The organism is Microbacterium sp. CIAB417 (assembly GCF_022788845.1).
Genome location: NZ_JAHZUT010000009.1, coordinates 1 through 57,671, shown reverse-complemented (window position 1 = coordinate 57,671; position 57,671 = coordinate 1). Strand labels below are relative to the sequence as shown.

The following is a 57,671-nucleotide window of genomic DNA, read 5'->3' as shown; positions in this document are numbered from 1 at the left end:
CGCCCGAGACCACCGCGCCCGAGCCTGCGCCCTCGGCCGGGCCCGAGACGACCGCGCCGGCTCCGAGCCAGTCCGCTGTCGCGCTGCCGGAGTCGGTCAAGGGCACCACGGTCGAGCAGAAGACCTGCTCGAACGGCAACGGCCGCTGAGCCCGCTCGGTTCGTCTCCGCTCGTCCAGTCTCGCTCGTTGAGCGAGGACGGCGGAGCCGACCGAGTCGAAACGCGGTGATTGCTGCTCGGCGTCGGCTGCGTTTCGACTCGCTTCGCTCGCTCAACGAGCGAAGGGGGTGCGCTCAACGAACGGGGTCGGTGTCGTTCGTGTTGTCTCGTTCGTTGAGCGAGGCCGGCGGAGCCGACCGAGTCGAAACGCGGTGATTGCTGCTGGGTGCGTACCGCGTTTCGACTCGCTTTCCTCGCTCAACGAGCGAAAGAGGGGTTCGCTCAACGAGCGAAGAGAGGGGCGCGCTCAACGAGCGGGCGCGGGCTCGCGTCACGGCCGGGCCCGCGGGCTTCACCCGGTCGTCGAACGGCGCACCATGAGTTCAGGGGGGAACACGGTCTGACGCGGGATGCTGGCCGGATCCGCCGCCTCTTCGAGGACGATCCGCAACGCGGTACGGCCGATCATGCGACTCGGCTGCCGGATGGAGGACAGCGGAACGGCGGCCGCGGCCGCGAAGGGGATGTCGTCGAAGCCGATGAGCGCGATCTCCTCGGGCACCAGCATCCGGCCTCCGGCGACGAGGGACTGAAGCAGGCCGAGAGCGACGAGGTCGTTCGCGGCGAACAGCGCGTCGGGCCAGTCCCGACGCGGTCTCGTGAGCAGTCGCGCACCCGCTGCGGCGCCCTCGGCCACGGTCATCGCCGTCGTGGCGATGACTTCGAGCTCGACGCGGACGGGGGCGTTCTCGGCCGCGGCGCGTGCCCCGGCGAGGCGATCGGTGACCTGACGCATGTCGAACGGGCCGCCGACGAACGCGATCCGTCGCCGGCCGGACTCGATGAGATGATCCACAGCGAGCCGGCCCCCGGCCACGCTGTCGACCGAGACCGAGGAGAAGCCGCTGTCGGCGCTGAACCGGTCCACGAGCACCGTCGCGATGCCGCTCGACCGGAACCGGCGCAGCTGCGTCATGACATCGCCGTACGGTGCGATGAGAAGACCGCGGACCTGCTGCTCCCGGAACAGGTCGAGGTAGACCTTCTCGCGGGACGGATCCTCATCCGTGTTGCCGTACAGGATCGCGATCCCGTGGCTGGACGCCTCGTCCTCGGCTCCGCGGACCACATCGCTGTAGAACGGGTTCTGCCCGTCCAGCACCACGAACCCGACCGTGGTGCTGACGCCGGCGCGCAGCTTGCGCGCCGCGTCATTGCGCACGTACCCGAGTTCCTCGATCGCCCGGCTCACGCGCTCGACCGAGTCCGCCGAGACCTCGTCCGGTCGGTTCAGCACGTTCGACACGGTGCCCACGGAGACGCCGGCGCGCTGCGCGACGTCGCGGATGCTGACAGGCACCGGAGATCCTCTCGTCATCGGTCGGGTCACAGTTCGGTCGCAGGGGGTGTTGATCGGCGACCGGTCTCCCATACACTAGCCTGAAACCTGCCTGAATCGATTCATGTAAGGTTCATTCGGTACGAACCCGTTCGGCCTCGAAGGAGAGGACACCTCAGTGGCCGCAGAAGTCCCGCCCTCCGGCACGATGCCGCGCGCATCCGATCCCGCGCTCGAGCTGCATCGCGTCGTGAAGTCGTTCGGTCCCGTGATCGCGCTGCGCTCCGGCAGCCTGATCCTGCGCCCGCACTCGATCCACGCGCTCATCGGCGAAAACGGCGCCGGCAAATCCACGCTCGTCAAGATCATGGCGGGACTCTACCGCCGAGATTCCGGTGACTTCCGCCTGCACGGCGAGGACGTCGACTTCACCAGCACGGCGCAGTCGAAGGCCGCCGGAATCGCTGTGATCTACCAGGAGCCGACGCTCTTCCCCGACCTGTCGGTGACCGAGAACATCTTCATGGGACGTCAGCCGGTGAACCGGTACGGTCGCATCGATCGCAGGGCGATGCGCACCGAGGTCGAGCAGATCTTCCGGCGTCTCGGTGTGGCGATCGACCCCGATCGCATCACCGAGGGCCTGTCGATCGCCGACCAGCAGCTCATCGAGATCGCCAAGGCGATCTCGCTCGACGCCAGTGTGCTCGTGATGGACGAGCCGACGGCGGCGTTGAGCGGCGTGGAGGTCGATCGACTGTTCGCCGTCGCGCGAAGTCTGCGGGACGAGGGCAGGGCGGTCCTGTTCATCTCGCACCGCTTCGACGAGGTCTTCGCCCTGTGCGACACGGTCACCGTCATGCGCGACGGCGCCTACATCGCCACCACGCCGATCGCGGATACCACGGTCGACGAGCTCGTGCGCCAGATGGTCGGCCGCGACATCACCGAGCTGTTCCCGAAGCAGGATGCCGCGATCGGCGATCCCCTGCTCGAGGTGACCGGGCTGACCAGTCCCGGCGTGTTCCACGACATCTCTCTCACCGTGCGCTCGGGCGAGATCGTCGCGCTCGCCGGGCTTGTGGGGGCGGGTCGCAGCGAGGTCGCCAGAGCCGTCTTCGGGGTGGACGCCTACCGGGAGGGCTCGGTCCGGATGCTGGGGGCGCCGGTAGCCCGTCGGAATCCGACCGAGGCCATGCGGGCGGGGCTCGCCCTCGTCCCCGAGGACCGGCGCAAGCAGGGTCTCGTGATCGAGTCGGGCGTCGGCGGCAACATCACCCTCGCCATCCGGCGCCGCCTCGCCCGGTGGGGCCTGCTCACCAGCGGCATGGAGAACCGTGCCGCCCGGGAATGGGCCTCGCGCCTCGAGGTCAAGACGCACGCGCTGGACACCGTCGCCTCGACGCTGTCCGGTGGCAACCAGCAGAAGGTCGTCCTCGCCAAGTGGCTCGCGACGGACCCGAGGGTGCTCATCATCGACGAGCCCACCCGCGGCATCGACGTCGGGACGAAGTCGGAGGTGCACCGGCTTCTCTCGCAGTTGGCAGGGCAGGGCATGGGCATCCTCATGATCTCCTCCGAGCTTCCAGAAGTGCTCGGCATGGCCGATCGCGTCCTCGTCATGCGCGAGGGGCGCATCACCGCGGAGATCGACCGGGCGGACGCCACCAGCGAGAACGTCATGTTCGCCGCGACCCACGCATCGGAGCTGCACTCATGACCACCACAGCCCCTGCCCCCGCGTTCGCCGTGCGGAAGAGCTTCGGCGGCGTCGGACGCGCTCGCGAGCTCGGCATCCTGGCCGCGCTCGTCCTGGTCGTGCTCGCCGCCACGGTGAAGAACCCGAACTTCCTGTTCTCCGCCGACGGGTGGCGGGACCTGCTGCTGACCCCGTCCATCCTCGTCCTGGTCGCCGTGGGCCAGGCGATCGTGATCATCACACGCAACGTCGACCTGTCGGTCGGCTCCGTGATGGGACTGACCGCCTACCTCACCGGCCGTCTCTTCATCGACATCCCCGGCATCCCGATCGTGGTCGTGGTGCTCGCCGCCGTGCTGTTCGGGGCGGTGCTCGGCCTGATCAACGGCGCGCTCGTCGCCTTCGCCCGCGTGCCGGCGATGGTGATCACCCTCGGAACGCTCTACGCCTATCGCGGGATCAACGTCCTGTGGACCGGGAGCGATCGCGTGAACCCGTCCGACATGCCGAAGGACTTCCTGGCGCTCGGCACACAGCAGATCCTCTTCATCCCGGTGCTGTCGATCGTCGCCGTCCTCGTGCTCGCGGCGGCCGCCTGGTACATGCGCAACACCCGCGGAGGACGCGAGTACTACGCGATCGGATCCGATCCTGCGGCGGCCGAGCTTTACGGGCTCAAGGTCACGCGCCGCGTGCTCAGCGCGTTCATCCTGTCCGGTGCGCTCGCCGGCCTCGCCGGTGTGTTCTATGCGGCGCGCTACGGTTCGATCAGTTCGCAGGCGGGTTCCGGGTGGGAACTGGATGCCGTCGGGGCCGCCGTGATCGGCGGCATCGCCATCACCGGCGGTGTCGGGTCCGTCTGGGGCGCCGCCATCGGCGCGATGCTTCTGATGACCATCAACCGTGCTCTGCCCATCCTCGGCATCCCGGACTTCTGGCAGCGCGCTGTCGTCGGCGTGCTCATCATCGGAGCGATCGTGCTGGATCGCGTTCTCGCCGTGAGGCAGAGACGTCGGCTCATCGAGGCGAGGGACGAATCATGACCGCGACCACCACCACGACGACCCGCGTGATCCGCGACTTCGACCGGCCGCTCTGGCGACGGGTCCTCATCTCGAGAGAGTTCGCCATCATCGGGCTGCTCGCCCTCGTGATCGTCGTCGCGTCGGCCACCGTGCGCGGCTTCGGTCAGCCCATCACCTACAACTACCTGCTGCTGGATGTCGCCCCGATCCTGCTCATCGCGCTGCCGATGACGCTCGTGATGGTCACCGGGGAGATCGACCTGTCGGTCGGCTCCATGGTCGGTCTCGCCAGCGTCGTCACCGGCGTGCTCACCCAGGCGGGCGCCCCCTTCGAAGTCGCGGCGCTCGCCGCTCTGCTGGTCGGGGGAATCGGGGGAGCGTTCAACGGCTTCCTCGTCACAGTCGTCGGGCTGCCGTCGCTGGCCGTGACGATCGGCACCCTGGCGCTGTTCCGCGGGCTCGCGGTGGGCCTTCTCGGGACCACGGCGGTGACCGACTTCCCGGAGCTGTGGACGGATCTCGCCAAGGCGAAGATCGCCGGCACCACCATTCCGTACATCGTGGTGCCGTTCCTGATCCTGGTGGTGGTCTTCGCCGTCCTGCTGCACTTCACGCCCTTCGGGCGCGGCATCTACGCGATCGGTCTCTCGAAGGACGCGGCGCGCTTCTCCGGAGTCCACGTCGAGCGCACCAAGTTCATCCTCTTCGTGCTGGCCGGTCTCGTCGCCGCGTTCGCGGGCATCTTCTACACGCTGCGCTTCGGCAGCGCGCGCGGGGACAACGCGACCGGTCTCGAGCTGCAGGTGATCGCCGCGGTCGTGCTCGGCGGGGTCTCCGTCTTCGGAGGGCGCGGGCACCTGCACGGCGTCGTCGCGGCCGTGCTGCTGATCGGGGTGCTCTCCAGCGCTCTGCGCCTGGCCGGCGTCACGAGCGACGTCATCAACATCATCACCGGCGGCCTGCTGATCCTCTCGGTCGTCGGCGCCAGCATCCTGTCCTGGGCCGAGCGCATGCGCGCGAGGGTCGGGCCATCCCGCGTCGCAGCCTCTCCCGCACCATGAGGCGGCCTCTCGCCGCCGGCATCCGTCAGCGGTGACATCACGAAAGGAAGAACAATGAAGTTTGCACGCAAGCGCGTCACGGCCCTCGCGGCCGTCGCCGTCGCCGCAGCCCTCGTGCTGACCGGCTGCGCCGACACCGGGGGCGGAACGGACGGCGAGGGCGGCGGAACCGGCGGCGGATCCGACAACCTGACCATCACGTTCCTGCCCAAGAACCTCGGCAACCCGTATTTCGACACCTCCAGCACGGGCGGCAAGGCGGCCGTCGACGAGATCGGCGGCACGTTCGCCGAGGTCGGACCCGCCGAGGCGACCCCCGATGCCCAGGTCAGCTACATCAACACGGCCACGCAGCAGGGCGTCGGAGCGCTCGTCGTCTCGGCGAACGACCCGCAGGCGATCTGCGACGCGCTGAACGAGGCGCGCGATGCCGGGGTGAAGGTCGTGACCTTCGACTCCGACACGAATCCGGACTGCCGTGACCTGTTCATCAATCAGGCCGACGCCGAGGGCATCGCCAAGGTCCAGGTCGACCTCATCGCGGAGCAGATCGGCGGTGCGGGCGAGATCGCGATCCTGTCGGCATCCGCCAACGCGACCAACCAGAACGCCTGGATCGAGCTGATGGAGGAGTACCTCGCCAGCGATTACCCCGACATCACCCTTGTCGAGACCGTGTACGGCGACGACGACGATCAGACATCCTTCGACAAGACCGCGGCGCTGCTGCAGACGCACCCGGACCTGAAGGGCATCATCTCTCCGACGACCGTCGGCATCGCCGCGGCGGCGCGCTATCTGTCGACCTCGGACTACAAGGGAACGGTCGCGCTGACGGGTCTCGGCACGCCGAACCAGATGCGCGAGTACGTCGAGGACGGCACGGTCACCGCGTTCGCGCTGTGGAACCCGGAGGACCTCGGCTACCTGTCCGCCTACGCGGCCGCCGCGCTCATCCAGGGCGACATCACCGGCGAAGAGGGTGACACCTTCGAGGCGGGTGAGCTCGGCGAGTACGAGGTCGGCGCGGACGGCGTCGTGCTGCTGGGTGACCCGTTCGTGTTCGACGCGGACAACATCGGCGACTTCGACTTCTGATCCGTTGTGCGAACACGCGGCGCCCGGACCCTTCTCAGTGTCCGGGCGCCGCGCCGTCCACGGCGAGACGCGGTGACGGTCTCGACTCGCTTCGCTCGCTCACCCTTCTCGTTCGTTGAGCGAGGACGGCGGAGCCGACCGAGTCGAGACGCGGTGGGTGTTGCTGGGCGTGGGCCGCGTTTCGACTCGCTTCGCTCGCTCAACGAGCGGAGGAGGGGGCTCGCTCAACGGGCGGATCGGGCCGGCGACGTTCTCTCGTTCGTTGAGCGAGGACGGCGGAGCCGACCGAGTCGAGACGCGGTGGGTGCTGCTGGGCGTGGGCCGCGTTTCGACTCGCTTCGCTCGCTCAACGAGCGGAGGAGGGGGCTCGCTCAACGGGCGGATCGGGCCGGCGACGCTCTCTCGTTCGTTGAGCGAGGACGGCGGAGCCGACCGAGTCGAAACGGGGTAGGTGCTGCTGGGCGTGGGCTGCGTTTCGACTCGCTTCGCTCGCTCAACGAGCGGAGGAGGGGGCTCGCTCAACGAGCGGAGGAGGGGGCTCGCTCAACGAACGAACGAGGGGACCTGCTCAACGAGCGGAAGGGGGTGTTCACCGAGCGGGGAACACCGTGCCCACGGGGTCGTAGCGGACAGGGGAGTGCGTGCGCGCGACGAGGGCTCGCAGTTCTTCGAGCGTCGCGGGAGCGGCGCCCAGAGCGCGGGCCTGCACGAGGACGTTGCCGAGCGCCGTCGCCTCGACGGGACCGGCGAGCACGGGGATGCCCGAACGGTCGGCGGTCGCCTGGCACAGCAGCCGGTTGAGGGATCCGCCGCCGACGAGATGGATGGCGTCGATCGCTCGACCGGAGAGGTCTCCCGCCGTCCGCACGGCATCCGCGAACGCCTGAGCGATGGACTCGACGATCGCGCGCGCGAACGCGGCACGGCCGTCCGGAACCGGCGACCCCGCCGCGGCCAGCACGCCGGCGATGCGCGCGGGCATGTCACCGGGGGCGCTCAACGAGGGGTCGTTCGCGTCGAAAAGCGGGACGTCGCCGGTCACGGCGGCTGCGGCATCCAGCAGTTCGGGCAGGTCGATGGGCGCGCCATCCTCGGCCTCCCAGGCGCGCACGGTCTCGCTGAGCAGCCAGAGGCCGGTCACGTTGTGCAGGAAGCGGAAGCGGCCGTCCACGCCCAGTTCGTGCGTGAAGTTCGCCTCACGTGCGGCATCCGTCAGCACGGGCTCGGTCAGCTCGACGCCGACCAGACCCCAGGTGCCGCACGAGATGTACGCCGAATCCGGTGTCGACAGGGGAACGGCCACGACCGCGGAGGCCGTGTCGTGCGAGCCCACCGCGATGACCGGGAGGTCCCGGCCGATGCGCTCCACGATCTCCGGACGGAGCCTGCCGATCACGGTGCCGGGGTCGACGAGCGAAGGCAGGATGCCGGACGGGATGCCGAGCCGCTCGGCGAGTTCCCGGTCCCACTCCGACGACTCGACGCTCAGCAGCCCGGTCGTCGAGGCGTTCGTGCGCTCGGCCACGCGCGCGCCGGTGAGCAGGTACGCGACGAGGTCGGGGATCAGGAGCGATGACTCGGCGTTCGCGAGCGCCGGGTCCACCCGGTACTGGTAGAGCGTGTTGAACGGCAGGAACTGCAGGCCGTTGCGGCGGTACAGCTCGGGGAACGGGGCGATGGCATGGACCTCGGCGACGCCGCGCTCGCTGCGCTCGTCCCGGTAGTGGAACGGCTCGGCGAGCAGTTCTCCCTCGCGCAGCAGGCCGTAGTCGACCGCCCACGAATCGATGCCGATGCTCTCGATCGACGGCTCGCGACGTACGGCTTCGGCGAGACCGTCGAGAATGTGCGCGTAGAGGGCGTCGAAGTCCCAGTGCAGGCCGTCCTCGCGCTCGATCGGGCCGTTCGGGAAACGCGTCACGAGTTCGAGGTCGAGGGTGTCGTCGTCGATGCGCCCGATCACGACGCGACCAGAGGTGGCGCCGAGGTCGACCGCGGCGACCGCGCGGGTCACGCTGCTCTCCGCTCTTCGGCCTCGCTCGTCGAGTTGACGGAGCGAAGCGGGACGCGGCGACTGCGGATCAGCGAAGACCGCGTTTCGACTCCTCGCTGCGCTCGTCGCTCAACGAACGAGGGAAGGGGGTGCGCTCGTCGCTCGACGATCGAGGGGAGGGGGAGCTGTGCTCGTCGCTCGATGAACGAGGGAAGGGGGAGCTGTGCTCGTCGCTCGACGATCGAGGGGAGGGGGAGCTGCGCTCGTCGCTCGGCGAACGAGAGGGCTCGGGAGATGGGCGCGCTCATCGCAGGAATGCGGCGGCGACGCCGGAGTCGACGGGGATGTGCAGGCCGGTGGTGCGGCTGAGTTCGGGGCCGGTGAGCACGAACACGGCGTCGGCGACGTTCTCGGGGACGACCTCGCGCTTGAGGATCGTGCGGTTCGCGTAGAACTGGCCGAGGTCCTCTTCCGCGACGCCGTAGGTGGCGGCGCGGTTCGCGCCCCAGCCCGAGGCGAAGATGCCGGAACCGCGCACCACGCCGTCCGGGTTGATGCCGTTGACCCGGATGCCGTGCTCGCCGAGCTCGACGGCCAGCAGCCGCACCTGGTGCGCCTGATCGGCCTTCGTCGCCGAGTAGGCGATGTTGTTCGGGCCGGCGAAGACGGAGTTCTTCGACGAGATGTAGATGATGTCGCCGCCGAGCTTCTGCTCGATGAGGATCCGCGCTGCGGCCTTCGAGACGAGGAACGAGCCCTTGGCCATGACGTCGTGCTGCAGGTCCCAGTCCTTCTCGGTGGTCTCCAGCAGAGGCTTCGACAGCGAGAGTCCGGCGTTGTTGACCACGAGGTCCACGCCGCCGAACGCGAGCACCGCCTCGTTCAGTGCCGCCTGCACGGCGTCCGCGTCGGCCACGTTCGCGGCGACGCCGATCGCGACGTCCGTGTTCCCGAGCTCGGCCGCGGCGGCCCGGGCCTTGTCGAGATCGAGGTCCGCCACGACGACGCACGCGCCCTCCGCCGCCAGACGCGTGGCGATGGCCTTGCCGATGCCGCTGGCGGCACCGGTCACGAACGCGATGCGGCCCTGGTGCGTCTTCGGCTTCGGCATCCGCTGCAGCTTGGCCTCCTCGAGCGCCCAGTACTCGATCCGGAACTTCTCGGCGTCCGAGATGGGGGAGTAGGTCGACAGCGCCTCGGCGCCGCGCATGACGTTGATCGCGTTGACGTAGAACTCGCCGGCGACCCGAGCGGTCTGCTTGTTCGCGCCGTAGGAGAACATGCCCACGCCGGGGACGAGCACGATGAGCGGGTCGGCGCCGCGGATGGCCGGGCTGTCCGCGTCCGCGTGGGCGTCGTAGTACGCCTGGTAGTCCGCGCGGTACTCCTCGTGCAGCTCGTGCAGCCGGGCGATCTGCTCCTCGAGGGATGCCGTGGCGGGAAGGTCGAGGATCAACGGCTTGACCTTGGTGCGCAGGAAGTGATCGGGACAGCTGGTGCCGAGCGCTGCGAGTCGTGGAGCCTCGGACGAGGCGAGGAAGTCGAGCACGACCTCGGCATCCGTGAAGTGGCCGACCATGGGCTTGTCGTGCGAGGCGATGCCGCGGATCGTGGCGGCAAGGGATGCTGCCCGCTCCCGCCGCTCGCCAGCGGGCAGGGCTTCGAAACCGGAGCGCACCGGGCCGAACGGCTCGGCCTTGCCGTGCTCGGCGATGTAGGCCGCCGCCGTGTCGATGATCCACAGCGAGTTGGCCTCGGCCTCCTCCGAAGTGTCGCCCCAGGCCGTGATGCCGTGGCCGCCGAGGATCGTGCCGATCGCCTGCGGATTGGCCTTCTTGATCTCGGCGATGTCGAGTCCGAGCTGGAAACCGGGACGGCGCCACGGCACCCACACGACCTTGTCGCCGAAGATGGTCGCGGTGAGCTGCTCGCCGTCCGCGGCGGTCGCGATCGCGATTCCCGAGTCGGGGTGCAGATGGTCGACGTGCGCGGCATCCACGAGACCGTGCATGGCCGTGTCGATCGAGGGCGCAGCACCGCCCTTGCCGTGCAGACAGTAGTCGAACGCGGCGACCATCTCGTCCTCGCGTTCGATGCCGGGGTAGACGTCCACGAGCGCGCGCATGCGGTCCAGGCGCAGCACCGCGAGACCCGGCTCCTTCAGAGTGCCCAGGTCACCGCCCGAGCCCTTGACCCACAGCAGCTCGACCGGCTGCCCGGTCACCGGATCGGTCTCGGTGCCCTTCGCCGACGTGTTGCCGCCGGCGTAGTTCGTGTTCTTCGGATCGGCGCCCAGACGGTTCGATCGCTCGATGAGCGCAGCGGCAGTGGGGTTCGTCATCAGGAGATTCCTTCGGAGAGGGTGGGTGAGAGCTGGGCGAGACGGGCGGCGATCCGCTCGAGGGAACGGGTGGCGGCGGGCTCGTCGGGACGGTTCAGGTGCCCGTGCTGTGTGCCGGGTTCGGTGACAACGTCGACGTCGCGCCCGGCCGCCGCGAGCGTGCGGGCGAAGAGCTCGCCGGAGACGCGCAGCTCGTCGATGTCGCCGTTGATCATGAGCGTGGGAGGGAAATCGGTGAGATCGGCGGCTTCGGCCAGTCCCGGCACGGCCGCCAGCGGCGCCCCGTCGACCGGTCCGCCGAGGTAGTTCTCGTACATGGACAGCACGGATGCCGGACCGAACCGGTCGGCGTCCGGATTCGCGTCGAGCGCGGCGCGCAGCGCGGCATCCGGGGCGGGCTGCACGGCGAGCAGGGTCGGGTAGGCGAGGACGACGAGCGCCGGGGACTCGCCGGAACCTGCGAGGCGCAGGGCGGCTCCGGCCGCGAGGTTGCCTCCGGCGCTGGTGCCGCCGATGGCGAGGGCCTCCGGCACGATGCCGAACTCCTGCGCGTGGTCGCGCGTCCATCGCCACGCCGTGATCATGTCGTCGGAGCCCGCAGGATAGTGCTGGCCGGGCCGGGCGGCCATGTCCTCGCGGAAGCCCTCCGGAACAGGGGCGAGCCGATAGTCGACGGAAACGACGGTAGTGCCGCGGGCGGCGAGCCGCCGGGAGACCCAGTCGGATTCCGGCATGTCGAGGTCGCCGAAGGCGAACGCGCCGCCGTGCGCCCACACGAGGCCGGTGCCGTCGGGGGCATCCGCCGGATACACGCGGACGAGTCCGTCCGCGGCGGGAAAGGGCGTGGTCATCGGGTCTCTGCTCTCGTGAGGTGGTGCGCCGGGGGCGCGGGGATCGGCTTCCCGCGCCCCCGACGGGTCTGGTGATTCAGGCGCCCCAGCCGGCCTGGACGCCGCCGACGCGCTCGTCGGCGATCTTCTTCTGGTAACCGGAGGCCGCGTACGCCGCCATGGGGTCGGCGGCGAGGCCCCGGCTCTCGCGCCACTCGGCCAGTGCCGGGCGGACGTCGGTGTAGAAGGCATCCATCAAGATCGCGTTCGCGGCCAGCACGTCGCCGGAGCGCTGGGCGGCGGTGAGGGCGTCGCGGTCGACGAGCAGGGCGCGCGCCGTCATCTCCTGGACGTTCAGCACCGAGCGGATCTGGCCGGGGATCTTGTCCTCGACGTTGTGGCACTGGTCGAGCATGAAGGCCACGTCGGGGTTGTTCAGGCCGCCGCCGCGGATCACCTCGAAGAGGATCCGGAACAGCTGGAACGGGTCGGCGGCACCGACGATCAGGTCGTCGTCCGCGTAGAAGCGCGAGTTGAAGTCGAACGAGCCGAGCTTGCCCAGGCGCAGGAGCTGCATGACGATGAACTCGATGTTCGTACCGGGGGCGTGGTGACCGGTGTCCAGACACACCATCGCCTTGTCGCCGAGCGCAGCGACCTGCGCGTAGGACGTGCCCCAGTCCGGAACGTCGGTGTGGTAAAACGCAGGCTCGAAGAACTTGTACTCCAGCACGAGGCGCTGGTCGTCGCCGAGGCGGGCGTAGATCTTCTCGAGGGAGTCGTGCAGGCGGTCCTGGCGCCCGCGCAGGTCGGCCTGGCCGGGGTAGTTCGAGCCCTCGGCGAGCCAGATCTTCAGATCGCGGGATCCGGTGGCGTTCATGACGTCGATGCACGCGAAGTGGTGGTCGATCGCCTTCTGGCGGACCGCGGCGTCCTCGTGCGTGAGGGCGCCGAACTTGTAGTCGTCGTCCTGGAAGGTGTTCGAGTTGATCGTGCCGAGCGAGACCCCGAGATCCTCGGCGTGCTTGCGCAGATCGTCGAAGGAGTCGACGAGGTCCCACGGGATGTGCAGCGCGACGGAGGGGGCGAGCGCGGTGTACGCGTTCACCTGCGCTGCATCCGCGATCTTCTCGTACGGATCGCGCGGCGTGCCGGGCGTGCCGAACACCTTGAACCGGGTGCCGGAGTTGCCGAAGGCCCAGCTGGGCAGCTCGATGCCCTGCTGCTCCAGTGCGGCGAGGTTCGAGGGGGAGAGGACGGACATGTTCACTCGCTTTCTGCGGTTTCGGATGCTGCGGCGGAGAGCTGCTCCGCCAGGTTGAAGACTTCGGTGAGCGGGGTCGCCGCCTGATCCGGCCGGCCGTCGAGACCCACGAAGAATCGGGCCATCTCCGCCTCCCAGCGGCCGGCGACCTCGGAGGCCGCGAGGTAGGCCTGCGCGGCTGCGTCGTCGTCCGTCTCGTAATAGCCGACGAGCCGGCCGCCCTCGCCGAGGAACAGCGAGTAGTTGCGCCGGCCGGCGGCGGCGATCTCCGCGAGCATCTCGGGCCAGACCGGAGAATGGCGCGCCAGGTACTCGTCCAGCAGCTCGGGGCGCACCTGCAGCTGGAAGCACACGCGAGTGGGTGCGGTCATCGTCGACGGGCTCCTCGGCTTGTTGTGAATCGTTTCAAGAATAGATCGCGGGCGCGGTCGATGCAACACCTGCGGCCGTCATCCGTGCGACACCGGCGATTCACCCTCCGTTCTCCGTCCGGCGTCGTCCGGTTCAGCCGAGAGCGATTCTCTGATGTCCCGTGACCTTCCGCTCGCTTCCTCGTGTCCGTGCCCTTCTCGCGGGAATCGCCGCCGTCGCCGTCGGGGCGACCGGTGTCGGCGTCGCCGCTCCCGCCTTCGCCGCGGAGGAGCTGCCGGAGCTGGTGATCACGGAGATCATGCCCGACAATGCGGGCACGCCCTCCGACCAGGACTACTTCGAGTTCCTCGAGATCGCGAACACCACCGACGCCCCGATCGACGTCGCCGACCACGCGCTGCAGTACAACGGGGCGTCGTGGATCGAACTCGTCGCGCCGGGCGGGGGCGATGCGGGCGAGGCCGTGATCCCCGCGCACGGGTCGGCCGTGCTCTGGCTGCGGTACGCCGTGGGGTCGGGTGAGGCCGCGGTCGAGCAGTGGCAGCTCGACGATGCGGACTTCCGCGCGCACTACGGCGACGAGTCGTCGACCTATCCGCTGTTCTACGCGGTGGGGCAGGGCGGCTTCGCCAACAGCGGTGCGCGCGAGTTCCGCCTGTTCGCACCGGACCGCACGACCCTCGTCTCGGGCGTCGACTACGACCGGACGAGCAACAAGGGCCTGTCCGAGCAGTACACGGTCCCGGCCTCGGGCGCGGTGCTCGCGGACGCGGTCACGGGCGCTCCGACGCCCGGCACCGTCGATCCGGCCCAACTGGTCCGTCCCGAAGGCGGCGAGACGCCCACCGACCCGACCGGCCCCGACCCGGACCGCCCGACCGATCCGGAGCTGAGAGCGCCGCTCCTGCAGATCACGGAGCTCGCTCCGGACACCGCCAACGTCGACGGCGCCGACGGTTACGAGTTCGTCGAGATCTTCAACGCCTCCGACGCACCGATCGACTTCCGCGACTACGCGCTCAGCTACCTGTACACCGACAACGCGCTGAGCGCCCCCGTGACGCTGAACGCGACGCTGTGGCCGGCGACCCCCGCCGACGTCGTGATCCCCGCGGGCGGGACGCTCGTGGCGTGGATCGTGAACCCGGCCGGCGTCGCGGCCGGACTCACGGTCGACGATTTCAACGCGGCCTTCGGCACCGACCTCGCGCTCGGCGAGGACATCGTCCAGCTCTTCACGGGAGGGATGGCGAACGGCGGCTCGCGCGGCATCCAGATCGCCACCGCGACCGGACACGACGTCAGCCGGGCCTATTACTTCGCCGACGACCAGACCACCGCGAGCACCGCGATCCAGTACGGCTGGAACCCCGGGGCCGGTGAGCACCTGTGGGCGCCGGAGGCGCCCGACGGCACGACGCAGACGATGCTCGCGCTCGCCGCCCCGACTCCGGGATCCGTCAGCGCCGGGCAGGTGCCGGCCGCCTTCGTCGCCGCTCCGGCTGCAGGAGAAGCTCCGATCATCGCCGACCTGACGGGCGGCACGGACGTCCCCGAGACGGCCGATCTCGACCTCGGCTTCACGATCACGGACGACGTCCTGGTGCGCTCGGTCACCCTCGAGCTCACGGACAACCTCGGCGCGGTTCAGACCAGGAACCTCACGGTCGCAGCGGCCGATCGGTACGACTACTCGGTCCCCGCCGCGGACCTGTTCGGCAAGCGCTGGATCGAGTACACAGTCACCGCGAGCGATGGGATGCAGCGCACCAGCCTGGGGCCCGTGCGCGTCGCCCTCGTCGACGGCGAGCCGGCGCCGGTGCGGCTCAACCTCACGGAGGGCCAGTTCGTCGCCGGGTCGGTGCGGGTCGCGGCCACCGGAGACGGCGTCCGCCTCGAGATCGACGGCACCGAGGTCGAGGGCGCCACGCCGTCCCTGGAGACCGGACCGGTGTTCGCGTTCGAGGCGACCAACACCGACGCCTTCTTCCGCAACGGCGTCAAGCTCGGCGACGAGGTGCTGCGCATCTTCGACGAGGGCTTCTACGAGCGCATCGTCACGGTCGACGCGACGGTCCCGGTCGAGCGCGTCGCCCCCGGGGAGCAGGTGACCCTGTCGGTCACGGCCGGCACCAAGGCCTGGCCGAACGCCGACGTCAACGAGAACAACGACGACTTCGCGGCGCAGAACCTGCGCCTCGCTCTGCCGGACGGGCGCGTCCTGCTGCCCGAGCACTGCGCCACGACGAAGGAGCAGGACGGACAGGTCACCGCCCCCGCGTTCGTCGAGTGCCCCGATCCGTCCGAGCGGATCGCGTTCAGCGACGCGGCGCTGGTGTCGTTCCTGGCGACGTTCACGATCCCGGAGGACGCGTTCACCTCGGTGGCGACCCAGTGGGACACGACGGTCGTCGCGGACGGAGACCACGCGATCACGGCACGGGCCGGCGCGGACGAGGTCACCACGACGGTGGCCGTCGACAACACGGCCCCGGCCATCGCGCCCACCGTGAACGAGGGCGAGAGGTACCGCGGTCACCTGGTCGTGGATGCCGCCGCGACCGACGACGGAGCAGGCGTCGCCGAGATCACGGCGACGCTGGACGGCGTCCCGATCGCCGTGCCGCTGGAGACCTCCTCTCTGGCGCTCGCCCCCGGCGCGCACGTCGCGGAGTTCACGGCTACGGATGCCGTGGGCAACGCCGCCACGACCTCGGTGTCGTTCGAGACCGCCGACGAGCGGCCGGCGATCCGGCTCGACGGACCGACCGACGGTGAGATCATCGAGGGCGATGTCGCGGAACTGACCGCCACCCCGACCTCGGCCGAGGAGGATGCGCTCGACGTGAGCTTCCGGGCCGGCCACGGCTACGCGCCCGGCGACGAGGAGCTCACGGTGAGCACGGGAACGGTCTCCGACTCGCAGGCGGTGGACCGCAGCGGCGGCGACGTGCTGGGCGCCGACGACCTCGCGGCGCTGCTGGGCACCGACGGGGTGGACGTCGAGACGACGAGCACCACCGGCCTGCCGTATCAGCTGTACACGATCGCCGTGGCGCAGGACGTCGGCACCGGAGCGCTCGCGCGGGTCGACTGGCGCGGCAGCGCCAACGCCGGCGCGAAGGTGATCCTGTACGTGCGCACGGTCGACGGTGCATGGGAGCAGGTCGCCGAGCATCTGACGACGGGGGAGGCCGAGACCGACTTCACCCTCGGGACGCTCGTGCCCGTCGACGGTCACGTCGTGGACGGACAGCTGACCCTGCTCGTCCAGCATTCCGACGGGTTCTCGGCCGACAACCTGTCGACCCGCACGAGCGCGGTCGAGCCGTACCACCCCGACGCCACGCCGCGCGGCGAGTACGACTTCACGATCGCGATCGAGAGCGACACCCAGTACTACAACGAGACCGACGACTACTACCCGCATCAGCTCGCGATCCACGAGTTCCTGCTGGACCAGCGCGAGAATCTCAACCTGCAGTACATGATCCACAACGGCGACATCGTCAACGTCCACACCGACCCGCATCAGTGGGACAACGCGAACGCCGCCTACACGATGCTCGATGAGGCGCAGCTCCCGTACGGCGTTCTGGCGGGCAACCACGACGTGGGCGGCCACGCCGCCGACTACACCGAGTACTCGCGCCACTTCGGCGAGGCCCGCTACGCCGCCAACCCCTGGTACGGCGGGTCGTACAAGGACAACCGCGGCCACTACGACCTCGTGTCCGCCGGCGGGATCGACTTCCTGATGGTCTACATGGGATGGCCCACGCCCAACGACGAGGCCGACAACAGCGAGGACATCGCCTGGCTGAACGAGGTGATCCAGCGCTACCCGGAGCGCAAGGTGTGGATCAACCTGCACGAGTACATGCTCACCACCGGAGGTCTCGGCCCCTTCCCGCAGCGCGTCTTCGACGAGGTGGTGACGCCCAACGCCAACGTGTTCGCGGTGAGCTCGGGCCACTACCACGACGCCTACACGCGGACGGATGAGATCGACGACGACGGCGACGGCGTCGCGGACCGCACGGTGTACTCGATGCTGTTCGACTACCAGGGGCTGCCGGAAGGCGGACAGGGCTACCTGCGTCTCGCGCACTTCGACAACGAGGGCGGGCGGATCCTCGTGCGCACCTATTCGCCGTCGCTGGACGACTTCGACTCCGACGAGCCGTCGCTGAACGATCCCGCGGGCATGCAGGAGTTCGAGATCCCCTACGAGGCCGTGGGCATCGTGCCGGCATCGAAGACGCTCGCGGCGGACTCGTTCCGCGCCGAGATCCTGACGGCGAACGAGATCGGCGCGCAGGCCGGGGTCGCCTCGGGTGCCCAGGCGACGGCGACCTGGTCGGACCTGACCGAAGGAGAGCACGGTTGGTACGTGGTCGCCACCGGCCCGCACGGCGGAACAGAGTACTCCGAGGTGCGCTCGTTCCGCACGGTTCCCGCCGACGGCGAGGAGCCGGGCGGCCCCGGGGACGGGGAAGGCGGCGGCGAACCGGGCGACGGCGGCGGCGAGCCGGGCGATGGCGACGGCGGATCCGGCGGCGAACCCGGAATCGAGCCGCACGGCACGGTCACGGCGGCACCGGGATCCGCGCTGGTCCCCGGCGGGCGCATGCAGGTGGAGTTCACCGGCTTCCAGCCCGGAGAGGAGGTGCGCTTCGTGCTGCACTCCACCCCGACCGAGCTGGACGGCGTGCTCACCGTGGCGGCCGACGGAACGCTGACCGGCGTCCTCGACATCCCCGAGGACGTGGAGGCGGGAACCCACCAGCTCGAGGCGATCGGCGCCTCCGGCCTGTCGGTGCTCTCCGAGTCGTTCCGGATCTCCGAGGCTTCAGCCGGCGGCTCCCTGCCGATGACCGGAAGCGACCCGACCGTCGGGATCGTCGCCGGGGCTGCGCTGCTGCTTCTCGGAGGAGCGCTGGCCCTCGGCATCCGCCGCCGCCGTACGACCTGATGCTCCGGCGCGCGCCGGGATGATGCGCCGGCGCGCGCCGAGGCGATACCGTCGGCGTCATGGAGCATCAGGAACGGGCGCTCGCCGCCTACGTCGATCAGGTCGCCGCCGATCCGGACACCGTCGGCGTCGTCGTCATCGGCTCGGTGGCGCGCGGCACCGAGCGCGAGGACTCGGACGTCGACGTGTACCTCGTGGTCACCGCGGACGCGTTCGCGCGCTCCGCGGCCGAGGATCGCTGGGCCTGGGTCGATCGCCGCGGGCGGGACTACCCGGGGTCGTACATCGACGTGAAGCTCGCGGACCTCGACTACCTGCGTCGAGCGGTCGAGCGGGCGGACGATCCGACCAGGGCCTCGTTCGCCGGCGCGCGCGTCGTCTTCAGCCGGGCGGAGGAGCTGGAATCCCTGGTGTCCCGGATCAGCCGACTCGGCGAGGACGTCTGGGCGGAACGGATCCGCTCCCACGTCGCGCAGGCGCATCTGCACGGCGGGTACTTCCTGCGCCAGGCCGAGGAGCACGGCGACCCGTTCCTGCTTCAGCACGCCGCGGTCCATCTGACGCTCGCCGCGGCGCGGGCGGCGCTCGCCGCGGATCACCGGCTCATGCCCGGTCCCAAGTACATCCACCGCCTCGTCCGGGAGGTCCCGAGTCCTGCCGGGTTCGTCGCGGCGTGGGACGCCGTCGTGGCGGACCCGGGCGCCGGGACGGCGAACGCGCTGATCGCGATCCTGGACGAGTGGCTCGGCCGGGACCAGACCCGCGACGAGTCGCTGTCGGTGTTCATCCGCGACAACGAGCTCGCGTGGCTGCGGGGCACGGTCCCGGCCGAGTACTTCTGACGTCCGTCTCCTAGCCCTTGACCGCTCCGCTGGTCATGCCGGCGACGATCTGGCGGTTGAAGAAGATGTACATGATCAGCGGCGGAACCGTGATCAGCAGGATGTTCATGAACAGCAGGTTCCACTGGCTGAGGCTCTGGCTCTGGAAGTTGTAGAGCGTCAGCTGCACGGTGGCGTTGTCATCGCCGGGCAGGAAGTACAGCGGGCCGGTGAAGTCGTTGAACACCGCGACGGACTGCACGACGATCACCGTGACGGCGACCGGCTTGAGCAGCGGCATCACGACCTGGAAGAACAGCCGGAGCGGTCCCGCACCGTCGATCACGGCCGCCTCGTCCAGCTCGCGCGGGATCGTGGCGACGAATGCGCGGAAGAGCAGGATGCAGAAGCTCAGGCCGAAGGTCGCCTCGATCAGGATCATGCCGGGCATGGTCTTGAACAGCCCGATGCCCTGCAGCACCCAGATCGTCGGGACCACGGCGGGTGGGACGATGAGCCCCGCCAGCACGAAGATGTTGATGACGTGGTTCCACTTCGACTTGCGCCGCTGCAGGATGTAGCCGACCATCGCTGCGAACACCACCATGATCGCGACGCTCGCGACGGTGAGGATCGTCGAGTTGATGAACGCGCGCACCAGCATCCAGTCGCGCGTCTCGAGGACCGTCACGATGTTCTCCCACAGGTACCAGCCCTGCGCCGGCAGCGAGAACTCGAACAGGGAGGCCTCCTGCGGGTTCTTCACGGCCGTGAGGAAGATGAACGCGAACGGGACGATGAACACGACGATCGAGGCGAGGATCGCGATGATCCCGACGATGTACCGGGTGAAGAACAGGCGCGGCGTCATGCGACGGCGGTCCTCCCTGGCGATCCGCGCCTTCGAGGAGCCGGAGGTCGTGATCGTGCGGGTGAGGGTCATGACTCCACCTGCCTCTTGTTCAGGATGTACTGGATCGGGACGATGATCGCCGTCACGACGAGGAAGAGGACGACGTTGCCTGCCGTCGACAGGCCGTAGAACCCGGCCTGGTACTGCTTGTAGATGACCGATGCGATCACGTCGCTGGTGAAGCCGGGGCCGCCCTTGGTCATCGCCCAGATGAGCTCGAACGACCGCAGGCCGCCGATGAGCGACAGCAGGACCACGGTCGCGGTGGCCGGCTGCACGAGAGGCAGCGTGATGTTCTTGAACCGCTGCCACGCGCTCGCGCCGTCCACCTTGGCGGCCTCGAAGTACTCCTGCGGGATGGCGACCAGACCGGCGATGAAGATCAGCGTCGCGATGCCGACGCCCTTCCAGACATCCACGAAGGCGACGGACATCAGCGCCCATGCCGGGTCGGTGAGCCACCCCGGCCCCTGGATGCCGACGAGTGCGAGGGTCTGGTTGATGAGCCCGTCGAACGGGTCCATGAGCACCTTGAAGGTGATTCCGATGCCGACGGTGGAGACGAGCACCGGGAAGAAGATCGTCGACCGCAGGTAGCCGCGGCCGAGGATGGATCCGGTCAGCAGGAGCGCGAGCGCGAGGCCGAAGACGACCTTCAGGGCGCTCGTCACGAAGCCGTAGATGAACGTGTTGACGAAGCCCTGCACGAGCATGGGCTCCGTGAAGAACTGGACGTAGTTCTCGAAGCCGATGAACTCGATGTCGAACAGCGACCACCGGGTGAGGCTGAAGTAGAACGAGGCGAACGTGGGCACGGCGAACAGGACGATGTAGAGCACCGCCGACGGGATGTAGAACCACGTCGGGTAGGAGCTCTTGATGCCCTTGCGCTTGCCGGGGGGCGCCGAGACGGCAGCGGTTGCCGTGGCTGCGGGTGCGGTCATTTTCTCTCCGTCGAGTCGATGGGGATGCGGGCCCGCCGGCGGCGGGCCCGCATCGTGTCAGGCGCGGATCACCAGCCGTCCAGGCCGAGCTGCTGGGCCTGCTTCTTCACGTCCTCGTCGTAGAGGGCCGCGCCGTCCTCGGCGGAGCGGATGCCGCTGCCGACCTCGACCGTGATGTTCTCGAGGTTCGGGCCCTTGATGGGGGAGAGGAACTCGAGCGCCGGGTTGGTGTTGCCCTCGTCGAAGTACGGCTGCATGTCCGTCAGGAGACCGGGCACGTCGTCGGGGAGCTCGCACGCGCTGGTCGCGAACGGGCCGCTCGGCACCATCACCGTGGTCTGGATCTCACAACCGCCCGGGGAGTTGATGAACGCGACGAGCTTCTTCGCCGCCTCCAGTTCCGCGCCCTCGGTGGTCTTCGGGATGTAGACCGCGTTCGGCAGCCAGACGGTCAGCTTGGTGTCCTCCGCGTTCTGCGCCGGCAGCGGGAAGACCCCGATGTTGTCGAGCTCCTCAGGGAAGTTCTGCTGGAACGTCGAGACGATGCCGGTGAGGATCGGGTAATGCGCCCCCTCGCCGGTGGCGACCATGCGGGCGCCGTCGTCGTAGAGCGCCGAGGCGTAGTCGTCGTTCCACCAGCCGGCCTCGAAGCCCTCCTGCTGGTTCGCGAAGCCCTGCAGCGCGGGCTCCTCGGCGTACTTCCGGCTGCCGGCCGTGTACTCCTCGGCCCAGTCGGGATCCTGGGCGAGGACGTTGCCGAAGTCGCCGAGGATGAAGAGCTGACTGGTCCAGGTGTCGCCGTAGGTCTGGATGACCGGCGTGATGCCGGCGGCCTTGATCGCCTCGTTGTTCGCGGCGAACTCGTCCCAGCTCGTCGGGACCTCCAGACCGAGATCCGCATAGACCTTCTTGTTGTAGACGACCGCGCCGGCCTGGGTGGCGCCGAACGGCGCGCCATAGATGCCGTTCTCGGTGGACACGACGTCCTTCATCGTGTCGATCAGTCCGTCGACCCAGGGCTGGTCGTCCAGAGCCACGAGGTTCTGGTCCGGGTTGAGCGCCTGGAACAGAGAGCCCGAGTTGTAGTAGAAGACGTCCGACATCTCACCGGTCGCCAGTTTGGTCTTCATCAGGTTGTCGCCCTCGGTGCCGGCCGGCTGGGACTCGAGCTTGACGGTGATGTCCGGGTTCTCATCCTCGAACGCATCGATGAGCGCTTCGGCGACCTCGACGTTCGTGCCGGTGTTCCCGGTGAGGAACGAGATCTCGACCTTGCCGTCGCCGCTTCCGCCGCCGTCGCCGGTGCTGCAGGCGGCGAGCGGGAGCGCGAGGGCGGCGACACCGGCTGCGGCGAGGAGAACCCTTCGGGTACGGGTGCTGTCCATCCTTTACCTCCATGTAAAAGCTGACTCTCGGTTGCGGTCTCGACGTCGGGACCGTCATGATGGTCGAATGGAGTTGAAACCATTCAACTCTCCGTAAGGTACGACGATCCGAGGCGAGAGTCAACGGTCGATTCTGAAATGAGACGTGCGCGAGGACGCGCATCGGAAGGAACAAGCGTCATGGCGGTCATCCCCTCTCTCACCCGGTCGGATGCCACGACCCGCGTCGTGTCGGTGCGCTCGCAGCACGGGTCGGGGCTCCTCGGCGTCCCGGGCCGAGGACTGCGTCTGAGTTGGCGATCGGAGAGCACGACGGCGGGGGCACGCCAGATCGCCTACCAGCTCGCGACCGGACCGGCGGACGCGGAGCCGGTCCCCGGCGACGTGGTCGAATCCGGGGATTCGGTGGCGGTCGCCGTCGGCGATCTGCAGGCAGGTGAGCGGCGCGGCTTCGCCGTGCGCGTCGCGACGGAGGCGGGATGGACACCGTGGAGCGAGCAACTCGTCGTCGAGGCGGGGCTGGACGGCGCCGATCTCGACGCGGCGGTCATCGGCATTCCGAGCGAGATCGAGGGTCCGGTCGCGCTGCTGCGGCGCACCTTCACGGTCACGGCGGTCCCCGAACGCGCTCGACTGCGTCTGAGCGCCCTCGGCCTCGTCGACGCCTGGATCAACGGTGAGCGCGCCACCGACGCGCTGCTGACGCCGGGCTGGACGTCCTACGGCACCCGGGTGCTCGTGGACACGCTCGACGTGACCGGCCTGCTGCGCGCCGGCGAGAACGTGATCGTGCTCGCGGTCGGCGACGGCTGGTACCGGGGACGGATGGGCTTCGCCGAACGCACTGCCATCTACGGCGAGCGATCCGGAGCCCTCGCCCAGATCGACGCCGAGGACGGCGTGCTGGTCGCGACCGACGAGACCTGGCGCGGAGGATTCGGCGCCGTGCGCTCGGCGAGCATCTACGACGGCACGGTCACCGACCTGCGCCTCGCGGTCCCCGGCATCCACGACGCATCCTTCGACGACTCCGCATGGACTCCGGCATCCGTCATCGAGCAGGCTGCAGCGCGGTTCGAGCCGCGCTCGGCACCTCCCGTCCGGGTCGTCGCCGAGCGCGAGATGACCCGGACGGATCGGGACGGGGCCGTGCAGTTCGACGGCGGGCAGAACGTCTCCGGCTGGGTGCGCCTGGTCGTGCGCGGGCGCGCCGGAGATGTCGTGACCGTCCGGCACGCCGAGATCCTCGAGCCGTCCGGTGACCTGCACACCGCGGCGCTGCGCAGCGCCAAGGCGACCGACGTGTACACGCTGGACCGTGACGGGGAGCACGTGCTGGAGCCGCAGTTCACGTTCCACGGGTTCCAGCACGCCGAGGTCACCGGCCCGGTCGAGGTCGTCTCGGCCACGGCGATCGCGATCTCGAGCGACCTCGAGGCGCGCTCGAGCTTCCACTCGGCCTCCCCGGCGCTGGACCAGTTCCACTCCAACGTGTTCTGGTCGCAGCGCGACAACTTCGTCTCGGTTCCGACCGACTGCCCGCAGCGCGACGAGCGGCTGGGGTGGACCGGCGATGCCCAGGCGTTCGCCGCGACGGCCTCGACGCTCATGGACGCCGAGGCCTTCTGGCGCAACTGGCTGCGCGACCTCGAGGCCGACCAGACCGATGAGGGCGGCGTCGCCTCCGTGGTGCCGGACATCATCCGCTTCGAGGACATGCGCATGGGCGAAGGCCCCGTGGACAACATGGGTCGCGCCGGCTGGGCGGACGCCGCCACGATCGTCCCCTGGGCGGTGTACGAGGCATCCGGCAGCGACGAGGTGCTGCGCGTGCAGCTGAGAAGCATGCGGCGATGGGTCGAGCACCTGCGCCGGCGTGCCGGCGACGACGTCGTGCTGCCGACGGAGCCGTTCCAGTACGGCGACTGGCTCGACCCCGATGCGCCCGGTGATCGGCCGTGGGAGGCGAAGGTCTCGAGCGACTATGTCGCGAACGCTTTCTACGTGCACTCGGCCCGCCTGCTGGCCCGCGCGGAGCGGCTCGTCGGAGACGCGGCCCGCGCCGATGAATACGCGGAGCTCGCCGACCGCGTCGCCGAGCTCACCTGGCAGCGCTGGGGTGCCGACGCCGTGACGACGCAGACCGGCGCGGCTTTGGCTCTGGAGTTCGCGATCGCCCCCGAGACGGAGCGCTCCGCGATCGCGGACGGCCTCGCCGCGAACGTCCGCGCCGAGAACGGACGCATCTCGACCGGGTTCCTCGGCACGCCGCTCGTCCTGTTCGCGCTGTCGAACAGCGGGCATCTCGATGAGGCCTACCTCATGCTGCTGCGGCGCGAAGCGCCGAGCTGGCTCTACCAGGTCGACCGCGGGGCGACCACGGTGTGGGAGCGGTGGGATGCGATCCTGCCGGACGGGCGGATCCACTCGGGGGACATGGATGCCGGATCCGGTGATTCCGGAGGGAGCATGCTCTCCTTCAATCACTACGCGTACGGCGCGATGATCGACTGGGTCTATCGGACGGTGGCGGGGATCGCCCCCATCGAACCCGGCTACCGTCGCTCACGCATCGCGCCGCGTCCCGCGGCCGAGCTCGATCACGCCGCGGCATCCGTCGACACCCCGTACGGGCGACTGGCCATCGACTGGCGACTCGACGGCGAGGAGCTGCGGGCCACGGTCGAGATCCCCTTCGGCGTCACGGCCGAGCTCGACCTGCCGGTCGCGTCCGAGTCCGTCGTCACGGTCGACGGCGCTCCGGCATCCGGAACCCTGACCAGCGGAACACACGAGATCACGGTGACGGCACCGGCCGTCGCCCGTCGATGACGAGGAGAGAGCGAAGAGCATGAGCACAACGGTCGTGCGCGTCACCGTCGACGCGCCGCACGGCAGCGATGTCGTCCCCGACGCGAGCCCCCGGATCGGGTGGGTCACCGAATCGCAGACACCGGACTGGACCCAGGCTGCGGCCGAGGTCGAGCTGGTCCGCGAGGGCGGCACCGAGAGCCGCAGGATCGACGGGCGCGGATCCGTCCGCGTCCCCTGGCCGTTCGGTCCACTCGCGCCGCGGGAGGAGGTCTCGCTGCGGGTGCGCGTGACGGGCGCCGACGGCGAGGCCTCCGAGTGGAGCGCCCCGCGTCGGATCGTGGCCGGATTCCTCGCGGACGGGGAGTGGAGCGCGCGCACCATCGCGGTCGCCGCCCCCGAAGGACCGGCCGAGCCCGCCGTGCTGCGCCGCGGCTTCACGATCGACGGCGAACTGCGCAGGGCGACGCTCTACGCGACGGCGGTCGGGGTCTACCAGGTCGCGGTGAACGGTTCGGATGTCGACGACCAGGTGCTCAAGCCCGGGTGGACCCCGTATCAGGAGCGCACCGTTCACGAGACGACCGATGTGACCGCTCTGGTCCGCTCGGGAGCCAACGAGCTCCGTGTGCGGATCGCCGGCGCCTGGGCGACCGAGCGCTACGGGTTCCGCGACAACGCGCAGGCGGTGTACGCCGAGCAGCCGCGTTTCGCCGCGCAGCTGCGGATCGAGTACGCCGACGGGCGCTCGGAGACCGTCGTCACCGACGGAGAGTGGGAGAGCGCTCCGGGCCCGATCACCGCGAGCGGGCTGTACGCCGGTGAGGAGCACGACGCCCGCCGGGATGCGGTGGCATGGGCGCCGGTCGCCGTCGTGGAGGATCTCCCCGTCCCCGGCGCACGAGTGTCGCCGTTCGTGCGGCGCATCGAGGAGCGGGCGGTGAGCGAGGTCGTCACCACGCCGAGCGGGAAGACGGTGCTCGATTTCGGGCAGAACCTCGTGGGACGGCTGCGCATCCGGGTCTCCGGTCCCGCGGGCGCCGTCGTGACGCTCCGTCACGCCGAGGTCCTCGAGCACGGCGAACTCGGGACGAGACCGCTGCGCGCGGCCGCGGCGACCGACCGCTACACGCTGTCCGGCGACGGGGTGGAGGTCTGGGAGCCCGAGTTCACGTTCCACGGCTTCCGCTACGCCGAGATCGAGGGCTGGCCGGGGACGTTCGATCCGGCGGACGTCACGGCCGTCGTGATCCACAGCGACATGGAGCGCACGGGATGGTTCGACACGTCCCACCCACTGGTGCGCCGGCTTCACGAGAACGTCGTGTGGGGACTGCGCGGCAACTTCCTCTCCGTGCCCACCGACTGCCCGCAGCGCGACGAGCGCCTCGGCTGGACCGGCGACATCCAGGTGTTCGCGCCGACCGCCGGCTTCCTGTACGACGTCCGCGGCTTCCTGGACTCCTGGCTGCGCGACCTCGCGATCGACCAGGTGGACGGGATCGTGCCGTTCGTCGTCCCGAACGTCCTCGGCCCGGCGCGGCCGGCCGCCGCCTGGGGCGACGCAGCCACCGTCGTCCCCTGGGTGCTGCACGAACGGTTCGCGGATCTCGACACGCTCGAGCGCCAGTACGAGAGCATGACGGCCTGGACCGACGCCGTCGTCGCGCTCGCCGGCGAGCGGCGACTGTGGGAGGGCATGTTCCAGTTCGGCGACTGGCTCGACCCGGATGCTCCCCCGGAGCGTCCGGCCGAGGCGAAGACGTCGGCCGACATCGTGGCGACGGCCTACGTCTTCCGTTCGGCGGATCTGACGGCGCGCGCCGCCGGACTGCTCGGACGCGAGGAGGATGCCGCGGCGTACGCGTGCATCGCCGAGGAGGTGCGGCAGGCGTTCCTCGCCGAGTACGTCACTCCGGCCGGCCGCCTGATGTCCGACGCGCAGACGGCGTACGCGCTCGCGATCGTCTTCGACATCGTGGAGCCGGAACGACGCCAGGCGCTCGGCGACCGCCTGGCCGAGCTCACCCGCCTGGGCGGATACCGCATCGGCACCGGCTTCGTCGGGACGCCGATCATCCAGGACGCGCTGACGCGCACCGGGCACCTCGACGTCGCGACGCGGCTGCTCACGGCCACCGAGAACCCGTCGTGGCTGTATCCGGTCACGATGGGTGCGACGACGATCTGGGAGCGCTGGGACTCCATGCTCCCGGACGGCACGATCAACCCGGGAGAGATGACGTCCTTCAACCACTACGCGCTCGGAGCGATCGCCGACTGGCTGCATCGATCGCTCGCGGGCCTGGCACCCGCGGAGCCGGGGTACGCCCGGCTGCGGATCGAACCGCATCCGCTCGACGGGTTCGATTTCGCCGAGGCCGCGCACCTCACCCCGTACGGCCGCGCCCGTGTGCGGTGGGACCGCGCGGGCGACGAGGTCGTCATCCAGGCGACCGTTCCGGCGAACACCGACGCCGAGGTGATCCTGCCGGACGGGCGGCGCCTCACCGTCGGGTCCGGGACGCATCGGTGGTCCTGTGCGGCGCCCGCGTCGCCGAGCACGCCGGCCCGGGTGGACTTCGGCTCGAGCCTGGCGGCGATCATCGACGACCGCGAGGCCTACGACGCGATCGTCGAGGTCCTGCACGCGTGGCGGCCGTCCGCGGCCGACGATTTCCGCGACGCCACGCAGTGGGGTGATCGGCTGCTGCTGGGTGAGCGTCTGGTGCACCTCGCGGGGCCCGACGTGCGCGACCGGATCGAGGAGCGGCTGGCGGCGCTCAGCGCACGTCGATCGGGTGCCGCCTAGCCGGACGGCGCCATGCCGTACACTCGCGGACAGCGCGGGACAGGAAGAGGCGAACAGTGGCAGTGAGCGTACGCGACGTGGCGGCGACGGCGGGGGTGTCGGTCGGCACGGTGTCGAACGTGCTGAACCGGCCAGACAAGGTCGCCGCGGCGACGGTCGAGCGGGTGCAGGCCGCGATCGAGGAGCTGGGCTTCGTCCGCAACGACGCGGCCCGGCAGCTGCGCGCCGGCCGCAGCCGCAGCATCGGGCTGATCGTTCTCGACGCCGGCAACCCGTTCTTCGCGGACGTGGCGCGCGGCGCCGAGGCTCGTGCCGAGGAGGACCGGCTGTCGGTCCTCCTCGGCAACAGTGACGAGGACGCGTCGCGCGAGGACGGCTACCTCGACCTGTTCCGGGAACAGCGCGTCAACGGGGTGCTGATCACTCCGGCATCCGATGACGCCGCCAAGCTGCGTCGCCTGCAGGATGCCGGGACACCGGTCGTTCTCGTCGATCATGAGATCCCGGGGAGCGGGTTCAGCTCCGTGTCCGTCGACGACGTCGAGGGAGGCTATCTGGCGGCCAGGCACCTGCTGGAGGTGGGACGCCGACGGCTGGTCTTCGTTGGTGGGCCCACGGCGATCGCCCAGGTGGCGCATCGCCTCTCCGGGGCCCGCCGCGCGGTCGCGGAGGTCCCGGATGCCGCGCTCGAGGTGATCGAGATGCCGGCGCTGACGGTGCTGCACGGGCGGGACGCGGGGGAGGACCTCGTCCGTCGCAGCGCCGCCGATCGTCCAGACGCGATCTTCGCGGCGAACGATCTGCTGGCCGTCGGCATCCTGCAGGCCCTCACGATGTTCAGCGACATGCGCGTGCCGGAGGACATCGCGCTGATCGGCTACGACGACATCGACTTCGCGGCGGCGACGGTCGTTCCGCTCACCTCGATCCGCCAGCCCGCCCAGTTGATCGGGCACACCGCAGTGGACCTGCTGCTGCGCTCGATCGACGACCCGGACGGCGACTACGACCGCAACGTCCGCTTCCGCCCCGAGCTCGTCGTCCGCGCCTCCACCTCCCCCTGACTCTTTCCGTTCGTTGAGCGGAGGCGGCGCAGCCGCATTTTCGACTCGCTTCGCTCGCTCAACGAGCGGGGGAACGGGACCATCCCCATTCGTTCGTTGAGCGGAGGCGGCGCAGCCGCCGGAGTCGAAACGGGGTTTCCGTCGGGGTGCGTTTCGACTCGCTTCGCTCGCTCAACGAGCGGGGGAGCGGGACCATCCCCATTCGTTCGTTGAGCGGAGGCGGCGCAGCCGCCGGTGTCGAAACGGGGTTTCCGTCGGGGTGCGTTTCGACTCGCTTCGCTCGCTCAACGAGCGGGGGAGGGGCCCGCTCGCTCAGGTCGCGGGGACGGATCGTCCCTCTCGGCGCTTTCGTGAACTCCAGCCGGCGATCGCGTCGAACCCGCCTTCGATGAAGGCGAGGCGCTTGGCGTGGCTCCATCCCTGGATCCGCTTCTCCAGATCGTAGGCATCGGCGATCCGCTCGTAGTCGGCGCTCCAGATCAGCGTCACCGGAAGACGACGACGCGTGTACGAGCTGCCTCGGCCGGTCTCGTGCTCCCACAGTCGCTGGTCGAGATTCCAGGTGCTGCCGACGTACAGTGTGTCGTCGGCGCATCGAAGGATGTACGTGTGCGGCATGTCGGGAGGCTAGATCCAACCGCCGACACCACCCACCCGTTCGTTGAGCAGAGGCGGCGCAGCCGCCGGAGTCGAAACGGGGTTTCCGTCCGGGTGCGTTTCGACTCGCTTCGCTCGCTCAACGAACGAAAAGGGCAGGGTCGCTCAACGAGCGGGGGCGGGACCATCCTCATTCGTTCGTTGAGCGGAGGCGGCGCAGCCGCCGGAGTCGAAACGGGGTTTCCGGCGGGGGGCGTTTCGACTCGCCTTCGGCTCGCTCAACGAGCGACGAGCGGGAGGGGTCAGCGCGCTCGGCGGCGGGTCGCGGCGAGCACGATGCCGGCCGTGACGAGCACGAGCGCGGCCAGGATGACCACCGGCGGCACGCCTTCCCCACCGGTCGTCGGGAGCGCCCCGGCATCCGCTTCGTTGACGAGCCCGAACGCGACGGCGTCGCCCTCCGACAGCGCGACGCTCACCCAGCCCTCGGCATCGGTCTCGAGCGTCTCGCCGTCGACGGTCCAGGTCGCGTCCTCCCAGGTCACACCGTCCACGGACGGCGGTGCGACCTCGCGGATCCGCAGCGTCGTACCGGCCGGCAGATCCGTGACCGAAATGCTCTCCCCGGCGCGCAGCGAGATCGTCTGCACCTCCCCGGCATCCACCGAGTACTCCAGCGTGTACACGGTGCCGTCCGGCACATCCCCCGAACCGTCACCGGTGACCGACTTCGCGACCGTGAACGCCGCCGTCGGCGAGGCGTTCGCGATGTTGGTCAGGACGAGCGCGATCGGGTCCGGGACGTCCCCGCCGTCGAGCTGCAGGGCGATCACGCCGCCCGGTCCCGTCGCGAGCTGCTCACCGCCGGCGCTCCAGGTCGCCGGACCCCAGTTGACGCCGTCGATCGCCGGCAACGGTCCCTCCCGCAGTTCGACGATGCTGCCCACCGGAAGGTACGGCGACACAGCCGGCGCGCCGATCCCGGCGGCCAGCGGATCCTGCGGATCCAGGCCCACAGCCCACTGCACCGGGAACACGATATCGGCGGGGACGAGGCCCGCGGCATCCCCGTCGACCTGCTTCTCGACCGAGAAGCGGGTCATCTCGACGGCGGTGTTCGTCACCTCCAGCTCGGCCGTGCCCGATTGCACGACGAACGAGTCCGATGGGCTCCAGGTCGTCTCCCCCCAGACGTAGTCGGCGGGCAGAGCCGAGGTGGCGGGCTCGGCTTCGGCCAGCCTCACGACCGTGCCGACGGGGAACAGCACGGGATCGCCTTCGGCATCCACGGGGCCCGCGGGCGTCCCGTCGGCCGGGAGCTCGAACGTCCCGGTCATGGTGTCGCCGAGCGGCAGCCGCGCCTCGTACTCGACGGTGAACGCATCGACGAGCAGCTGATCGGGATCGATCCCCACGACGTCCTTGGTCACGAGGAACGTCCCGGAACGCACGGAATGGACGTTCGTGATCGTCGCGGTCACGGTCTCCTCGTCGTCCTCGCCGATCACGAGTTCGCCGGATGCTCCGATCGGCGCCTCCCAGACGATCCATGGGACGTGCGGGGCACTGAGCTCGCCGTAGACGACGACCGTGCCATAGGGGAAGACGACCGGGTTCCCCGCGGCATCCACCGGTCCGACCGGTGTTCCGTCTCCCGGAAGCCGGATGACACCGGAGCTGACTTCGCCGCCGGGCGTGGTCGCCGTCCAGGACACGCTGAACTGGAGTCCCGACGGAAGGTGGATGCCGGAGGCGAAGGCCTTGCTCAGTTCGAACGTGCCGGCCTTGCGCTCGTTGGCGACCTCGATCACGACGTCACCGGTGTCGGGCAGCGGGATCGAGACGATCGCCGACTCCAGCGGGCCGGCGCCCTCGAAGTTCGCCGGTCGGTACTCGGTCGTCGTCCCGTCGATCGTCACGAGGAAGACCGGCAGCTCCCAGTCGGCCGCGTCGGTCGGTGCGCCGTCCAGGGTCGGCACCGCCTCGGCGAGCTCCAGCGTCTCGGCATCCGTCTCGATGTCGTCGAGCAGCTCCGGGTCCCCCAGCGGCAGCACCCGGTCGGTGCGCGCGGGGGCGGGGTCGGTGTTGTAACTGACGGTGTATTCGTAGTCGGCGTCCGCGTCGATCTCGGACTTGACGATGGAGACGGTGCGACCCGCGTCGTCCGGGGCGAGCGAGTTCGTGACGGTGACGTCGACCGACGTGTCGTCGCCGATCACGAACGTCCGGCCCGGGTCCCAGGACGCGCTCACCCAGTGATAGCCGTCGGGAGCGGGGACTGCCTGGCGGTCCTCGACGAGCACGATGCGCGTCCCGGTCGGGAAGTCCTGCCCGACGTCGACGGGTGTCCCGTCGAGGGGGACGTCGAGCGTCCCCGAACCGATCTGCTCGCCGCCGGACAATGCGGTCCAGCGCACCGGCACGGTTCCGGTCAGGGTGACGGCGCCGCCGTCCGGGTCGAGGACCTCGACCTCCTTGTGGACGCGGAAGGTGCCGGTCTGTGCGGCGGCGGTGTTCGTGACGACGACGTCCGCCGTCCCGGTGCCGACGGTGATCTCACCGGGGGAGATCACCGGGTCCGCCCACTCGTAGCCGGGCACGGACGCGGGATCGATCTCGTCGAAGGAGATCACGGTGCCTGCCGGGAACGACTCGCCGGCGTCGACCCAGGCGCCGTCGGCCGGGACCTCGAGCGACCCGGTCGTGACCGTGCCGTCTGGCTCGGTGGCGGTGAAGTTGACGGTGAAGGTCGTGTCCGCCGGCAGGCCGTCGGCGTCGATGCCCGCCAGATCCTTGCGGATGCGGAACGTGCCGTTCTCGGCGTTGCACGCGATCTGCCCGGCGAAGAGGAACGAGTGCACCTCGCCGCCGGCGAGGATGACGTTCTCGCCCAGGACCTGGCCGTCCAGCGGGGAGGCATCGACGGTGACAGTGGCGTTCGGAGCGTAGATCGATCCGTCGATCCGTCCGCCGGCCGCTTCGACGGTGACGGTGCCGGTGACCTGCGACAGATCCCACAGCGTGTACGGCGAGTACGCGCCCTGCGGGTCGATGCGCGCCCCGGCGACGTCGGTCGTCCCGGCGGGCACCTGGATGACGAGCGGGTTCTGCGCGCCCGGTGTCGGCCCCGGCGAGAACTGGATGAGACGGGCCCCGGCGATGTCGGCGTAGTCGACGACATTCACCTGGTCGGGGCTGAGTGGAGCGAGGACCACCCGGTCTCCGTCGTCCTCCGCGACCGCGACCGGGTGCGCGGAATCGGGCAGTCCTGCCAGGCACGCGGCGGCGTCGTCGTAGCCCGCCTCCGCGTTCGCCTCGACGTAGTCGGCGACCGCGGTCTCCGAGGTGTCGGCCGTGTAGATGCTCCCGTCGCCGCTGGCGGATGCCGGCGGGTCCGCGTCTTCCGGGTAGGACTGCGCGGTGGCGTCGATGATCGGGGTCTGGTCGGGGGATCCGGGATCGAGGTTGAGTCGCAGCCAGTCGCCGCGGGCCGATGCTCTCCACGGGCCGTCGCGCTCGACCATCTTCAGGTCGCCCTGCAGGGCCGCATCGGACGTCCCGGCATTGGTGATCGCGGTGATGCCGCCGCTGGCCGGGGAGAACGCGTCCACCAGGAGCCGCGTCGGGTCGCCGTCGACGGAGGGGAGGGTGTAGTCCCCGGTCCCCGCGGCCACGTGGATGATCGTGTACTGCCCGTCGCCGGGCTTGGTGGCCGTGCCGCCGGCGGCGATGCTGCCCTCGGTCTCCTGGTTGCCGAGTGTGATGTCCTCGCGGGCGTACACGGTGAACCCGCCGTTCATCGCGAGCGGATTGAACGAGTCGGGGTACGCCGCCTGCGCAGGACCCGGCGCGGTGAGCGGGGCGACGACGGCCCCGGCGATGGCGAGGGCACCGGCGGTGACGGCGGCGAGGAGCCGGCGAGGACGAACAGCGGTGTGCGGCATCGGGTGCTTTCGGGTTCGAATCCGTGACAGCGGGAGTGCGACAGTCCCGAGGCTACCCGAGCGCCGTGCCGGTCTTCCGATCGACGGCGCGTTCGCGTAGGCTGGAGATGCATTCAAATATGAATAGGTATGCATCGATGACCGAGATCGCCGTTGACCGCCCTGCTCTGATCCTCGGCGCCTCGTCGCTGGGCGCGGATCCCGATACCGCCGAGGCTGCCGCGCTCGCCATGCTCCGCAGCGGCCTGCTCGTGGACACCTCGAACGGATACGCCGGCGGGCGTTCCGAGCGGGCACTCGGAACGGCCCTCGCGACGATGGAGGCCGCTGAGAGGGATGCCGCGGCATCCCGCATCCTCACCAAAGTCGACCGCGATCCCGAGACGGGCGTGTTCGACGGCGACAGGGTGCGTCGTTCGTTCGAGGAGAGCCTCGAACGGCTCGGCGTCGACCGGCTGCCGCTGCTGCACCTGCACGACCCGTACACCATCACCGTCGAGGAAGCACTCGCTCCCGGTGGCGCGGTCGAGGCCCTCGTCGAACTGAAGCAGGACGGCCTCGTCGATGCGATCGGCATCGCCGCAGGCCCCGTGCCGCTCCTTCAGCGGTACGTGGACAGCGGCCTGTTCGACGCGGTGCTCTGCCACAACCGGTTCACGCTGGTCGACGACAGCGCGCGCTCGCTGTACGAAGCGGCGCACGATCGCGGAATGACGGTGTTCAACGCGGCCCCGTTCGGCGGCGACCTGCTCGTCAAGGGGGCGCGTGCGGACGCGCGATACGAGTACCGGCCGATCGGCGACGACCTGGCGGCGTGGACGGCCGAGCTGTTCCGCGTCTGCGCGGACCACGGTGTGCCGCCCGCGGCCGTCGCACTGCGGTTCTCGACGCGCTCGCCGCTGGTGGATCACACGGTCGTCGGCGTCTCTTCGCCCGCACGGATCGAGCAGCTGCGCGCGCTGGACGCCGCAGCCATCCCGGAGGGAGTGTGGGCGGATCTCGCGGCGCTGGGGCCGGCACCGTCCCCGGTCGACGACTCGCGATACGGCGCCAGCGCATGACCGGCCGCTACTGGGAGAGCACGCTGCCCGGCGAGGGACGACGTGCGCCGCGCGCGGATGCCGTGACGGATGCGGCTGTCCTGAGCCTGAACGGCACCTGGCGGTTCCGGCTCGCTCCGACCGCGGAAGGCACCGGGGCGGACTTCATGCGGGAGGACTTCGACGATTCGGGGTGGGATGAGCTGCGCATCCCTTCGCACTGGGTGCTCGAGGAATTCACGCCGCTCGCCGGTGGACCCGCGCGGCGGATGCTCGGGACGGAGGAGGGGCCGCTCTACACGAACACGGCGTACCCGATCCCGCTCGATCCTCCGCACGTCTCGACGGAGAACCCGACCGGCGATCACCGGCTCGTCTTCGACGTGCCCGCGGACTTCGGTCGAGCCGTCCTGCGCTTCCAGGGCGTCGACTCGTGCGCGAAGGTCTGGCTGAACGGCGAGGAGCTCGGCTGGTCCACGGGGTCCCGACTGCCGTTCGAGTTCGACGCGCCGGTCCGGCCGGGCCGCAACGTGCTCGCGGTGCGGGTGCACCGCTGGTCGGCCGGGACATATCTCGAGGATCAGGACATGTGGTGGCTGCCCGGCATCTTCCGCGATGTCGAGCTCATCGCCCGCCCGCAGAACGCCATCGACGACCATTTCGTGCACGCCGACTACGACCACGTCACGGGTCTCGGCATCCTCCGAGTGGATGCCTCGAGCGAGGCCATCGTGGAGATCCCCGAACTCGGCATCCGGATGCCGGCGGGGGACACGGCCCGCGTCGCGGTGGAGCCCTGGAGCGCCGAGAGCCCACGCCTGTACCGCGGCACCCTGCGCTCGGCGGGTGAGACCGTCGACCTGGCCGTCGGCTTCCGCCGCGTCGAGATCGTGGACGGCGTCTTCACCGTGAACGGGCGGGCCGTGACCTTCCGGGGCGTGAACCGGCACGAGCATCATCCCGAGACCGGGCGCACCTTGGATCGCGAGACGATGATCCAGGACATCGTGTTGATGAAACGGGCCAACGTCGACGCCGTCCGCACCAGCCATTACCCGCCGCATCCGGAGTTCGTCCGGCTCTGCGACGAGTACGGGCTGTGGGTCGTGGTCGAAGTGGACCTCGAGACCCATGGGTTCATCTACGAGGGCTGGGAGCACAATCCGCCCGCGCTTCCGGAATGGCGTGACGCGATCATGGATCGACTCATGCGCACGGTCGAGCGCGACAAGAACCGTCCCAGCGTGGTCGTCTGGTCCCTCGCGAACGAGAGCATGACCGGTGACGGGTTCGCCGAGATGCGCCGATGGCTGGACGGGCGCGATCCGTCACGACCCGTTCTCTACGAGCGCGACCCGCGGTATCGCGACTCCGACTTCTACTCGCTCATGTATCCGTCCCTGGAGCTGCTCGAGCAGATCGGGCGGCGAGAGGAGCCGCGCGGCGGGCGCCTCAGCATGCACGGCATGGTGTTCGACGCCGACGACGACGCCCCGGACGGCATCACGGATGCGGACGACGAGCGCCGACGCGGGCTGCCGTTCCTGCTGGTCGAGTACGCGCATGCCATGGGCAACGGCCCCGGAGGGCTGCAGGACTACTGGCGCATCATCCGCTCCTACGACCGGCTGTGCGGCGCGTTCGTCTGGGAATGGATCGACCACGGTTTCACGGCGGAGACCGAGGAGGGCGTCCCGTACGTCCTGCACGGCGATGACATCGACTACGAGCCCCGCGGCGGACGTTTCGGCCTGCACGGACTCGTGTTCAGCGACCGGACCCCCACTCCGGGGCTGATCGAACTGGCGAAGGCGCACGAGACGGTGCCGATCGGGGTCGGCGAGCAGGCCGTGACGGTCGCGAACGACCGGCACAGCACCTCGACGGCGGATCTCGCGTTCCGGTGGTCGGTCGCGGTCGACGGCGAGACGACGGCCGACGGCGTCCTCGACGTGCCCGTGCTGACTCCCGGCGAGCGGGTCCGGGTGGCGATTCCGGATGCCGCGGCCGCCGCGCTCGGCTCGACGGCGGCGGGGGATGCCGTGCTGACGGTCGAGGCCGCGCTCGCCGGCGAGACGTCCTGGGCACCGGCCGAGCACGTGGTGTCGTGGGGTCAGCGCGTGGTCCGTCGTCCGGATGCCGTCCGCCGACCGGCGGGACGTCCTGCTGCGGCGTCGCCGGGCGAGCACGCGGTCGGATCGGCCGTCTTCGACGCGACGACCGGGCGGATGCTGCGCCTCGGCGACCTCGAGGTCGACGGTCCTGTGCTCGACCTGCATCGGGCGCCCACCGAGAACGATCGCGGTCAGGGCGACACGAACAACCTCGCCGCCGTGTGGCGCAAGACGATGATCGACCGCCTGCTGCATAGTGTCGACGAGGTCTCCGCCGGCGACGGGCGGCTGCAGGTGCGCGGGCGCACGGCGCCCCGAACGCATCCGCACGGCGTGGCGTGGGAGATGACGTGGACGGCGGACGGCGACGGCGTGCGCCTGGACGTCGTGGCGGACTTCGTCGGCCCGTGGACCGACACGCCGTACATGAACCGGGACATCCCGGTGCCGCGGCTGGGACTGCTGTTCGGGCTCCCGGGGGAGGCCCGGCACGTGACGTGGTTCGGACGCGGGCCGGGGGAGACGTACGTCGACTCGTTCGAGGGTTCCCGCATCGGCCGCTTCACGGCGTCCATCGACGACCTGCAGACGCCGTACCCGGTGCCTCAGGAGAACGGCAACCACGTGCAGACGCGCTGGCTCGAGGTCGGCGTCGACGGAGCGCAGACGCTGCGCGTCGACGGCGTGCCGGAGTTCGACTTCACGGCACGGCGGTGGACCTCGCACGAGCTGGAGCGGGCGGACAAGCCGCACCAGCTCGTCGACTCGGGGCGCGTGTGGTTGAACATCGACCACGCCCAGCACGGGATCGGATCGGCCTCGGTCGGGCCCGCTCTCCCCGAGCGCTACCGGATCCCGCGCGAGCGGACCGCGTGGAGCGTGCGACTCTCCGTCCGCTGAGCGGCGCGCGGTTTCGACTCGCTTCGCTCGCTCAACGAGCGGGGAGGGGGACGATCGCCCCGTCGTTCGTTGAGCGAGGACGCCGCAGGCGACCGAGTCGAAACGCGGTGCGGTGGGAGGTGCGCGGGTGGTGGGTGCGTTTCGACTCGCTTCGCTCGCTCAACGAGCGGGGAGGGGTCGCTCAACGAACGGGGGAGGGGAAGGGGGGGCGGTCCCCCCGTCGTTCGTTGAGCGAGGACGCCGCAGGCGACCGAGTCGAAACGCGGTGCGGTGTGAGGTACGTGGGTGGTGGGTGCGTTTCGACTCGCTTCGCTCGCTCAACGAACGGAGGAGAGAACTCGCTCAGCGAGCGAATGGGGGTCAGGGTGCGAGCGCAGCGACGTCGACGAAGAGACTGTCGGCACCGACCTGGCCGCCCTTGAGGAGCAGCTCGAGGCCGTCGATCCGGGAGCCGCCGCTGTGCGCGCGCAGGATCACGACGTTGCCCCACGGGTTCGCCGCGATCGAGAGCGCGTCGACGCCGAGCAGACGCGTGACGCGGCTCGACGTGTCGCCGCCGCACACGATGACGCGCCGCGTGGCTCCGGCCGCGACGGCCTCGCGCACGAGGGATGCCGCGGCGTCCGCGATGGCCTCCAGGATCGGACGGTCGCCCGGGGCATCCGCGTCGTCCGAGGTCAGCACCACCCCACGGCCCGCGCGCAGTGCCTCGAGCACATCGGGTGAGGAGGACCCGTCGAGCGCCCAGGGGCGGACCAGCCATCCGGCGGCGGCTGCGGCGTCCGCCTGGCGACGGGTCTGGGCCGAACGGCTGCCGGACACGACGAGAACCGGACCCCTCGTGGCGGTCGCTTCCGGAATCGTCGGGGCATCGCCCGGCGCCGCCGCGGCGATGCCGTGCGACAACCCGCCGGAGCCGATCGCGAACACGGGAGAGGGCAGTTCGCCCAGCGCCCGTCCGACCGCCTCGAGATGGTCGTCGGTCAGGGCGTCGAGCACGATGCCGGTCGACGTCGCCTCGCGCAGGCGTCGCGCCAGGTCGTCGTACGCGAGCATCGAGACCGCGCCGATCGGGGCATCCGTCTGCCGTCCGATGTGCACGGCGAGCTCGGCCTCTGTCATGGGCGTCGACGGGTGCTGCGACATGGTCGGCTGCCGGTCCAGCCGGTACACGGTGCCCCGCTCCGCGGCGAAATGCTGCCCGAACAGGGTGTAGCGCCCGAAATCCGGCTGGGCGAACAGCATCGGCACGACCCGATCGCCGAAGACCTCGCGACCGATCTCGATCACGCGCCCCAGACTTCCCACCGACGGCGAGGAGTCCGCCGTCGAACAGGCCTTGTACTGCACCAGGCGCGGGTCCAGGTCGGCGAACGCCTCCAGCACCGGCCTCAGCTCGGCATCCATCGCGGCCGGATCCAGGGACCGGGAGATCCCGGCCACGCCGACCACGTCGACCTCGGAGGCCGCACGGCGAAGCGCCTCGGCATCCGGGAGGGTCGTGAACAGCCGTCCACTCCAGCCGCGCCGCGCGAACTGCAGAAGCGCGTCGACGCTCCCCGTGAAGTCGTCGCCGTAGAACGCGACGACGCCGCGCTGCTCGTCAGACACGGACGGGCCCGAAACGCTCGGCTGCGCGGCGGATCGGATCCGACGCCGCGTACGCTGCGTCGGCGCTCTCCCCCCGCGCCGCGGACGCCCAGGCCTCGCGCATGCTGGCGACGCCGGCCGCCGCGCCGTCCGGATGCCCGTGGATGCCGCCTCCCGCGAGCACCAGCAGATCGGTCGTCCCGACCGCGTCGTACGTGGCGTGGGCGAGTCCCGCCCACTGCCCGGAGGAGAGCACCGGCACCGTGGGTGTGAGCCCGAGAAGCGGCTCGCGCACGGCGGCGATGGAGTCGAGCACCTGGTCGTCCGTCTCGTAGAACTTGTTGCTGATGCCGTTCGTGTGCAGGTGGTCGGCCCCGGCGAGGCGGGCCAGCTTCTGCCACGCCCGGAATCCTATCCCCACCTGATCCGAGCGGCCGAACGAGCCGAACATCGCGCGATGCCCGTGGATGGGGACCTCGCTGTGCCGTCGCAGGAACTCGAGCCCGGGGATCCCGACGAGGTTGATGCACGCCATGACGCACGTGCCGCCGGCCGCGACGACGAGGTCGTGGTTGGCTTCCAGCCGCCCGATGTCGTCGGTGATGTTGAACGCGTACATCGGCTTGCGCCCCGTGCGGTCGGCGTGGCGCTCGAGGACGGGCATCACCGCGCGCACGCGCTCTGCGAGAGGGGCGGACGGGCCGTTGCCCTGCAGCTCGTCGTCCTTGATGAAGTCGATGCCGGCCTCGGCCAGCTGCCCGACGACCTCGGCGAGATCGTCGGGGGAGAGCCCGATGCTGGGCTTGATGATCGTCCCGATCATGGCGCCGGACGCGCGGCCCATCAACCTCCGCGTGCCCTCCACGCCGAAGCCGGGTCCGGCGTAGCGCTGCGCGAACGCCGGAGGCAGGTCCAGGTCGACGAGCCGGATCGCCGCGAGCTCCTTGATCTCGAAGAGGTTCCCGGCGACCGCCGCGAGCAGGTTCGGCAGCGACGGGCCGAAGTTGTCGAGCGGGAAGCGCAGGCGCAGGAGGGCTCGGCGGCGCAGCGCCGGATCCCCGACGGAGCCCGGCAGGGGCGATGATCCGGTGAGCGGGACCTCCTGGATCGACTCGACCTGGGCGGCGAACCGCGCGCGCAGATCGTCCGACTCGCGCTCGACCCGCACGAACGTTCCGGTGGACTGCTCGCCGGCGAGCACCTCGGAGGCGTGCTGCAGCGGCAGGGAGGTCTCGATGACGTAGGTCGCGATGACGTGCTGTGATTCCATGTGCGTCACCAGACCAGCGGGAGCCAGACGGACATCTCACCGGCGCCGCGGTTGCCCCACGCGTAGTACGGCACGAGCCGCACGGTGGCCGACGCCGGATCGACGTCGGCGAGGTCGTCGTAGAGCACGTCCTCGTCCGTCGGCGGGAGGACGGCGATCTCCGTCTCGAGGGCGACGACGGGATGCCCGGCGATCTCGGCTTCCACGGGGGTGAACTCCGCCCCGCGGCGCAGCGCGACCTGCTCGAGAGCGACGCCCTCCGGGAGGTCGGCGCTCTCGACGCAGTACACGACGGGCCCGCGGCGCACCGCGACCTGGTTCGTCGTCTCCTCCGCGAGGCGGTGCCCGCGCAGCACGCGGACCGGCATCGGAAGAGTGAGCTCGACCACGTCCCCTGCGGTCCACGCCCGATCGATCCGCGTGTACGTGCCCGGTTCCGACACGGCGACGCTCTCACCGTTCACGGTCGCTGCGGCATCCGAGGACCAGCCGGGGATGCGCAGATGAAGCGGAACGCGTCCTTCGGCGCCGGTGACGGTGAATCGCACGGTCTCGCCCCAGGGATACGCCCCGTCCTCGCGGAGGGCCAGCCGGCCCTCGGCGGTGGCGACGTCGATCGTGCTCCCGCCGTACAGGTGGACGTGGACGCCGTCCTCGCCGACCGACGCCACGCGCTCATGGAAGCGGGCCAGGGTGCGGGCGATGTTCGGCGGGCAGCAGAAGCAGCTGAGGTACGACTCGCGCAGACGCGCGTCGGACGCGGGCGGCGCGGGCGTCGGGTGCAGCGCGGTGTCCCCGGGGCGGCGGAGCGGGAAGGGCAGGTCCCGCACCTGACGCAGCGGGTTGGTGTAGAAGTACTCGGATCCTGCGAGGCTGATGCTGGAGAGCAGGCTGTTGAACGCGACCTGCTCGATGACGTCCGCATACCGGGCGTCGCCCGTGAGCGACAGCATCCGCTCGCCCCAGAAGATCAGGCCGATGTTGGCGCATGACTCGTTGTGGGCCGTCGTGTGCGGCAGCTGGTACGCGCGGCCATAGGCCTGGTGCACGCGGCTGATCTGGTTCTGCCACGGCGAGCCGTCCGGGGACGCGCCGTCGTACAGGGCACCGGCGCCTCCGGTGATGTAGAGCTTGGTGTCGACGACATCGCGCCACAGCCGCTCGAGGACCGCCTGAAGGTCGGCATCCCCGGTCTCGGCGACGAGGTCCGCGATGCCGGCGTAGAGGTAGTTGGCGCGCACGGCGTGGCCCGCGACGACCGTCTGCTCGCGCACGGGCAGGCGGTCCTGATTGTCGTCCCCGCCTTCGAAGTCGTCGCGCACCCGGAGGAACGCCTCGGACAGCCGCAGATAGCGCGCGTCGCCCGTGACGCGGTACAGGTCGATGACGGCCATGTAGTGAGACGGGCAGATCGCGCTGCGGGCGAGTTCGAGCGGCTTGTTCGTCGCGAGGTCCTCCAGGAAGGACGCGGCCCTGCGCGCGGCGTCCAGCAGCGTCGTGGACCCGGTCACCTCGTAGTGGCGGACGCCGGCGGTGATGAGATGGCCGAGGTTGTACGTCTCGAAGTTGAACCGGTCCGCGAGGGCGATGGCATCCTCGTGGTTGCGGGTCGAGATGATCGTGGGCGTGTGCAGATATCCGTCCTCGCGCTGCACCGACGCGATCAGCGACGCGATCTCCTCGATGCGGGCCGCGAGCTCGTCATCCGGGTCGGTCTCCAGGCGCGCGATCGCGGCCTCGAGCCATTTGTAGAAGTCGCCGTCCATGAAGGGCGGGCCGGCATGCTCTCCGGGCTGCAGCCCCGCCGCGACGCGGAAGTTCGCCAGCCCGGGGCTGATCGCCTCATCGCTCAGGGAGGACCAGATCTGGGGGATGGTGACGTCGCGCGTCCGGTCGTGGACATCTCCCCAGAAACCGCTCGTCCATCGGGCGCCGGCGGCATCCAGCGGCTGCAGGCGGGCGTGTGGTCGCGCCGATGTCGTCGCGGTCATGGGGTCCCCTTTCCAGGTGGCGCTCACGTCACTGTAGACACGATTCGATCACGAAGTGAATAGAATTTCAACCCTGAGTGTTGACACACTTCGGATTCTTTCCTACTGTCGTCGTTGTACCTTTCACGCCCGTCAAGGAGGACGCCTCATGGACTCACGCAGCAACCGTCGCCGGATCGCGACGCTCGGTCTCGCACTCGCAGCGGTGGTTCCGCTCGCGGCGTGCGCGGGTGGATCCGGGGGCACCGGATCCGAGGGGGGAACCGGCACGGACCCCGAGACGTTCACCGTCATGACGGCGAACGAGAACCCCGTGCTCGAGGAGCAGCTCACCGCGCTCGCCGAGGGGGCGTGCACGGCCGAGAACGAGGCGCTGCCGCTCGAGCACCAGAAGGTCGCGCAGGCCGACACCGTGCAGAAGATCACGCTGCTCGCGAGTCAGGACGCCCTGCCGACCCACACGATCGCCGGCACCGCCCTGATCCGCCCCGACGGCGACCTCGGCAAGGCCGGCCTGGTCGGCGACCTCAAGGCTGCGCTCGAAGACGCCGGAGCCTGGGACAACGTCCTCCCGGCCGCGGAGTCCACCGTCGAGCAGGTCTACGGCGGCTTCGTCTCGATGCCCTACCAGTACAACATCGAGGGCATCTTCTACAACAAGCAGATCTTCGCCGACAACGGCATCGAGGAACCGCAGACGTGGGACGACCTGCTCACCGCCTCGGCGGCCCTGCAGGATGCCGGAGTCGTGCCGATGACCGAGGCCGGCGCGAACGGCTGGCCGCTCACGCGCATCATGGGTCTGTACATCTACCGCAACGTGGGACCGGAGGCGATGACCGCCATCCAGGACGGCTCCGCCAAGCTGACCGACCCCGAGTACGTCGCGGGCGCGCAGGCGCTCGCCGACTACGCGGACGCCGGCTACTTCGGCGAGGGCTTCACGACGCGGGACGGCGACACCTCGTCGAACATGTTCCTCACCGGCAAGGCCGCCATGACCTACGACGGCACGTGGCTCCTCAGCGCGATCAACGACCCGGAGCGCAACCAGATCGGCCAGGAGAACGTCGGCTTCATGCCCTTCCCGGCCGTCGAGGGCGGTGAGGGATCGATCGAGCAGTACCCGGCCAACGCCGGCGCGCCCATGATCGTCAACGCCAAGCAGTTCGGCCCAAAGGTCCAGGATTGGATCAGCTGCATCTCCGAGAACTACGGCCAGCAGGCGCTGCAGGATGCCGGTGTCATCTCCGGATTCGCCGTCAACGGCGAGGTCACCGACCTCTCGCCGAACACGGCGGACATCCAGGAGCGCATCGCCGGCATCGACGAGACGGTGCTGTGGTTCGAGGCGCTGTTCGACCCGAAGAGCAACTCGCTGGCCTCGACCAACGCGACCCTGCTGACCACCGGTCAGATGACCGCGGAGGACTACATGACCGAGCTCCAGGCGAGCCTCGACGCCAACAGCTGACCCGCTCACCGGCCTCCCGGAGAACTCTCGCCTCCGGGAGGCCGGTGCATTCCTCAGAGAAAGCAGCATCGAAGATGAACTCGATCTTCGGAGATCGCAAGACGATCTTCATCCTGCTCGCACCGGCACTCCTGCTGTACACCCTGCTCAAGATCGTGCCCGTGCTGTGGTCGTTCGGCCTGTCCTTCTTCGAGGGCAACACGCTGCGCGGCTTCGAATGGGTGGGACTGGCGAACTTCGCGACCTTCTTCACCGACGGCGCCGCTCTGCAGTCGCTGTGGGTGAGCGTGTTCTTCGCGATCGTCGCGACCGTCGGCCAGGTGGCGCTGGGCTACGGCCTCGCCCTGCTCTATGTCTTCGTGCTGCGCAAGGGATCGTCGTTCGTCCGGACGATCGTCTTCTTCCCGACCGTCCTGCCGACCGTCGCGGTCGCCCTGCTCGTCAAGAGCTTCGTCGCCGTGGGCGAGAACCAGGGGCCCATCAACGACATCATCAACTTCTTCGGCGGCGAGAGCGTCGAGGTGCTGGCCTCGACCGCGGGCACCATGACCACCGCGATCCTCATGACGCTGTGGACCTCGATGGGCTTCTACGCGGTGCTGCTGTACGCCGGTCTCCTCGACATCCCCGAGGAGGTCATCGAATCGGCCCGTCTGGACGGCGCCAACGGACTCAAGCTCGTGCGTCACATCATCGTGCCGCTGTCCCTTCCGATCCTGATGTCGTCGATCATCTTCAGCCTGAACGCGACGCTCAAGGTGTTCGACAGCCTGCTCGCCCTGAACAACGGCGGGCCGGGAACCTCGACCGCACCGCTGACGCTGTACATGTACCGCACCGCGTTCGAGTACGCCGAGTACGGCTACGGCTCCACGATCGCGATGGTGCTGACCATCCTCTGCCTGGTGTTCACCCTGGCGATCTTCCGATCCTCTCGACGCAAGGCGGAGGCCTGATATGACGATCACGCATTCGGATCCCGTGACCACCGTCGCCGTCCCGACGCGGAGGCGCCCCAGTCAGACTCGTCGCACCGCGGCTCGCCTGCTCAAGCGGGTGCCGGTGTGGCTCATCGTCGCGCTGCTCATGGTTGTGGTGCTCTACCCGCAGCTGTGGATGATCCTCGGGTCGTTCAAGACGCAGTCGGAGTTCCTCTCGAACCCCGCGCTGTCGCTTCCCGAGACGTGGCAGTTCGACAACTACGTCCAGGCGCTCACGAACGGCAACGTCGCTCAGAACTATCTCAACAGCATCATCGTGACCATCCCGTCGGTGCTGCTCATCGTGTTCATCGGCGTCGCAGCGGGCTACGCGCTCGAGGTGATGATCTGGAAGGGCCGTCACGGCGTCCTGCTCTACGTGCTCGCCGGCATCATGGTCCCCGGGCAGATGATCCTCGTGCCGCTGTTCATCGTGTACTTCCGGATGGGGATCACCGACTCGCTGCTGCCGCTGATCATCACCTACACCGTGATGGGTCTGCCGCTGACGACGTTCCTCATGGCCACGTACTTCCGCTCCGTGCCGCGCGAGATCTTCGAGGCGGCCACCGTGGACGGCTCCGGCCCGCTGCGGTCGTTCTTCGTGATCGGCATCCCGATGATGAAGAACGCGATCCTCACCGTGGGGCTCGTGCAGTTCTTCAGCGTCTGGAACGACCTGCTCATCGCGCTGACGTTCACCACCCGCCCCGAACTCGCCACGATCCAGGTGGGGCTGCTGAGTCTCAGCGACGAGTACGGCTCGACGCAGTACGGGCCGCTGTTCGCGGCGGTGAGCATCAACATCGTCGTGCTGCTGATCGTGTTCCTGACGCTCAACAAGAAGATCATGGCCGGCATGGCTGGCGGAGCCCTCAAGGGCTGACGGCTGGGAGACTGAAGACATGACCGCACCCCGAATCGCGTTCCTGCACACCGGAGCCGTGAACATCGCGCCGTTCGGCGCATTGGCGGCCGAGTTCCTGCCCGGTGCGACGGTGGTCAACTACCTCGACGACCGCATCGTGGCCGATCTCGGCGATGAGTCGCGCGCCGCTTCGGTGCCGGATCGCATCGAGGACCTCGTGCGTGCGGCGGCGGCAGGAGGGGCGGATGCCGTGATGTTCACGTGCTCCTCGATCTCCGAGCTCGCCGCCCCCGCGGCCGCCGCGGCCGGAGTTCCTGTGCTGCGGGTCGACGAGGCGATGGCGGACGCGGCCGTGGCCGCGGGCGCGCGCATCCGGGTGCTCGCCACGCTGCCGACGACGTGCCGTCCGACTCTGGGTCTGCTCGAGGAGCGCGCGGCGCTCGCGGGCGTCGCGCCCGAGTTGTCCAGCGAGGTGATCGAGGGCGCGTTCGAGGCCATCGTCTCGGGCGACCGCGAGACGCACGACCGTCTGGTGGGGGCGGCCATCGAGCGCGGTGCCGCGGAGGCGGACGTGATCGTGCTCGCGCAGGCCTCGATGGCGACGGCGGCGGAGGCCGTGACGGTCGGCGTTCCCGTGCTCACCAGCCCGCGTCTCGGAGTCGAACGCCTCGCCGCGTCGCCCGTGCTGCGCGGTCGCCTCGCTCGCTGAACACGACAGCGATCGTCTTCTCGCTCGTTGAGCGAGGACGGCGCCGGTGTGCTCCCTCGTTGAAGAGAAGTCGATCATCTTCTCGCTCGTTGAGCGAGGACGGCGAAGCCGCCCGAGTCGAAACGGGTGCGCAACCGTGCTTCGGTGGTGAGCGCGTTTCGACTCGCTTCGCTCGCTCGACGAGCGGGTGAGGGCTCGCTCAACGAGCGGGGTGAGGACTCGCACAACGAGCGGGTAGGGCTCGCTCAATGAGCGGGGTGGGGCTCGCTCAATGAGCGGGTAGGGGGCGCTCGACGAGCGGGGATAGCGGGCGGGTCCTCAGCGCTCCGCGAGGGCTTCGGCCGTGCGCAGGTCGGTCACGAGCGTCGTCACCCATTCGCCCGCCAGCGCCCCGTGGATCGCCTCGAGCTTGTGATCGCCGCCCGCGATCCCGACCCGGCGGGGGATGCGGCGCAGGTCGTCCACGGTGATCGCGATGATGCGGTCGTCGAGCGCGCCCAGGACGCGGGATCCGTCGGCGCGGAAGATCCGGTGGCAGATGTCGCCCACCGCCCCTTCCTCGAGCAGCCCCTTGCGCTCCTCGGCGGCGAACGCGTTGCCGCTGGTGGCCAGCACGTCGGAGGGCTCGATGCTGCCGATGCCCATGATCGCCATCGTGAGCTCGTTCCAGTGCCGCGTCACCTCCTGCATCGACGGGTCGGAAAGCAGGCTGTCGCGCACCTCCGCATTGGCCACGACGCCCGGGGCCTGCACGTACACCGGCTCCGCGCCGAGCGTGCGGGCGAGCTCGCCGAGGATGCGGTTCGAGTGGCTCTGCGCCTCGGGCGCCCCGACCCCGCCCAGCAGCTGCACCACCTCGGTGGCCCCGCGGACCGTGAAGGGGCGCATGCGATCGACCATCGCGAGGATCGTCTGGCTCCAGGACGACACCCCGATGCGGTCGGTGCCGGCGAGGGTCGCCTCGAGGTACGCGGCGGCGCCGGCCCCGAGTGCCGCGAGCAGCTCGCGCTCGTCGGCGTCGGGCGCGACGTCCACGACGACGGCCTCCGAGAGGCCGTAGCGCTCCTCCAGGCGCTCCTCCAGCTCGGCATGCACGCCGGGCGCCACCGTGACGATCGTGCGGACGATCCCGACGGATTCGGCCCGTTTCAGCAGCCGCGACACCTTCGCCTGTGAGATATTGAGGGCCGAGGCGATGTCGGCCTGCCGGATGCCGCGCTCGTGGTACATGCGCGCGACCTTCGTGAGCAGACGCACCTGCCCGTCGGCGGGGCGGGTGTAGCGGGGCAGGGACACGAGGACTCCGATCACAGCGACTCGATTGAGGATTCGCTAACGAAAGGATATTCAGTCCGACGACGCGGCGCCAGTGGCGACGCGTTTGCGCCGCCACCAGCGCTCGCTCAGTGCGCGACGACCGTCCGACGATGCGTACCGGCTCCGACCATCTCCTCGGTTGCTCCCGGCAGGTCCAGGATCGCGTCCGAGCCGATCGGCACGTCCACCTCGACGTGCATCTGGCCCTCCTCGATCCGCCAGGAGATGGCGGCCTCGCCGTAAGCGGTGAGCTGACGCGCGGATGCCGAGGTGAGTCCGCCGCCTGGGCGCGGAGCGAAGCGGATGCGGCGGTAGCCGGGCTCCTCTGGGGCGAGGCCGGCGATGACCCGGTGCATCCAGTCCGCGACGGCCCCCAGCGCGTAGTGGTTGAAGGACGTCATCTGCCCGGGATTGACGGTGCCGTCGGGGAGCAGCGAGTCCCACCGCTCCCACACGGTCGTCGCGCCCTGCTCGACCTGGTACAGCCAGGACGGGCACTCCCGTTCGAGCAGCAGATCGTACGCGGCATCCAGCTGTCCTCCGGCGCTCAGGGCGTCCGAGACGAGCGGGGTGCCGACGAATCCCGTCGCGATGCGGTTGCCCGCCTCGCGCACGAGGGCGGCGAGGCGAGACGCCGCGGCATCCCGCAGCGCCGGATCGGTGATGAGATCGAACCGCAGGGCCAGCGCGTACGCAGTCTGCGCGTCGCTCGTCATGGTGCCGTCGGGGCGGACGTACGCGGCGGCGAACGCCGTGACCACCTCGTCGGCGAGCGCGTCGTAGTGCATGCGCTCGGCGTCGAGCTCGAGCGCCTCGGCGATGCGCGCCACCGTACGGGCCGACTTCGCGAAATACGCGGTGGCCACCAGATACCGGTCGGTGAGGGCATCCGCGGGGTCCTCCGGCGGAGCCGCCGGGTCGAGCCAGTCGCCCAGCTGGAAACCGGAATCCCAGAGCCGAGACGGGCCGGCCAGCCTTTCGATCAGATCCACCCACCGGCGCGCGCTGTCGAACTGCGCGCGCAGGACGCCGGTGTCGCCGAAGCGCTCGTAGAGCGTCCACGGCAGCAGTGTCGCGACGTCGCCCCATGCGGCCCCTGGGCGAATGGGCGTCCACTTGTCGACGGCGGGGATCACCGGCACGTACCAGGGCACCGTGCCGTCGGGCAGCTGCTCGATCGCGACGTCCCGCAGCCAGCCGGAGAGCATGCCCGAGACGTCGAAGAGGGTGGCGGCGGTCGGTCCGAACACCTGGATGTCGCCGGTCCAGCCGATCCGCTCGTCGCGCTGCGGGCAGTCGGTGGGGATGTCGACGAAATTGCCGCGCATGCCCCACACGACGTTCTCGTGCAGTCGGTTCAGCGCGGGGTCGGAGGACTCGAACCATCCGGTGCGCTCGAGATCGGTGTGGTGGACCCGCGCCACGAGGGCACCGTCGGCGGCATCCGCATCGAGGTCGCCCGGCCAGCCGGAGACCTCCACGTAGCGGAACCCGTGGAACGTGAACCGGGGCTCCCACTCCTCGACGTCGCGTCCCGCGAGGATGTAGGTGTCGGTCGAGCGCGCCGCGCGCAGCGGCCGGGTGTAGATCTCGCCGTCCTGCATCACCTCGGCGGTGCGCAGAGTGACGGCCGCGCCGGCGGGTCCGGAGACCCGGATGCGCACGCGCCCCACGAGGTTCTGCCCGAAGTCGAGGATGCGCGAGCCACTGGGCCCGGTCAGAACCGCGATCGGTCGCAGCTCCTCGGTGGCCCGGACGGGCGGTGCGGTGGGCGCGACCAGCGTCGCGGGGTCGCGGTGCCGCTCCTGGACGCCGTCCCAGGCGGAGTCGTCGAATCCGGGCGACGACCAGCCCGCCTGCTCCTCACGGGCGTCGTAGTCCTCGCCGTCGTAGAGGCCGCTGGCGAGGATCGGGCTCGCGGCCGACCGCCACGTGCCGTCGGTGGCGACGATCTCGCGCATGCCGTCCGCGTAGGTGAGTTCGAGCTGTCCGAGGAACGACTGGTCCGTGCCGTACACGTTCCGGAATCCGCCTCGCCAGCCCAGGCGTCCGCGATACCAGCCGTCGCCCAGCCACGCCCCGATCGCGTTCTCGCCCGGTGCCAGCACCTCGGTCACGTCGTAGGTGTAGTACCTCAGGCGCGCGCCGTAGACCGTCCAGCCCGGGGAGAGGACGTCGTCGCCGACGCGGACGCCGTTGATCTCCGCTTCGTACACTCCGTGCGCTGTCGCGTACAGGCGCGCCCTGACCAGGTCGTCCCGCACGACGAACCCGGTGCGCACCAGCGAGGGCCGTCGTTCGTCCGAATGCGGGTTCTCGTTGCGGATCGCTCCGATCGGCCGCGCCGTCCAGTCCGAGGGGTGCAGAAGGCCGGTCTCCAGGGTCGTGGGGGCGGATGCCTCGGACCACGTGCCGTCCGCGCCCCGCACCGCGACCCTGACAGTCGCGATGTCGCGGGAGTCCAGCGGGGCCGCCGGCCAGTCCACGAGCACCTGTTCGGCGCTGTCGACCTCGTGGGAGGTCCGGATGCCGTCGCGGTCGACGTCGATGCGGTAGGCGCTCTGCGTCCAGCCGGCGGGCGCCTCGGCGATGCGCCACGACAGTCGCGGCATGCTCTCACCGATGCCGAGCGGGTCGCGGTGGTGTTCGATACGGGGTGCGTCGACGATGACGGACATCCGGGTCCTTCCGGTTTCGGGGGCGTGTACAGTGAGTGTGGCACTCGTTTCGAAACGTTTCAAGTTCCGTTTCTCCGCGGGATGCCGCACAGGGAGGTACGACATGAGGATCGGCGTCACGGGCAGCGGCGGCAAGCTCGGTCGAGCTGCTGTCGAACGGCTGCGCGCGGACGGGCACGACGTGATCGGGTTCGACCTCGCCGGCCCCGCCGGGACAGGGTTCACGCGCGTCGACCTGACCGACTTCGGTCAGACCCTCGACGCGTTCGGATCGGTCACGGCCCGGCACGACGGGCTGGACGCGCTGGTGCACCTGGCGGCGATCCCGGTGAACGGTCTGGTCCCGGACGCCGCGACGTTCCAGAACAACATGACGGTGTCCTTCAACGCCCTCTACGCGGCGCACCGCACCGGCATCCGCACGATCGTGCTGGCCTCGAGCATCACGGCCATGGGATTCCCGTTCGACGAGGCTCCGCCCGCGCTGCCCGTGGACGAGACGTACACGAGCGCGAACAACACCTATGGGCTCGGCAAGGTCGCCGAAGAGGCGATAGCGGCCCAACTGGTCCGCTGGTGCCCGGATGCCTCGATCACCGCCCTGCGCTTCACGAACGTCGTCGCCGAGGACGAGTACGCGACGTTCGATCGCGCCGGCGAGCCCGGCTACCGCCGCGATCTCCTCGGCTCCTGGGTCGACGCCCGCGACGGGGCGCAGGCCATCGCCCTCGCTCTCGCGGCGGCACGACCCGGGTTCGAGGTGTACAACGTCGCCGCTCCCGAATCGGGGTGCACGGCACCGTCGCGCGAACTCGCGGCGCGCTGGTTCCCGGGCACTCCTGTCGCAGAAGACCTCGGCGAGTTCGAATCGCTGATGTCCACGCGCCGCATCCGTGATCGGCTCGGATTCCGTGCCGCCTATGATTGGCGCTGATGGCACCGGCGGGGATCAGAGAGGTCGCGGCGCACGCGGGCGTCTCCATCGGGACGGTCTCGAACTTCCTCAACCATCCTGATCGCCTGTCGGCGGCGATGGTCCGGCGAGTCACGGACGCGATCGAAGCGGTCGGCTTCGTGCCGAGCAATGCCGCGCGCCAGCTGCGGATGGGCGTGAGCTCGGTCATCGGCTACCTCGCGTCCGACATCGGCAATCCCCATTTCGGCGAGATCGCGGCGAGCGTCCAGTCCAGGGCCTCCGAGCTCGGTCTGTCCGTGTTCATCGCGGACGCGCAGGAGGATCAGGGGACCGAGGACGCCCATCTCGACGCCTTCGCGCAGCATCACGTACGCGGCCTGCTCGTCGCATCGCATCATCCGGTCGAGGAACGGCTCGCTCTGCTGCGCCGCCGCGGCACTCCGTCGGTGCTCGTGGGGCAACGAGCGGTCTCGGAGGAGCAGCCGTCGGTGTCGGTGGATGAGGTCGACGGCGGTCGGCAGGCCGTCGCTCATCTGGCCGACGTCGGCTGCCGCACCGTCGCGTTCGTCGGCGGGCCGTCCGAGATCGTCCAGGTGTCGGCGCGGCTCGCCGGCGCCGAACGCGCGGCGGGGGAGCGCGGTCTCCGGCTCCGCGAGATCCCGGTGGCCGAGCGCTCGGTCGCCGCCGGTCGCGAGGTGGGGGCGCTGATCGCCGCACTGCCCCGGGAGTCGCGCCCGGACGGAGTGTTCGCCGTCAACGACCTGCTCGCCCTGGGCATCCTCCAGGAGCTCGTGGGGCGCGGCGTCCGCGTTCCGGAGGAGCTCGCTCTGATCGGCTACGACGACACCGAGTTCGCCGAGGCCTCGCTCATCCCGCTGTCCAGCGTCAGCCGCCGGCATCGGGACGTGGGCGAGCTCGTGGTCGATGCGCTGTTCGCGACCATCCGAGGGCGTTCACCGGATCGCCTGCACCGCGTGCTGAAGCCGCGGCTGATGCCCCGCCGGAGCACCCAGGGGTTCCTCAGCACCTGATCGGTTCGAGCGGGCTGGATGTGGTCCGCGGTTCGCGGGTTTTGCATATGTATGCGATAGGACAAGATTATGCACGACTTTGATAACGTTTCAACCGGTTGCGTGATTTCTCCTAGAGTCGAAGGATGACGACGATGTCCCATGAGCTGTACCTGCCCGTCGAACTGGTCTTCCAGGGGCGAGAGGCGCTGCCGCTCGCGGAGCGACCGCCACTGAGCGTCCGCTTCCGGCACGCCAGCTCCGGGGAGGTGACCGTGCCCGCGTTCTGGGACGGGGGCACGACCTACCGGGCACGGTTCGCGCCGCCGGAAGTGGGCGGCTGGAGTTGGGAAGTCGTCGATGCGCAGACGGCGGTCGATGCGGGTTCGGGGACGATCACGGTCGTCGAGGGAGCCTCACGAGGACCGGTTCGCGTCGCGCACCGCTTCCACTTCGCGCATGCGGACGGCACGCCGTTCCGCCCGGTCGGCGCGACCGCCTACAACTGGCTGCACCAGGACGAGCCGCTGTTCTCCGAGACGGTCGACGCGATCGCCGAGGCCGGGTTCAACAAGTTCCGCTTCATGGTCTTCCCGCAGGGAGGCGGCTACGTCTCGCATGAGCCGGCGCTCATGCCGTTCGAGAAGACCGACGGGCGCTACGACGTCACGCGTCCTGTTCCGGAGTTCTTCCAGCATCTCGACCGGGCTGTCGAGGTCCTGGGCGAACGCGGCATCCAGGCCGACGTGCTCATCTACAACGCCTACGACCGCGGGCATTTCGGCCTGAACGAGTTCACCGAGCAGGAGGACGCGGTCTACCTGCGCTACCTCGTCGCACGCCTGGCGGCGCAGCCGCACGTGTGGTGGTCGCTGTGCAACGAGTTCGACCAGCTCGAGCGCCCCGCGGAGCGGTGGGACCGCACGGGAGCCCTGCTCGCCGAGATCGACCCGTACGACCACCTGCGCTCGATCCACAACTGGATCGAGCTCTACGACAACAATCAGCCCTGGGTCACGCATGCGTCGCTCCAGAACGGCTCGGCCACGACGGACTTCGGGCGTGCCACCCTGTACCGGGACGTGTGGGGCAAGCCGGTCGTGCTCGATGAGATCAAGTACGAAGGCGACATCCCCGAGCGCTGGGGGCACCTGGACGGGCGGGAGCTCGTCGACCAGTTCTGGATCACGACGGTGTCCGGCTGCTACGCCTCCCACGGCGAGAGCTTCGTCACGGCCTCCGGGAGTCTGCACATGGTCGAGGGCGGACCGTTGCGCGGGGAGTCCCCGTCGCGCCTGGCGTTCCTGCGTCGCATCCTCGAGGAGATCGACGGTGCAGGCCTCGATCCGATCGACAAGTGGGACGATCCGGATCACGTGGCCGGCATCCCGCGGCGGATCTACCTGCAGTACCTCGGACGCTCGGCGCCGGCGACCTGGACGTTCCGCATCCCGATCGGCTTCCCGGGGGAGCGGCCGGAGGCGGGAGACGTGTTCGAGGTCGATGTGATCGACACCTGGAACCGGACGATCACCACGATCGACCGGCGCTTCACGCTGGACGAGGTCCACCGCAACGAGGCCTTCGCGGCGGCGTCCGCGCCGGTCGCGCTCCCGGCGGGTGAGGCGATCGCGCTGCGCATCCGACGGGTCGAGGACTGACATGACCGTCGATCGTCTGAGCGCCTGGCGGCGCGGACCCCGGCTCGGCACCGCGTACTACAACGAGTACCTGCCTGACCCGTCCCGCCTCGAGACCGACCTCCGCCTGATGACGGATGCCGGGATCACCTGCATCCGCGTCGGGGAATCCGTGTGGTCCACGTGGGAGCCGAGGGACGGAGAGTTCGACCTGGAGTGGATGACGCCCGTCCTCGATGGCGCGGCCGCGCACGGCATCGATGTGATCCTCGGGACGCCTACCTACGCCGTGCCGCCGTGGCTGGCGCGCAAGCATCCCGAGCTCGCCGTCGTGCGCAAGGACGGCGAGCGGGTGCCGTGGGGCGGCCGGCAGGAGGTCGACTACACCTCCGAGCTGTTCCGCGGGTATGCCGAGCGCGTGATCCGTGCCGTTCTCGGACGCCACGGCCGGCACCCGGCGGTGATCGGCGTGCAGCTGGACAACGAGGCGGGTCTCCATCTCATCCACAACGAGCACGTCGTGGCGCGGTTCCGGGAATGGGTCGCGGAGCGGTACGGCGACGTCGAGACGCTGAACCGCGCCTGGGGACTCGCGTACTGGTCGCATCGCATCGCGGACTGGGACGAGCTGTGGGCGCCCGGCGGCAACACCACACCGGCCTATGACCTGGCCTGGCGCCGCTTCCAGGCCGAGCTCACGGCGGACTTCCTCGGCTGGCAGGCGGGAATCGCCCGCGAGCTCGTCGACGAGGACGTGTTCCTGACGACCTGCATCGCCTACCAGCGCCCCGCCATGGACGACGTCGCGGTCGGCGCGCGCCTGGACATCGCCAGTGGCAATGCCTACTACCTCGCGCAGGATGCGCTGGACCTCTCCGTCGAGGGCGGCGGGGGCCAGTGGTACGCGGACGACGTGCCGCAGCTCGTCCTCATGGCTGATCGGATGCGGGCGACCGGGTTCGACCGCCCCGATGCGCAGGGCGGCTTCCTCGTCACCGAGACCGGCGCGGCGTCGATCGGAAACGCCTGGCTCACCCGACCGCCGTACGACGGGCAGATCGCCCAGGCGGCCTGGCTGCTGGTCGCGCGCGGGGCCCGGCTGGTCTCGTACTGGCACTGGCACACGCTGCACTCCGGTCACGAGGTGCACTGGGGAGGCATCCTCGGCCACGACCTCGAGCCGGGGCGGATCCACGCCGAGATCGCGGGCATCGGGCGGCAGTTCGAGGCGGCGGCGGACTGGCTGGCGGATGCCGAGCCCGATGCGGATGTCGGGATCGTGTACGCGCACGACAGCGAGTGGATGATGGCCTTCGAGCCGCCGCTCGCTGTGCCGGGCACCGAGGCGCCGGACCGCAAGGCGTACGCGCGGATCGTCGGGGACTTCGGGCGGGCGGCGGTGGATGCGGGACTGCAGGCGGGGTACGTCAACGAGCGGCAGCTGCCCTCGGCGGTTGAGCTGCGGTCCCGCTTTCCCGTGCTGATCGCCGCGGGCCTGATCGCGGCGTCCGATCGGACTCTGGAGGTGCTCGTCGAGTACGCCCGGCTGGGAGGGCGGCTCATCGTCGGTCCGCGCACCGGCTACGCCGACGATCAGGGCCGGATGCGGGCCGGGGCCGCTCCTGCGGTCATCGGGGAGGCGGCAGGCGTGCGATACCAGGAGGTCGCGGCGCTGACCGCGCCGGTCGAAGTCGAGGCGTCCGGCTCGCGGCTCGGCGCGATCGCGGGGCAGGTGCGAGGCTGGATGGATGCTCTCGAGCCGACGGATCCGGATGCCGAGGTGCTGCTGCGGTTCCGCCACCCGCATTTCGGTCGGTGGGCGGCCGCGGTGCGGCGGGACGTGGGGGAGGGCGTGGTCACGGTCGTCGGGACGCTCCTCGACCGGGTCACGCTGCGCGAGCTGGTCGCGGATGCTGCGGCGGATGCCGCGGTGCCCGGTGCTCCTGTGATCGCGCGCCCGCGCAGTGTCACGGCGCATTCGCTGAACGGGCCGCGGGGTCGCGTGTGGGTGCTGCACAACTGGTCGGGGGACGCGGTCGAGGTCACGCCGGATCGCACGGTCGTGGATGTGCTGAACGCGTCCCGGGCGGTCGCGTCGACGGAGGTCCCGGCGCGCAGCGTCGCGGTCTGGGCGGAGGTCTGAGCGGGCCGATTGGGTCGGTCTACGTCCGAATGTTCCCGAGAATCAGTATTGCCCGTGTCGTAGTTATGTTCTAAAATGGAGGCATGTCGACGCCGACCGCTCCCGTCCCGGCGCTGAGCCCGGACGAGGAGATCGGTCTGCTTCTCGCCGATGCGGAATGTTCGCAGGTCGACGCGAACCGTCAGGCCGCATTGCGGGCCGAGCGCATGCTGCGGGTCGTGCAATGCGCGCGTCGGCATCCGGAGCTGTACGTGCCGGGGCTGGAGGGGTCCGAGGCGATCGATGAGGCGGAACGGGCCGCGATCCTGGACCTCGCGCTGCGGATGAACGGCACGGAGGATCATGTGCGCGGCCAGGTGTTCGTGGTCGAGCAGGCGCTGGAGCACCTTCCGGGGCTTTGGGGCCGGGCGCGGACCGGATTCGCGTCGCTGTATCTCGTCGGACGCGCCGTCCACGCGCTCGTCCGCGTGTCGGCGCGCGCCGATGCCACTGATGCGGAGCGCGAGGCCGAGCGGGATGCCTTCGAGCGGATCGACGATGCCACGTCGACGTGGTCGGAATCGTGCTCTCCCGCTGCGTTCAACCGCCGGTTGAAGGCGCTCGCCGACCGGCTCTGCCCGGTCGATGCGACGGTCGCGCACGCCAGGGCGATGCGCGATCGCCGCGCGTACGTGGAAGACGTCGAGGACGGCATGTCCTGGTATCACGCCCTCATGCCCACGCACGAGGCGCATGCCGCGCTCCGGCGAGCGACCAGCACGGCGAAGCACCTGTCCAAGGATCGGCGTGAGGGGCGCACCCGCGACCAGATCCGAGCGGACCTGTCCAGCGCATGGCTGCGTGGGGTCGGCACCGCCACCGCGGTGAAGACCAAGGTGTTCGTCACGGTTCCCGTGCAGCTGCTCGACGCGGTTCGCACCGGCCTCCCGCTTGAACCGTCCGTCGTGCAAGCGCTCGCCGCCGAGCAGGCCCGAGTGCTCGGCGGCGACGCGATCGATGCGGTCACCGCCGCGCAGATGTTCGTCGATGCTCCGGCGTTCCGCCGGGTCATCACCGACCCTGTGGCCGGTGTCGTCCTAGACATGGACCGTCGCACCTACCGTCCGACCAGAGCGCAGCGCGACTGGCTCATCCTGAGGCACGGCACCTGCGCCCGGGACGGCTGCGAGCGCCTCGCCGTCGACGCGGACATCGATCATCGCCGTCCCTGGGCCGCCGGTGGTGCGACCGATGTCTCGAACCTCGCGCCCCTGTGCCCGCGCGACCACAGGCACCGGCATCGCACGCGCTTCCGGTATCGATCCCGCCCCGACGGTTCTGTCCAGGTCTCCACTCCCACCGGTTTCACCACCGAGGCTCCGCCGCCGTTCTGACCTGCTCTCTCTCGTTCGACTCGGGGCTCGCTCCTGTTGCCCGTTCGTTGAGCGAGGCCGGCGTTTCGACTCGCTGCGCTCGCTCAACGAACGGAGGGGGGAGGGGCGTGCGCGCCGGGGGGCTTCCCTTCCCCGTTCGTTGAGCGAGGCCGGCGTCAGCCGACCGAGTCGAAACGCCTCTTGTTGCGGGCTTCGTTTCGACTCGCTCCGC

The 57,671-nt window shown here is 69.9% G+C and carries 37 protein-coding genes (1 of these 37 running past the window's edge); 21 read left to right on the top strand and 16 right to left on the bottom strand.

The features are described from left to right. Window positions 1-149, top strand: partial view of an LCP family protein gene (locus KYX17_RS26915; protein WP_243231779.1) — the 3' portion only. 1,114 nt of this gene lie to the left of the window's left edge; only the last 149 of its 1,263 coding nucleotides appear in the window; its start codon lies beyond the left edge, outside the window; its stop codon occupies window positions 147-149. A gap of 362 nt (window positions 150-511) precedes the next feature. On the opposite strand, the gene KYX17_RS26910 is transcribed toward KYX17_RS26915, so the two are convergent. After that, window positions 512-1,519: a LacI family DNA-binding transcriptional regulator gene (locus tag KYX17_RS26910; RefSeq protein ID WP_243231777.1), complete on the bottom strand. Its 1,008-nt coding sequence runs from the start codon at window positions 1,517-1,519 to the stop codon at window positions 512-514. Window positions 1,520-1,706: 187 nt separating this feature from the next. Between KYX17_RS26910 and KYX17_RS26905 the strand changes: the two genes are divergently transcribed. Genes KYX17_RS26905 through rhaS form a run of 4 tightly spaced genes read left to right on the top strand, consistent with a single transcriptional unit; the run spans window position 1,707 to window position 6,381 of the window. Continuing rightward, the gene (locus tag KYX17_RS26905) at window positions 1,707-3,218 is read left to right on the top strand and encodes a sugar ABC transporter ATP-binding protein (RefSeq protein WP_243231956.1); all 1,512 of its coding nucleotides are present in this window, start codon (window positions 1,707-1,709) and stop codon (window positions 3,216-3,218) included. Further along, window positions 3,215-4,240, top strand: a complete 1,026-nt coding sequence (locus KYX17_RS26900; protein ID WP_243231776.1) for an ABC transporter permease — start codon at window positions 3,215-3,217, stop codon at window positions 4,238-4,240. Before KYX17_RS26905 ends, KYX17_RS26900 begins: the two co-directional genes overlap by 4 nt. Next, window positions 4,237-5,283, top strand: a complete 1,047-nt coding sequence (locus KYX17_RS26895) for an ABC transporter permease (protein WP_243231775.1) — start codon at window positions 4,237-4,239, stop codon at window positions 5,281-5,283. Before KYX17_RS26900 ends, KYX17_RS26895 begins: the two co-directional genes overlap by 4 nt. A 54-nt stretch (window positions 5,284-5,337) precedes the next feature. Beyond that, complete coding sequence (gene rhaS / locus KYX17_RS26890) at window positions 5,338-6,381, top strand: rhamnose ABC transporter substrate-binding protein (RefSeq protein ID WP_243231774.1); 1,044 nt, start codon at window positions 5,338-5,340, stop codon at window positions 6,379-6,381. 589 nt (window positions 6,382-6,970) lie between these two features. On the opposite strand, the gene KYX17_RS26885 is transcribed toward rhaS, so the two are convergent. From KYX17_RS26885 to KYX17_RS26865, 5 genes are all read right to left on the bottom strand, one after another. Then, window positions 6,971-8,395, bottom strand: a complete 1,425-nt coding sequence (locus KYX17_RS26885; RefSeq protein ID WP_243231769.1) for a rhamnulokinase family protein — start codon at window positions 8,393-8,395, stop codon at window positions 6,971-6,973. Between the two features lie 283 nt (window positions 8,396-8,678). After that, entirely contained in the window at window positions 8,679-10,715 is a 2,037-nt protein-coding gene (locus tag KYX17_RS26880; protein ID WP_243231767.1) for a bifunctional aldolase/short-chain dehydrogenase, read from the bottom strand. Beyond that, window positions 10,715-11,566, bottom strand: coding sequence for an alpha/beta hydrolase (locus KYX17_RS26875; protein ID WP_243231765.1), 852 nt, complete (start codon window positions 11,564-11,566; stop codon window positions 10,715-10,717). Before KYX17_RS26875 ends, KYX17_RS26880 begins: the two co-directional genes overlap by 1 nt. 76 nt (window positions 11,567-11,642) lie before the next feature. Next, the gene (gene rhaI / locus KYX17_RS26870; protein WP_243231764.1) at window positions 11,643-12,809 is read right to left on the bottom strand and encodes an L-rhamnose isomerase; all 1,167 of its coding nucleotides are present in this window, start codon (window positions 12,807-12,809) and stop codon (window positions 11,643-11,645) included. Window positions 12,810-12,811: 2 nt separating this feature from the next. Further along, window positions 12,812-13,180: an L-rhamnose mutarotase gene (locus tag KYX17_RS26865; protein ID WP_243231763.1), complete on the bottom strand. Its 369-nt coding sequence runs from the start codon at window positions 13,178-13,180 to the stop codon at window positions 12,812-12,814. Between the two features lie 161 nt (window positions 13,181-13,341). Here KYX17_RS26865 and KYX17_RS26860 point away from each other — a divergent pair, with 161 nt between their 5' ends. Beyond that, window positions 13,342-18,156 (top strand): metallophosphoesterase, encoded by a 4,815-nt coding sequence (locus KYX17_RS26860; protein WP_243231762.1) that lies wholly within the window; start codon window positions 13,342-13,344, stop codon window positions 18,154-18,156. Window positions 18,157-18,215: 59 nt separating this feature from the next. Next, a complete protein-coding gene (locus tag KYX17_RS26855; RefSeq protein ID WP_243231756.1) occupies window positions 18,216-18,998 on the top strand; it encodes a nucleotidyltransferase domain-containing protein in 783 nt (260 codons plus the stop codon). A 10-nt stretch (window positions 18,999-19,008) separates the two neighbouring features. On the opposite strand, the gene KYX17_RS26850 is transcribed toward KYX17_RS26855, so the two are convergent. The 3 genes from KYX17_RS26850 to KYX17_RS26840 all read right to left on the bottom strand — a co-directional run bounded on the left by KYX17_RS26850 (window position 19,009) and on the right by KYX17_RS26840 (window position 22,219). Further along, a complete protein-coding gene (locus KYX17_RS26850; protein WP_374208995.1) occupies window positions 19,009-19,920 on the bottom strand; it encodes a carbohydrate ABC transporter permease in 912 nt (303 codons plus the stop codon). Continuing rightward, window positions 19,917-20,834, bottom strand: coding sequence for a carbohydrate ABC transporter permease (locus tag KYX17_RS26845; RefSeq protein WP_243231754.1), 918 nt, complete (start codon window positions 20,832-20,834; stop codon window positions 19,917-19,919). The genes KYX17_RS26850 and KYX17_RS26845 overlap by 4 nt, the downstream gene beginning before the upstream one ends. Window positions 20,835-20,902: 68 nt before the next feature. Further along, on the bottom strand, window positions 20,903-22,219 hold the full coding sequence (locus KYX17_RS26840) for an ABC transporter substrate-binding protein (protein ID WP_243231752.1): 1,317 nt from the start codon (window positions 22,217-22,219) through the stop codon (window positions 20,903-20,905). A 180-nt stretch (window positions 22,220-22,399) separates the two neighbouring features. On the opposite strand from KYX17_RS26840, the gene KYX17_RS26835 reads away from it, so the two are divergent. Genes KYX17_RS26835 through KYX17_RS26825 form a run of 3 tightly spaced genes read left to right on the top strand, consistent with a single transcriptional unit; the run spans window position 22,400 to window position 28,906 of the window. Further along, window positions 22,400-25,051, top strand: coding sequence for an alpha-L-rhamnosidase (locus KYX17_RS26835; RefSeq protein WP_243231743.1), 2,652 nt, complete (start codon window positions 22,400-22,402; stop codon window positions 25,049-25,051). Window positions 25,052-25,070: 19 nt separating this feature from the next. Then, entirely contained in the window at window positions 25,071-27,842 is a 2,772-nt protein-coding gene (locus tag KYX17_RS26830) for an alpha-L-rhamnosidase (protein ID WP_243231741.1), read from the top strand. A 56-nt stretch (window positions 27,843-27,898) separates the two neighbouring features. After that, complete coding sequence (locus KYX17_RS26825) at window positions 27,899-28,906, top strand: LacI family DNA-binding transcriptional regulator (protein WP_243231738.1); 1,008 nt, start codon at window positions 27,899-27,901, stop codon at window positions 28,904-28,906. A 312-nt stretch (window positions 28,907-29,218) separates the two neighbouring features. Here KYX17_RS26825 and KYX17_RS26820 read toward each other — a convergent pair whose 3' ends face one another. Together KYX17_RS26820 and KYX17_RS26815 are read right to left on the bottom strand one after the other, a co-directional pair. Then, window positions 29,219-29,524 (bottom strand): GIY-YIG nuclease family protein, encoded by a 306-nt coding sequence (locus tag KYX17_RS26820; RefSeq protein ID WP_243231736.1) that lies wholly within the window; start codon window positions 29,522-29,524, stop codon window positions 29,219-29,221. A 281-nt stretch (window positions 29,525-29,805) separates the two neighbouring features. Further along, on the bottom strand, window positions 29,806-33,447 hold the full coding sequence (locus tag KYX17_RS26815; RefSeq protein WP_243231734.1) for a DUF5979 domain-containing protein: 3,642 nt from the start codon (window positions 33,445-33,447) through the stop codon (window positions 29,806-29,808). A 137-nt stretch (window positions 33,448-33,584) separates the two neighbouring features. Here KYX17_RS26815 and KYX17_RS26810 point away from each other — a divergent pair, with 137 nt between their 5' ends. Further along, the gene (locus tag KYX17_RS26810) at window positions 33,585-34,508 is read left to right on the top strand and encodes an aldo/keto reductase (RefSeq protein WP_243231732.1); all 924 of its coding nucleotides are present in this window, start codon (window positions 33,585-33,587) and stop codon (window positions 34,506-34,508) included. Then, the gene (locus KYX17_RS26805; protein WP_243231730.1) at window positions 34,505-37,501 is read left to right on the top strand and encodes a glycoside hydrolase family 2 TIM barrel-domain containing protein; all 2,997 of its coding nucleotides are present in this window, start codon (window positions 34,505-34,507) and stop codon (window positions 37,499-37,501) included. The genes KYX17_RS26810 and KYX17_RS26805 overlap by 4 nt, the downstream gene beginning before the upstream one ends. Window positions 37,502-37,861: 360 nt before the next feature. On the opposite strand, the gene KYX17_RS32390 is transcribed toward KYX17_RS26805, so the two are convergent. Genes KYX17_RS32390 through KYX17_RS26790 form a run of 3 tightly spaced genes read right to left on the bottom strand, consistent with a single transcriptional unit; the run spans window position 37,862 to window position 42,352 of the window. Continuing rightward, entirely contained in the window at window positions 37,862-39,112 is a 1,251-nt protein-coding gene (locus tag KYX17_RS32390; protein WP_243231728.1) for a four-carbon acid sugar kinase family protein, read from the bottom strand. Further along, a complete protein-coding gene (locus KYX17_RS26795; protein ID WP_243231726.1) occupies window positions 39,105-40,361 on the bottom strand; it encodes a RuBisCO large subunit C-terminal-like domain-containing protein in 1,257 nt (418 codons plus the stop codon). Before KYX17_RS26795 ends, KYX17_RS32390 begins: the two co-directional genes overlap by 8 nt. Before the next feature lie 5 nt (window positions 40,362-40,366). Continuing rightward, window positions 40,367-42,352 (bottom strand): glycoside hydrolase family 127 protein, encoded by a 1,986-nt coding sequence (locus KYX17_RS26790; RefSeq protein WP_243231724.1) that lies wholly within the window; start codon window positions 42,350-42,352, stop codon window positions 40,367-40,369. 148 nt (window positions 42,353-42,500) lie between these two features. Here KYX17_RS26790 and KYX17_RS26785 point away from each other — a divergent pair, with 148 nt between their 5' ends. From KYX17_RS26785 to KYX17_RS26770, 4 genes are all read left to right on the top strand, one after another. Continuing rightward, complete coding sequence (locus KYX17_RS26785) at window positions 42,501-43,826, top strand: ABC transporter substrate-binding protein (RefSeq protein WP_243231722.1); 1,326 nt, start codon at window positions 42,501-42,503, stop codon at window positions 43,824-43,826. Window positions 43,827-43,900: 74 nt separating this feature from the next. Then, window positions 43,901-44,782, top strand: coding sequence for a carbohydrate ABC transporter permease (locus tag KYX17_RS26780; protein WP_243231720.1), 882 nt, complete (start codon window positions 43,901-43,903; stop codon window positions 44,780-44,782). Between the two features lies 1 nt (window position 44,783). After that, on the top strand, window positions 44,784-45,692 hold the full coding sequence (locus tag KYX17_RS26775) for a carbohydrate ABC transporter permease (protein ID WP_243231718.1): 909 nt from the start codon (window positions 44,784-44,786) through the stop codon (window positions 45,690-45,692). A gap of 19 nt (window positions 45,693-45,711) precedes the next feature. Continuing rightward, a complete protein-coding gene (locus KYX17_RS26770) occupies window positions 45,712-46,383 on the top strand; it encodes an aspartate/glutamate racemase family protein (protein ID WP_243231716.1) in 672 nt (223 codons plus the stop codon). Window positions 46,384-46,701: 318 nt separating this feature from the next. Here KYX17_RS26770 and KYX17_RS26765 read toward each other — a convergent pair whose 3' ends face one another. Continuing rightward, a complete protein-coding gene (locus KYX17_RS26765) occupies window positions 46,702-47,679 on the bottom strand; it encodes a sugar-binding transcriptional regulator (RefSeq protein ID WP_243231715.1) in 978 nt (325 codons plus the stop codon). 107 nt (window positions 47,680-47,786) lie between these two features. Further along, window positions 47,787-50,378: an alpha-L-rhamnosidase gene (locus tag KYX17_RS26760; RefSeq protein ID WP_243231713.1), complete on the bottom strand. Its 2,592-nt coding sequence runs from the start codon at window positions 50,376-50,378 to the stop codon at window positions 47,787-47,789. Window positions 50,379-50,481: 103 nt separating this feature from the next. On the opposite strand from KYX17_RS26760, the gene KYX17_RS26755 reads away from it, so the two are divergent. The 5 genes from KYX17_RS26755 (at window position 50,482) to KYX17_RS26735 (ending at window position 57,460) form a co-directional block, all read left to right on the top strand. Continuing rightward, entirely contained in the window at window positions 50,482-51,312 is an 831-nt protein-coding gene (locus KYX17_RS26755) for an NAD(P)-dependent oxidoreductase (RefSeq protein WP_243231711.1), read from the top strand. After that, on the top strand, window positions 51,312-52,325 hold the full coding sequence (locus KYX17_RS26750) for a LacI family DNA-binding transcriptional regulator (protein ID WP_243231709.1): 1,014 nt from the start codon (window positions 51,312-51,314) through the stop codon (window positions 52,323-52,325). The genes KYX17_RS26755 and KYX17_RS26750 overlap by 1 nt, the downstream gene beginning before the upstream one ends. Window positions 52,326-52,450: 125 nt before the next feature. Further along, a complete protein-coding gene (locus KYX17_RS26745; protein ID WP_243231708.1) occupies window positions 52,451-53,965 on the top strand; it encodes a DUF4038 domain-containing protein in 1,515 nt (504 codons plus the stop codon). A 1-nt stretch (window position 53,966) separates the two neighbouring features. Continuing rightward, window positions 53,967-56,087 (top strand): beta-galactosidase, encoded by a 2,121-nt coding sequence (locus KYX17_RS26740; RefSeq protein ID WP_243231707.1) that lies wholly within the window; start codon window positions 53,967-53,969, stop codon window positions 56,085-56,087. Between the two features lie 83 nt (window positions 56,088-56,170). Further along, on the top strand, window positions 56,171-57,460 hold the full coding sequence (locus KYX17_RS26735) for an HNH endonuclease signature motif containing protein (protein ID WP_243231705.1): 1,290 nt from the start codon (window positions 56,171-56,173) through the stop codon (window positions 57,458-57,460). Window positions 57,461-57,671: the final 211 nt, after the last annotated feature.

Coding starts and splice junctions, on each gene's coding strand:
- KYX17_RS26740 (WP_243231707.1), top strand. CDS start 53,967: ATGACCGTCGATCGTCTGAGCGCCTGGCGGCGCGGACCCCGGCTCGGC.
- KYX17_RS26845 (WP_243231754.1), bottom strand. CDS start 20,834: ATGACCGCACCCGCAGCCACGGCAACCGCTGCCGTCTCGGCGCCCCCC.
- KYX17_RS26805 (WP_243231730.1), top strand. CDS start 34,505: ATGACCGGCCGCTACTGGGAGAGCACGCTGCCCGGCGAGGGACGACGT.
- KYX17_RS26820 (WP_243231736.1), bottom strand. CDS start 29,524: ATGCCGCACACGTACATCCTTCGATGCGCCGACGACACACTGTACGTC.
- KYX17_RS26735 (WP_243231705.1), top strand. CDS start 56,171: ATGTCGACGCCGACCGCTCCCGTCCCGGCGCTGAGCCCGGACGAGGAG.
- KYX17_RS26830 (WP_243231741.1), top strand. CDS start 25,071: ATGAGCACAACGGTCGTGCGCGTCACCGTCGACGCGCCGCACGGCAGC.
- KYX17_RS26850 (WP_374208995.1), bottom strand. CDS start 19,920: ATGACCCTCACCCGCACGATCACGACCTCCGGCTCCTCGAAGGCGCGG.
- KYX17_RS26745 (WP_243231708.1), top strand. CDS start 52,451: ATGACGACGATGTCCCATGAGCTGTACCTGCCCGTCGAACTGGTCTTC.
- KYX17_RS26840 (WP_243231752.1), bottom strand. CDS start 22,219: ATGGACAGCACCCGTACCCGAAGGGTTCTCCTCGCCGCAGCCGGTGTC.
- KYX17_RS26905 (WP_243231956.1), top strand. CDS start 1,707: ATGCCGCGCGCATCCGATCCCGCGCTCGAGCTGCATCGCGTCGTGAAG.
- KYX17_RS26880 (WP_243231767.1), bottom strand. CDS start 10,715: ATGACGAACCCCACTGCCGCTGCGCTCATCGAGCGATCGAACCGTCTG.
- KYX17_RS26790 (WP_243231724.1), bottom strand. CDS start 42,352: ATGACCGCGACGACATCGGCGCGACCACACGCCCGCCTGCAGCCGCTG.
- KYX17_RS26785 (WP_243231722.1), top strand. CDS start 42,501: ATGGACTCACGCAGCAACCGTCGCCGGATCGCGACGCTCGGTCTCGCA.
- rhaS (WP_243231774.1), top strand. CDS start 5,338: ATGAAGTTTGCACGCAAGCGCGTCACGGCCCTCGCGGCCGTCGCCGTC.
- KYX17_RS26760 (WP_243231713.1), bottom strand. CDS start 50,378: ATGTCCGTCATCGTCGACGCACCCCGTATCGAACACCACCGCGACCCG.
- KYX17_RS26865 (WP_243231763.1), bottom strand. CDS start 13,180: ATGACCGCACCCACTCGCGTGTGCTTCCAGCTGCAGGTGCGCCCCGAG.
- KYX17_RS26855 (WP_243231756.1), top strand. CDS start 18,216: ATGGAGCATCAGGAACGGGCGCTCGCCGCCTACGTCGATCAGGTCGCC.
- KYX17_RS26770 (WP_243231716.1), top strand. CDS start 45,712: ATGACCGCACCCCGAATCGCGTTCCTGCACACCGGAGCCGTGAACATC.
- KYX17_RS26775 (WP_243231718.1), top strand. CDS start 44,784: ATGACGATCACGCATTCGGATCCCGTGACCACCGTCGCCGTCCCGACG.
- KYX17_RS26900 (WP_243231776.1), top strand. CDS start 3,215: ATGACCACCACAGCCCCTGCCCCCGCGTTCGCCGTGCGGAAGAGCTTC.
- KYX17_RS26795 (WP_243231726.1), bottom strand. CDS start 40,361: ATGGAATCACAGCACGTCATCGCGACCTACGTCATCGAGACCTCCCTG.
- KYX17_RS26755 (WP_243231711.1), top strand. CDS start 50,482: ATGAGGATCGGCGTCACGGGCAGCGGCGGCAAGCTCGGTCGAGCTGCT.
- KYX17_RS26780 (WP_243231720.1), top strand. CDS start 43,901: ATGAACTCGATCTTCGGAGATCGCAAGACGATCTTCATCCTGCTCGCA.
- KYX17_RS26835 (WP_243231743.1), top strand. CDS start 22,400: ATGGCGGTCATCCCCTCTCTCACCCGGTCGGATGCCACGACCCGCGTC.
- KYX17_RS26815 (WP_243231734.1), bottom strand. CDS start 33,447: ATGCCGCACACCGCTGTTCGTCCTCGCCGGCTCCTCGCCGCCGTCACC.
- KYX17_RS26750 (WP_243231709.1), top strand. CDS start 51,312: ATGGCACCGGCGGGGATCAGAGAGGTCGCGGCGCACGCGGGCGTCTCC.
- KYX17_RS26875 (WP_243231765.1), bottom strand. CDS start 11,566: ATGACCACGCCCTTTCCCGCCGCGGACGGACTCGTCCGCGTGTATCCG.
- KYX17_RS26810 (WP_243231732.1), top strand. CDS start 33,585: ATGACCGAGATCGCCGTTGACCGCCCTGCTCTGATCCTCGGCGCCTCG.
- rhaI (WP_243231764.1), bottom strand. CDS start 12,809: ATGTCCGTCCTCTCCCCCTCGAACCTCGCCGCACTGGAGCAGCAGGGC.
- KYX17_RS26895 (WP_243231775.1), top strand. CDS start 4,237: ATGACCGCGACCACCACCACGACGACCCGCGTGATCCGCGACTTCGAC.